The following is a 52,033-nucleotide window of genomic DNA, read 5'->3' as shown; positions in this document are numbered from 1 at the left end:
GGTTTTCGTTTCCCCGGTGTGTCGGTCTACACCGTTTGAGTGGGCGCGGCCCCGCCCGGGGGGGCGTCCCGCGGCTTTTCGTACTGTCCGTGATTGCCTGTTGCAGCTGACGCCAGTCAGCTGAGCGGCCGGTCGGAGACACGCGAGGAGCGGGCCAGACGCTCCCGTTGCCCGGTGTCCGTCCGCCGTCGTCCTTCGGACCGCCTGTCGTCCGGCAGCTCGCCGGATTCCCGCCGGTCGCCGGATTCCCGCCGGTCGCGGCCGTCGTCGCGCCGCGTGCGATCCGGGGCCCGCTCGCCCCTGATCCGGCGCTCGTCCCTGATGTCGCTCATCGTTGCACTCCTCGTCCTGTCCGTTCGTGTCCTGCTGACGGCTCCAGCCTGCGACCGGGGCCCTGAGAGGACGCTGAGAGCAGGCCCGTCTCTCAGCGTCCTCCGAGTCAACGGCCGTTCCGGTAGGCAAACGGCCCTGGCGGCCCGGAGTTAAGGTGGACGGAGAGGTCACCATGCGGATGCTGATCACCGAGGACGAGCCGGAGCTCGCCGATGCGATCGCCGACGGACTGGCCGCAGAGGGGTTCGTCGCCGACATCGCACACGACGGGGCGGACGGCCTGTGGCGTGCTCTGCACGAACCCTACGACGTCATCGTGCTCGACATCATGCTGCCCGCACTGTCCGGATACGAAGTCCTGAAACGGCTGCGAGCGGCCAGGATCTGGACACCGGTGCTGATGCTCACGGCAAAGGACGGCGAGTACGACGAGGCGGACGCCCTCGACCTCGGCGCCGACGACTACCTGAGCAAACCGTTCTCCTACGTGGTGCTCGTCGCCCACCTGCGAGCCCTGCTGCGTCGCGGCGCACCCGCCCGGCCCGCCGTGCTGCGCGCCGACGATCTCACCGTGGACCCCGCCGGTCACCGCTGCAGACGCGGCGAACGCGACATCGGCCTGACAGCAAGGGAGTTCGCGCTGCTGGAGTACCTGCTCAGGCATGCCGGCGACGTGATCAGCAAGGCGGAAATCCTCACTCATGTCTGGGACGAACACTTCGACGGCGACACCAACATCGTCGAGGTGTACATCGGCTATCTCCGACGCAAGATCGACGCCCCGTTCGGCCGCCGGACCATCGAAACCGTCCGAGGCGCCGGCTACCGGCTCCACAGCACCGCGGGCTGACCGATGCCCGCCGCAGTCCGCTCCTGGTGGTCCCGCCGGTCGCTTCGGCTGCGACTGACCGCCGCCGCAGCCCTGGTCATGGCGGCCGGGCTGGCCGGCGCCGCCGTCCTGCTCGTCGTCTGGCTGCACGGCAGCCTGATCGCCGGTCTCGACCAGACCGCACTGCAGCGCGCCCAGGTCGTGGCGGCCGACGCGGACAGCAACCGGATCGGCGCGGAAGTACCGGCCACCTCCCACGCGGAAGCCGCCGTGCAGGTCGTCGACAGCAAGGGGAACGTGATCGCCAGCTCGGCCAACCTCCGTGGTCTGCCCCGGGTGTTCACCTTCCCGGCGAGCGGCTCCGGCACCCCGCGGGCCCACACCGTCCACGACATTTCCGAGCACGAGCACGGCGCCTGGCGCGCCGTGGGAGTCCCCGCGGGCACCGCCGACAACCCCGTGACGGTGTACGTCGCGCTGCCCACCGAAAGCGTCGACCACGGGCTGTCGCAACTCACCGCGGGCCTGGCCACCGGTGTGCCGGCGGTTGTCGCCCTGCTCACCGGAGTCGTATGGCTGTTCACCGGGCGTGCGCTGCGGCCCGTGGACGCGATGCGTGCCCAGACGGCCGAGATCACCGAGTCCGACCTCGGCCGCCGCCTCGACGTACCGCCCGCCGACGACGCACTCGGCCGACTGGCCACTACCTTCAACGATTTGCTGGGCCGACTGGATGCCGCGACCCGGCGACAGCGAAGGTTCATCGCGGACGCCGCCCACGAACTGCGCAGCCCCCTCAGCACCCTGCACACCCGTCTCGAAGTCGCCGACCGTCACCCGGAATCCGCCCACTGGCAGACCCTGGCCCCCGAACTGCTCCGGGAGACCGAGCGGCTCAACCGTCTCGTCGACGACCTCCTCCGGCTCGCACGGCTGGACGCCCGGCCCCGGTTGCGGACCCGGCCCGTGGACCTGGACGAGATCGTCTTCGCCGAGGTGCGCGAGGCCCGCAGCCGCACCCGCCTCGTCATCGATCAGCGCGCCGTCGGCGCGGCACGCCTGACCGGCGACGAGGACGCCCTCGCCCGTGTCGTGCGCAACCTCCTGGACAACGCGCTGCGCCATGCCGCGACCCGCGTCGATGTCAGCCTCCGTATGCTGCACGACACCGCACGACTGGTCGTCGCCGACGACGGCCCCGGCATTCCCGGGGCGGACCGGGAACGAGTCTTCGACCGGTTCACCCGCCTGGATGACGCCCGCGCCCGGGACACCGGCGGCAGCGGGCTCGGCCTCGCCATCGTCCGCGACATCGTCACGGCCCACCACGGCACCACCCACATCGAGGACAACCGGCCGGGCACCCGGCTGATCGTCGTGCTGCCGGTCGAAGGGCGGTAGGGACCGTCCGGCGGATCAGAGCCGCAGGCCGTGGCCGAAGCGGTACAGCGGGTCGGCGGTGTCGAAGGGGACGTCCTCGCGGCTCTCCGCCACGGCGGCGGCCGACGACGGCAGGTCGAAGGGGAGTGTGCCCCGGGGAACCGTGCGGCCGAACACCGTGCTGAGCAGCGCGTCGTCGTCGGAGCCGAAGTCCACGACGATCGCGGGCACTTCGGCGTCGAGCGGGGCCAGCACCGCCGGGCGCTCCAGATGGACGAGCAGCGCGGTGGGAACGGTGGCCGAGACCTCCCGCACGTGGTCGACCTGCTGTGCGGTGAACTCCAGGCTGCCGCCGTGGAAGTAGGCCCCCAGCACACCGTCGCGCTCCTGCCAGGGGGAGGCCAGGCGCAGCACCGCGAAGTCCGCCTCGGCAGGGGTGGCGGCGACCTCGGCGTACCTGGCCAGGACCGTGGGATCGATGCCCTCGGCGTAGACCCGGGGGCGGCCGGGCAGGGGCAGCAGCCCGTCGGTGTTCTTGAGCACGACCTGGGACCGCTGCTGCGCGGCCCGGCCCGCCGCCCGCAGGGACGCCGAGATCGGCGGCGGCCTGCGGGTCCACATGGCGGTGCTCGAACAGGCCGAGGCGGAACTTCTCCAGGAGCAGCCGGCGCACCGAGGCGTCGATGCGGGACTCGGGGACCTCGCCGGAACGGACGAGGTGGACGACGAGATCGGTGGAGACGTCACCGCCGAACTGGTCGACCCCGGCGTCCAGCGCCTTGGCGATGCGCTGGGCGGGGGTCAGGTTCTCCACACCGAAGGCGTTGGGGCCGAAGGCACGGCCGCCCAGCAGTGTGGACTCGGTGACGTTCCAGTCGGTGCAGACGATGCCGTCGAATCCGTAGTGCTCCCGCAGCAGACCGGTGACGACGGGCTTGTTGAAGGCGAAGCCGGTCTCCTCCCAGTCGGTGCCGACGGGCATGCCGTAGTAGGTCATCACCTGAGTGACACCGGCCCGGAACGCGGCCTCGAAGGGCAGCAGGTGCAGGTTGCGCAGGCCCCCCGGGTACACCTGCTCGGGGTGGCGCGGGTCGTGGGAGTCCTCCCCGTCCTTCTGCGGTCCGCCGCCCGGGAAGTGCTTGACCATCGCGGCCACGCTCCGCGCCCCCAGCGTGCCCGGACCGCGCAGCCCCCGGATGAAGGCCGCGGTCAGACGGGACACGGTCTCGGGGTCCTCGCCGAACGTTCCGTACCCCCGCGACCAGCGAGGATCGGTGTACAGGTCGTTAAATCGGCGCAGGTGGTGCGTCAAGGGGTGCGCTCTGTGAACGTTCACGCAGTGACGGATCGCGCGGGCGTCCGGGTAGCGTGCGGGGATGAGTTTTCGACTGGCGGCGTACGCCGTGTGCATCGAGGGCGAGCGGGTGCTGCTCGCCCACCACTCGTCGGGAAACTGGACCCTCCCGGGCGGCCGCGTCGAGCACGCGGAGGACCCGTTCGACGCGGTGATCCGCGAGGTCGCCGAGGAGACCGGCTGCGACGCGGTGGTGGAACGCCTGCTCGGCGTCGACTCGCGGGTGATCCCCGCGGCCGACCGCCGGCCCGACCACCAGAACGTCGGTATCTTCTACCAGGTCCGCATCACCGGTGGCCGGTTGCGCCCCGAGCCCAACGGCGACACCGTCGAGTCGGCGTGGACTCCGATCCCTGACGTCGCCCGCCTGCGGCGGTCGTCGCTGGTCGACATCGGCCTCGCCCTGGCGCGGTCCCGGCCGGCGACCGGCCATGTCGCTCCGGTCCCGGTCGGCGGACTGCTCGACCACTGAGGGCGCGGTCGGACTGCGTCCCGGCGCGCCGTTTGATATGCAGGTCGATGGCCGCCCATGTGCGGCGCCAGGGCCGCGACGAGTTCCACGCTCTGAACACCGACCCCCCGAGCGCACCGTGACCCGGTGACTCAGGACCGACACCCCGGAGAACACCCCATGAGGATCCACCTGTCCAGCGTCTTCGTCGATGACCAGGACAAGGCCCTGCGCTTCTATACGGACGTGCTCGGCTTCGTGAAGAAGCACGAGGTTCCGGTGGGCAAGGACCGATGGCTGACCGTGGTCTCGCCGGAGGACCCCGACGGCACCGAACTGCTGCTGGAGCCCGACGGCCACCGCGCGGTGAAGCCGTACAGGACGGCGTTGGCCGAGGACGGCATCCCGGCCACGTCCTTCGCCGTGGACGACGTGAACGCGGAGTTCGAGCGGCTGCGCGCGCTCGGGGTGCGCTTCACCCAGGACCCGCTGGAGATGGGCCCGGTCACCACCGCCGTCCTGGACGACACCTGCGGCAACCTGATCCAGATCGTGCACAGCAACTAGACCGGACACCGGACACGGCCCGGCAGGCCGTCGCCACGGAGTCGGCATCGGGGGCCTGCGGCCGTCGCGCCGTGCCGGAGCTCTCCGCCGCACAGTTCAGCGCACTGCACAAGCGGGTCCGAGACGCGTCTGTCCCGCGCGGTGCGGAACTCGGCGGCGGGCGCCCGGGCGGGCTGCGTTCGGCGGTCTCCCGCACGACGCGGACCGCACAGGCGATCCGGAGCGCGACCGGCTGACCGGCGACCAGTACGCATCCCTCACCGAGGCGTTCACGGCCCACGCCGTTCCGCTGCCGCACCACGCACCCCGGGCGGTGCCCTCAAGAGCCACGCCCGCACAAGGAGCGATGCGGGGGTGACGACCGCCTGCCGGGAAACGACGGTCGTCGTCAATCGTGCGTCAAGGGTCGGACCTGCGGGATCAAGGGCCCGCCAAGGGGGACGTCCGGCCCCGTGGGAGCGGGCATAGCGTCGTTGCATGCCATTCCGGATCGCGATCGGTCCGGGGTGATGTACCCGTCTCCACGAGGAGTGCCATGAACGACAGCCGGCCCGCCGAGGACCCCGACCCCCTTCGACCGAGCCGGACCGGAGCGTTGTTCGTTCCGGTCCGGCCCGGGCCCGAGGGCCACTGCGCCTGCCTCTTCCGTACGCCCCTCGGGGTGCGTACCGCCGTCGCCTTCACCCACGAGCGGCAGCTGACTCTCACCCTCGGACAACGCCAGCCCTGGATCCGCCTCTCCGAGCCGGCGGTACGCGCCCTCGTCGCGCCACTGGGAATCGTCGACCTCGTCGTCGACCCACTGCTCGCCGTACCGGGGCCCGACGCCACCGTCCCCGTCGTGAACCGCAGCCGGCGCCCGGCCCCCTCGCCACAACACGACCGGCGGACGGCCCCCGTGCCCTGCGGCATCCTCCTGATCGGCTGAGGGAACACCATGGCCACAACACTCCCCGGACAGCCGGTTTCGGCACCGGCCGAGCCTCACCCGGCCCCCGTGCCTTCGGGCCACGCGGCGAGCCTGTCCGTCTGGCCCGCATCGGCCCGGCTCACCTCCCGCGGCGATGTCGCGGTGGGCGGCGTCCCGCTCGCCGAGGCGGCCGAACGGTTCGGCACACCGGTCTACCTCCTCGACGAGGGCGAAGTACGGGAACGCTGCCGTACCTATCTGCGGTCCTTCCCGGACACCGATGTCGTCTACGCGGCCAAGGCATTCCTCTGCCGCGCCCTGCTGCACTGGGTACGGGAGGAGGGGCTCGGCCTGGACGTGTGCTCCGCGGGCGAGTTGGAGTTCGCCGTGACGGCCGGCTTCCCGCCCGAACGCATCGTGCTGCATGGCAACGCCAAGAGCCCGGAAGACCTGGAAGCCGCGCTGCGCCTGGGCGTCGGACGGATCGTCATCGACAGCGCGTGGGAGGTCGCCCGGCTGTCCGCGCTCATCCCGGACGGCATCCGGCAGAAGGTACTGGTGCGCGTGGTTCCGGGGGTGAGCGCGGGCGGCCACGCCGCGATCCGCACCGGCACGGACGACCAGAAGTTCGGGCTGTCGATCACCGACGGCAGCGCACAGCACGCCGTCGCCCGGATTCTCGACCAGCCACGGCTCGAACTCGTGGGCCTGCACTGCCACATCGGCTCGCAGATCACCACGGCCAAGCCCTATCTGACCGCGCTGCGACGGATCGTGGGGCTGCTCGCCCGGATCCGCCGGCAGCACGGGATCGCCCTGCCGGAGCTGGACCTCGGCGGCGGGCACGCCGTCGCCTACCGGCCGGGGGAGACCGCCCTCGACATTCCGTCCCTCGGCGCCCGCATCCACCGCGAACTGGCCGCGAACTGCGCCGCGGCAGGCATCCCCGCGCCCCGGCTCACCGTCGAGCCCGGCCGGGCACTGGTCGGGCCCGCGGGCGTCGCGCTCTACCGCGTGCTCGCGGTGAAGACGACCGGTGACCGCACCTTCGTGGCCGTGGACGGGGGTATGAGCGACAATCCGCGGCCCGCTCTGTACGGCGTACGTTACGCACCCCGGCTCGTCGGCCGGCGCTCGACGGCCGAGCCCCGCACCGCGACCGTCGTCGGCCGGCACTGCGAGGCGGGCGATGTGCTCGCCGCCGATGTGCCCATGCCGGGCGACATCCGCCCCGGGGACCTGGTGGCCGTGCCGGTCGCGGGCGCCTACCACCTCTCCATGGCGTCCAGTTACAACGCGGTCGGCCGTCCGCCGGTGGTCGCCGTCGCGGACGGCCGCGCACGGCTACTGGTCCGGCGCGAGTCCCTCGCCGACATCAACGGCCGTGACATCGGTCTCTGAGCGGTGATCATCTCCCGGACCCGCGCCGGAAGGGCCCGGTCGCATGCTCCTCGTCGCTCGCGATGAATCGGGAGCGCCGGAGACCGCGGGCGGCGGAAGGAAGCCGCCGACCGCGGTCCGTGGTGATCAGCGACGCAGTCCGAGCCGGTGGACCCCGCCGTCGAGGGTGCCGACGTAGAGCGTACGGCCGTCGGGGCTCGCGGCGAGTTTCGTCGTATCGGTGTTCTGCAGGCCGGTGGAGATGTTGTGCCAGCTCCGGCCGCGGTCCGTGCTGCGCAGCACACCGCGGCCGCCCTGCAGGAGACCACTGGCCCCGGACCTGGTGGTGGCCGCGTAGTACGTGTCCCCGACCCGGAGCAGGTCGGACACATGGATCGCGAGCGCCCCGGTGTCCGCGGTGCGGAAGGTCCGGCCGCCGTCGGTGCTGACGCGGACGTTCTCACCGCCGATGACGAGCCGCCGGCCGTCGAGGTCGATCGCGGCCACCGGGCCGTCGGTGACCCTGGTGACGGTCACCCCACCGTCGTCCGAGCGGTAGAGACCGGAGCTGTTGCCGAGCCACAGGCGCAGCGGATCGGCGGGATCGCCCACGATGGTGTCGAAGGAACGCTCGTGGTACAGGTTCTTCCACGTCGCGCCGCCGTCGACGGTGGCGAACAGCCCCTGGCCCAGCAGACTCCGGAAGCTGACCATCACCCGGTCCGGGTCGGCGGGGTGGACCAGGAGCGCCGTCGGCACCTCGGCCGAAGTGCCCCGCTTCTCCCAGGTGGCACCGCCGTCGGCGCTCCGCTCGACGGTGAAGGCGCCGAACCCGGTGCGCCGGACCTTCCAGATCACCTTCGGCTCCTTGGCCGAAGTGGCGAGTTGCGGGACGGTGACGCCGCGCATGCCCTCGCCGCCCGACCGGCCCCACTCCGGGCCCGCGACGGGAAGTGCGGTGCGGTAGACCGCGCTGTCGGTGGCGGCGAGCAGACGGCCGTCACTGACCGCGAGATCGAGGACCGTCTGTCCCTGGACGCCGATCCGCCGGTAGCCGGTGCCGTCCGCGGCGCCCCGGTAGATCCCGTCCTGCTCGCCGGAGACGGTGACGGAACCGTCGGCCCAGCGGTCGTAGTCCAGCGGTACCGTCGCACGCGACGGCGTGGCCACCGTGGTCCACGTCCGCCCGTGGTCGCGGCTGAGCCTGCCGCTGCCGGACAGGGTGCGCAGGTACAGGTCGCCGCCCGAGACGGTCAGGCCGAGGCCGCCTTCCGCCAGGGGCAGCAGGGTGGCCCAGCTCTTCCCGCCGTCGTGGGAGCCGACGACTCCGGTGCCCGTCACGTACACCGCCACCACCGAGGAGTCGGCGGCCAGTCCGCCGACGCGCTCGCCGGGCGAGCCGTACAGCCGGCGCGCCTCACCGGGGTCGTCCGAGCCGATGCCGGAGCGGGCCCAGACGCCGTCGTTCGTCGTCAGGTAGAGGGTGTCACCGGTGATCGCGGCGGCCGTGACGGCGCCGGCGACGCCGGTCGGGTACGTTGTCCAGTGGTCTCCCGCGTCCGTGCTGACCAGCAGTGCGTCCGAAGTGACCGCGACCAGGGTGCGGGTGTGTTCATCGGCGGTGAACGCCGTGATGCGGGTGTCCGGCACATCGAGCATGCGCCACGTCCGGCCGTTGTCGTCGGTGCGCAGGACGGTGCCCCGGCGACTGAAGTCGTGGACGCTGTTCACGGAGTACCACCAGCGGTCCGGGTTCTTCGCGTCCACCACGAGCTGCCCCGTGCCGTCCGCGACCGGCAGCCGCCCCAACTGCTGCCAGGAGGCCCCGCTGTCGGTGGTCAGCCAGGGAGCCGCCTTCTGGTACTGGGTGAGGACGGCCTGCTTCGGCCGGCCCGGCGAGAGGGTGAGGAAGCCGGCCTCCCCGTTGGGGCCCACCGGCTCCCAGCGGTTGCCGCGGCTGTCGGCCGGGGTGACCTCGAAGGCACTGGAGCCGATCAGCCGCTGCCCGGTGCCGGCGGTGCCGCGCACCGAGACCCGGTACGCGCCGGCCGCCCCGCCGGTCACCTCGGCCCGGTAGTAGCCGGTCGCCGGATCCAGGGTGGAGGCGACGTCGGTGGCCCGGCCGCGAGGCGGGGTGACGGTGACGACCGGTGGTGCGGCCAGCCGGGTCGGCGGGGCGATGTGCACGGTCGAGTGACCGTCGCTCGGGTCGGGAGCGGCCTGGACGGCCAGATGCCGGACGGCGAGCAGGTACGGCACCCGGATCGCCGGTCCCCGGTCGGGGGTCGCCGTGATGCGGCCGCCGATCTCGGTGTCCGTGTCCGGCCGGGCGACGCGCAGCGAGACCGTGACGGTCGCGGTCCGCCCGGCCGGAACGGTGACCCGCCCCGGCGAGACCGTCGCCGGGCCGTCGGTGCGCAGCGAGGCCGTCACCGGCCGCCGGCCGGAGTTCCGCAGCGTCACCTTCGCGGTGCCGCCGACCTTCCGCCCGGACAGGTCGGCGAGCCCGAAGGACACCGAAGCCGGTGCGGCGCCGAGCGTGGCCGAGGCGGCCGCGGCCACATCGAGCCGGCCCGAGCCCTGCGTCGTGGGCCCGCTGCCGCTCAACGGCTCGGCGGTGCCGACCAGCGCGGACTTAATCCCGGCAGGCGTACGGCCGGGGTGCAACTGGCGCAGCAGGGCCGCGGCGCCCGCCACGTGCGGGGCCGCCATCGACGTTCCCGACATGCGGTACTCGCCGGGTCCGTACAGCGCCTTGGACATGGTGGAGCGGATCTCCACACCCGGCGCGACAAGATCGGGCTTCAGACCGAACGTCCCGGAGGGGCCGCGTGAGGAGAACGAGGCGATCCGGTCGGTGGTGTCGGTGCCGCGCAGCGTCACGGAGACATTCCCGGCGGCGAGCCGGGAGCTCAACTCCGTGTACTGGGTCGCGTCGATGCCCATGACCACCAGGTGGTCCATCCGCAGCGAGTCGCCGGAGGCGTCGATCCGCGCGGGCGAGGACGGCACCTGCGCCACTCCCGGCTCGGGGCGCACCTCGGGTGACCGGGCCTCTCCCGCGGCTCCGGCGGCGAACACCGGGCCGTCGCTGCCGGGCAGTCCGGCCAGTACGCCGATCGCGCCGCGTCTCTCCGCCTCCCGCGCCCACTCCACGGCACTCGCCGTCAGGTACTCGGCGTCGGCGGCGATGAGCATCCGGGCCCGTACGACCTTTCCGCGTACGTCGCCGACCCGTTCCCAGTCCTCGGGGGTGCCCTCGCCGACATCGACGAGCGGAGCCGTGACGGGGCGCTCGGGCGGGTTCGCGGACAGGATGCCGCGGTAACCCTGGATCAACTCCGGCTTCTCGCCCGCCAGATACGCGCTGGGCAGCCGCACATTGCTCGTCGACGCGCCGACCGCGATCACACCGTCGGCCGTTGCCGGGCTGCTGACCGTACCCGCGCCGGGTCCGTCGTTGCCGGCCGCGGCCACCACGACCACACCGGCGCGTACGGCCGCGGTGGCGGCGCGGCCCAGCGGGTCGGTGCCGTCGCCGGGGCCGCCGAGGCTCAGGTTGATGACATCGGCACGGTGCGGGTTGGCCGGATCGGAGGCCGCCTCGATCCCGGCGATGATGTCGGAGGTGTAGCCCGAGCCGTCGGCGTCCATCACCTTGTAGGCCAGCAGATCCGCGCCAGGCGCCACGCCGGTGACGCCGCCCTTCGCGGCGGCCCGGCCCGCGACGATCCCGGCGACGTGGGTGCCGTGGCCGTTGTCGTCCATCGGGTCGTCGTCGCCGTTGACGAAGTCGTGCCCGCCGACGACCTTGTGGCCCTTGCCGAGCCCGCCCCCGAGGTCGGGGTGGGTGTAGTCGACCCCGCTGTCCAGGATCGCGACCGTGGTCCCCGTCCCGTTGACGCGGCTTCCGCCGGGGTCCTCGCGCTGCCAGACGGCGGGCGCGCCGATCAGCGGCACGCTCACGTCCGTCTTCGCCAGCACCCGGGTGTCGGGGCGGACGGCGGTGACGCCCGGCAGCGCGGCCAGCCGCCCCACCTCGGACGCGGGCACCGTCATCGCCACGGCGTCGATGAGCAGCCCGAGCCCGCGGGTTGCCGAAGGGTGCAGCCCGGCGCCCCTGGCCGAGCCGAGAAATGTCTCCTGCCGTGCGTCGAGCGCGCGGCGTGCGGCGCCGACGCCGTCGGCGGCTCCGGCGGACAGCAGCGAACCACCGGGCGCGGCGGTGACCGCGGGCCTCCCGGACAGTTCGACGATCACTCGTTGCGAAGGGTCGGTCGTGGACGCGTCGGCGGCACCGGGTGTCGCCGCCAACGTGCCGGCGAGAACAGCGGCGGCGAGAGCGGCATGACGAGATCTTCGTGACTTCATTGCCATGCGTAAAGGTCCTAGTGGTGCGCGCCCTTGCCGCACAACGGATCTTCGTGGCCCATTGCTGCCTCTGGCACAACTGGGCCACCATCCGTCCATGACCCCCGAGACACCGCGACTCACCGCGGCAGGCATCGATCCGTTCGACGAGAGCGTCTACCGAGCCGTCCTGAACCGGCGGACGGCCGCACCCGCCGAACTCACCGCTGACCTCGGCTGTTCGGCCGAGCGCGTCGCCAGGGCGCTGGACCGGCTCCGCGATCACGGGCTGGTCGGACGGCTCGCCGGCACCCGCCGCCGGTATGCCGCGATCGAGCCGGGGGCCGCCGTCGAGGCACTGGTGCGGGCGCGGAGCGACGAGCTGGAGCGGGTCCGCTCGGCGGCCGACGAGCTGTCCCGGCTGTTCGCCGCCGCGCGTACCGGCGCCACGGACGAGGACGAGGTGGAGATCACCACCGGCAGCGAGGCGCTCGGCCGCTGGTTCGTCCGGCTCCAGCAGGAGGCCCACGAGGACGTGATGACCCTGGACCGGCCGCCGTACGCCCTGACCACCTCCAACCCGGTGGAGGCGACGGCGATGGGCCGGGGCGTGCGCTACCGCGCGGTCTATGCCCCCGAGGCACTGGAATGGCCGGGCGTCCTCGACGACATCCGCGAACTGGTCCGGCACGGCGAACAGGCCCGCGTCATGCCCGGTCTGCGCATCAAACTCGCCATCGCCGACCGCAGACTCGCCCTGATGCCGCTCTCCCTCGACCTCAACGACGTCCGAGCCGCGGTGATCCGCCCGTCCACCCTGCTCGACGCACTCACCGACTACTGGGAGATGTGCTGGAAGCAGGCTCTGCCCCTCGACGCCCCCGCCGAGGACCCGCTCGGCGAGGAGGACCGGCGCGTACTCACCCTCCTGGTCAGCGGCCTCAAGGACGAGGCGATAGCCCGCCAGCTCGGCTGGTCCGTGCGCACCATGCGCCGCCGCATCAGCCGCCTCCACGAGCTCCTCGGCGCCGCCAACCGCTTCCAGGCCGGTGTGATCGCCGCCCGCAGGGGCTGGCTCTGAGCCCGCACGCCCGGACGCCGAACGCGTGGATGTGTTCTCCGCACGCGGTCCGTGGCTGCACAATGCGACTCGTGACAGATGAAGATCCGTACCTGTGGCTGGAAGACATCGACGGCGAGGACGCGCTCCGATGGGTGGCCGAGCGGAACGCCGAGACGGCGGCGGCACTGGCCGCCGACGCCGCGTTCCCTGTCCTGAAGGAGCGCCTGCGGGAGGTGCTGGATGCCTCGGACCGCATCCCCTACACCGTCCGGCGCGGCGCGTTCCTCTACAACTTCTGGCAGGACGCCGGGCAGGTGCGCGGGGTGTGGCGGCGTACGACACCGGAGCAGTACCGCAAGGACTTGCCCGACTGGGAGGTCCTTCTCGACATCGACGCGCTCGCCGCGGCGGAGGACGAGAAGTGGGTGTGGGCCGGTGCGCAGGTGCGCCGTCCCGATCACGACCGGGCACTGGTGTGTCTGTCGCGCGACGGCGGGGACGCCGTCGTGGTCCGCGAGTTCGATCTCGCCACCCGGACCTTCGTCGACGACGGGTTCCAGGTGGAGGAGGCGAAGACACGGATCGGGTGGATCGACGCCGACACCGTCTTCGTCGGCACGGACTTCGGCCCCGGCTCGCTGACCGACGCGGGCTATCCGCGCACGGTACGCAGATGGCGCCGCGGCACACCCCTGGATGAGTCCGTCCTGGTCTTCGAGGCCGCGAAGGGCGATGTGGCGGCCTGGGGCCGGCACGACGCCACACCCGGGTTCGAGCGGGACTTCGTCTCCCGGTGGCTGGACTTCTTCCGCAGCGAGACATACCTCCTGACCCCGGAAGCCTCGCTCGTCAGGATCGACGTCCCCGACGACGCCAACGCCTATGCCCACCGCCGGCATCTGATCGTCTCCCTGAAGTCCGACTGGCTCGGACAGCCGGCGGGCTCGCTGCTCGCGTTCGACTTCGACGCCTTCCTGGCGGGCGACCGCACCGCCGAGGTGCTGTTCACCCCGGACGAGCGGACGGCCCTGGCCGGGCACTCCTGGACCCGCCACCATCTGATCCTGGAGACGATGCGCGACGTCAGCACCCACATCGAGGTCCTCACCCCCGCCCCCGGCGGCGGATGGACACGCAAGCCGCTCGCGGACGTCCCGGCGCTGTCCCGCGTCACGGTCGTCGACACCGACCCGGACGTCTCCGACGAGTACTTCCTGGACGTGTCCGGGTTCCTCCAGCCGTCCGCCCTCCACCACGGGCAGATCGGCGCCGACTCCGAGATCCTCAAGCAGACCCCGGACCGCTTCGACACGGCCGGGCTGGCCGTGGAGCAGCACTTCGCCACCTCCCAGGACGGCACCCGGGTGCCCTACTTCGTGATCGGCCCCGGCCATGCCCCCGCAACCGGCCCCGGCCCCGCGCTGCTCTACGGCTACGGCGGCTTCGAGGTCCCCCTCATCCCCTCCTACGACGCGGTGACCGGCCGGGCGTGGCTGGAGCGCGGCGGCACCTATGTGATCGCGAACATCCGGGGCGGCGGCGAGTACGGACCGGACTGGCACCAGGCCGCCCTCGGCGCGGACCGGCCGCGGGCCTTCGAGGACTTCGCGGCCGTCGCCGAGGACCTCGTGGCGCGCGGCATCACCACCCCGGCCATGCTGGGCGCCGCGGGGGGAAGCAACGGCGGCCTGCTCATGGGCGCGATGCTCACCCGCTACCCGCACCTGTTCGGCGCGATCGTCGCCCAGGTTCCGCTGCTGGACATGCTCCGCTTCCACAAGCTCCTGGCCGGCGCGTCCTGGACCGCTGAGTACGGCAACCCGGACAACGAGGCCGACCGCCCGCACCTGCGCGAGCTCTCCCCGTACCACCGAATCGGCGCGGACCAGGTGTACCCGCCGGTGCTGCTGACCACCTCCACCCGTGACGACCGGGTCCATCCCGGCCACGCCCGCAAAACGGCTGCCCGGCTGCGCGAACTCGGCCACCCGGTCCTGTTCCACGAGAACACCGGCGGCGGACACGCGGGCGCCAGCGACAACGAACAGTCCGCCCACAACGAGGCCCTGATGCATACCTTCCTCCAGCAGCACCTGACGCCGGAGGCGTAGCAGGCATCCTGGCCCGTTCAGGCCCGTTCAGGCCCGTTCAGGCCCGTTCAGGCCCGTTCAGGCCCGTTCAGGCCAGGATGATCGGGTTGGCGAGCGCCGCCATGTGCCCGTCGGGACGGCGCACCTCGATACGGACGAACGCCGAGTCCGCCGTACCGGTGCGCCACTCCACGGCGCCCGCTCCCGATTCGGGCAACGACGCGCTGCCGCCGCTCGGTGTGGTCCTTGGCGAACTCGCCGTAGAAGGTGTCGAGTTCGAAGTGCTTGCGGTCGTCCACATGGTGCGGCTCGTAGGCGTCGCGGGTGGTGAGGAGGACGACCTCGTCGGGGGAGCAGTAGTACAGCGACCCCTGGCACATCGGGCAGGGGTGGGCGAGCACATAGCTGGTCGCGCCGACCAGGTGCTCGGTACCCAGCTTCCGGCAGGCGTCCCGGATGGCGAGGATCTCGGCGTGGGCGGTGGGGTCGTTGGTCTGGGCCACCCTGTTGGGGCTCTCGACGAGGATCTCGCCGTCCTTGACGATGACGGTGGCGAAGGGGCGTCCGCCCTCCTCCACATTCTTGCGGGCGATGTCGATGGTGCGCTGGGCGAAGTCCATGGTGAGGCCTCCGGTGTAAGGCGGTGGGTGTTGTGAGGTGTTGTGAGTGAGGCGTTGTGTTTGGGTCGACGGTTTCCGCCATCCATGACCTCCATCTATAGTTTCCAAGTCTTGTTGTCCATAATTTTCATAGATCTCATCAATGGTCGGTGTTTGGCTGAGGGTTGCCGGTGGAGCGGCCCGCCGGCCAGGGCTCCATAGATGCCATGGCGCCCATGCAGGGATACCGATTGAGGTTCTCTATACTTCGGACATGGGTCCGGAACTGCGTCACCTCCGCTATCTGATCGCGGTGGCCGAGCACGGCAACTTCACACGCGCCGCCGAAGAACTGCGCATCTCGCAGCCGACGCTCTCGCAGCAGATCAAGCAGCTGGAGCGCGTCGTCGGTGTGCAGTTGCTCGACCGCAGCGGCCGTGGCGTGCGACCCACCGACGCGGGCGAGGCCTATGTGCACTACGCGCGGCGGGCGCTGCGGGAACTGGCCGCCGCCGACCGCGCCGTACTCGATGTCGCCGACCTTTCCCGGGGGCATCTGCGCCTCGCGGTGACACCGACCTTCACCGCGTACCTCATCGGCCCACTGGTGGAGGCGCTGCACACGCAGTATCCCGGCGTCACGCTGGATCTGCGGGAGATGACGCAGGACCGCATCGAAGCGAGCCTGCTCGCCGATGACCTCGACCTCGGGATCGCCTTCGCGGGAACCCATCTGCCCGGCATCACCGCGACCGCGCTGTTCACCGAGACCCTCAGCCTCGTCGTCACCACCGACCGCGCCCGGGAACGGGGCGACCGGCCGCTCCCGGTGCGTGATCTGGCGGACCAGCAACTCGCGCTGCTCAGCAGTGACTTTGCCACCCGCACCCACATCGACGGGTACTTCGCCACGCATCGGGTCAGCCCGCCGATCGCTGTGGAGGCCAACACCATCCAGGCCCTCACGGAGATCGTCCGGCGCACCGGGCTGCTGGCCACCGTCCTGCCCGACGCGGTCACGGACGACCACCCGCATCTCGGGCCCATTCCCATCGACCCCCCGCTGCCCGCCCGCGTCGCCACGCTGCTGCACCGGGAGAGCGCCTACGAGAGCGCCGCCGCACGCGCCTTCACCCGGCTCGCCCGCGACCTGGTCGGCACACGCGGCTACGCACCGGCCTGAGCACCCCGTCCCGCGGACGGCATACCGAAAACCGACTTCGAGTGATGAGAGAATTGAGGACATGACAGGGTCTGGGGAGTTCGAGCCCGAGTCGGAGCGGGTCACACGCCTGCTGCGTGACGAGATCATCGACGGGGTGCGTGAGCCGGGCAGCAAACTCGTCGAGCGCGAGCTCGCCGCGGAGCTCGGTGTGAGCAGGCTGCCCATCCGGGAGGCGCTGAAGGCGCTGGTCACCGAAGGGCTGGTCACGCCGAGGCCGCGGACCTGGGCTGTCGTACGGGAGTTCACGCCGGCGGACATCGAGGACCTCGACGAGGTCCGGGCGGCCCTGGAGACGCTGACCTTCCGGCTCGCCGCCCAACGGCGCACCCGCGCGGGGCTCGAAAAGCTGCGCGCGGACCTCGACGCCGAGCTGAAGGCGGCGGACAAGGGGGACGCCGTACGGGCCCACCGCGCCGCCGCCGACTTCCACGAGACGGTCACCGAGCTGGCCGACAACGAACTCCTCAACGAGCTCCAGAGCACGCTGCGCAGCCGGATGCGCTGGCTGCTGGGGCAGCACGACGACCTCGGGGGCGTCGCGCAGGAGCACGAAGCGCTGTACCGGGCGATCGCGGAGCGGGACGTCGCGAGCGTCGAGCAACTGGCCGACCAGCACCTGGTGACAGGTCGCAACGCGGCCGCCGCGCGACGCAAGTCCCGGGACTGAACGGGGCGGTGCGGCCGGGCGGCGCACCCGAGATCGGGCCGCCCCGCGAGCACTCAGACGTAGACGATTCCGTCCGGGACATCCGGGCGGATCTCCGTCCCGACGTTCCGTCCCAGGAGGTCGTCGAGCCGTTCGAGCGGACCGATGAGCGCCCGTCCGCCGGCCTGCGCGACCCGCACGGCGGCGTCGGCCTTCGGCTTCATGGACCCTTCGGCGAAGGCCAGCCGGGAGATCGCCTCCGGTGAGGCGGTGAGTATGTCGCGCTGCTCGGCCGTTCCCCAGTTCTCGCTGACGAAGTCACCGTCCGTCAGCATCACCAGCATGTCCGCCGTGAGTTCCGCCGCCAGGGCTGCCGAGGCGAGGTCCTTGTCGACGACCGCCTGCAGGCCCGTCTGCCGCCCCTTGCCGTCGGACCGTACCGGCACGCCGCCACCGCCGACGAGATACCGGCTCTCCAGCAGGGTGCGTACAAGTGGTGCCTGGACGATGCGCACGGGGGAGGGGGAGGGGACGACCCGGCGGAAGGCGGCGCCGTCGCGCGCGATGGTCCAGCGGCAGCGTGTCGAGTTCACGGTCCGCGCGGATCGGCGGCCTGCCGCCGCAGCCGTGTGGCAGAGGCGGAGATCGAACGGTCACCCGAGGCTCGCGGCCTGTTCACCCGTGTCCAGGGGAGCGCTCTCGCGGCGCGGCAGCAGCAGCGGAGTGGCGAGGAGGAGGATCCCGGCGGCCGCGATCGCGATACGGGGACCGGTGACGGCGGCGAGCAGACCCCACCCGGCGGTCATGGTGGCGATGGCGGCGCTGCTGCTGATCGACCACGCGGTCAGGGTGCGGGCGACCCGGCCGGGGTCGGTGTGGTCGAGCCGGTAGGTGGACAGCAGCGGGTTGAACAGCGCGCAGCAGGTCACCAGGCCGAATTGGACGACGATGATGAGTACGAGCCCGGGGACGCCGGGCCGGACGAACGCCAGCCCGAGGGGCCAGCAAGCACGCAGCGCTCCGGCGGCGCGGAGTACCCTGTGCCGCCCGAACCGTGCCGCGAGCGGGCGCGCGAGACGTGAGCCGATCAGGCCGCCGACGCAAGGGGCCGCGAACGCGAGACCGTACTGCCAGGGGGAGAACCCGAGGCGGCCGAGCAGAAGCACGGCGAGCAGCGGCTCGGAAGCCATGATCAGGCCGTTGACCACGATCGAGTTGAAGAGCAGCGGGCGCAGCACGGGGTGGCCGAGGATGTGACGCCAGCCCGCCAGCAGATCGCCCGCCCGCAGCCTGGGCGCGTCGTTCCGCGCGGGACGGGGTTCCGTCCCGCCGATGGCTCGGATGCCCAGTGCCGAGAGAAGGTAGCTGACCGCGTCGACCACCACGGTCGTCACCGGGCCGAACAGCCCGATCGCGGCCCCGCCGAGCGGTGGTCCGACCGTGGTCGCGGTCCAGGTCGTGGACTCGAACCGGCCGTTCGCGACGAGCAGGTGCTCCGGCGGCAGGAGCGTCTTGAGATACGCGCCACTGGCCGCGTTGAAGGCGATGTTGGCCGCGGCGACGACGACGGAGACAACGAGAAGCTGGGCGAAGCCGAGCAGTCCGAACGCGAACGCGGCGGGGACGCTCATCAAGGCCGCGAACCGGGTCAGGTCCATCGCCATCATGACCGGCCGCTTGCGGCGGAACTCGATCCACGGTCCGAGCGGCACCGCGAGCGCCGCCCCCACCGCCCGCCCCGCAGCGGCCAGCACCGCCACCTGGGTCGGCCCGGAGTGCAGCACGAGCACCGCGATCAGGGGCAACGCACCGAACCCGAGCCCGGTGCCGTACGCACTGGCCGCGTACGCCGCCCACAACCACCCGAACCGCCGCCCCAGAGCCTGCCTGCCCGCCATTCCCTACGCACCTCTCGCCGATGTCGGAACAACCGTTCGCTGAACGTCGGTATCAAAGCGAGGCGGGGACGGTGAGATCAAACAACCGACCTGCCTGAAGAACACAACCGGTGGTTGTGGGGTTGGCGCGACAGGCGTGGTTCTCGCCGTCGTGCGCACCTTCGGTGGGGCCGCCGGGACGAGGGACGGTTCCAGGTCCCCGCTGTACTGTCTTGGCCATGGATGCCACTGAGGTGCTGATCTCCGTCCACAAGTACGACGGCCGCCCGCACCGGCGCCACTCCATGGTCCGGTTGGGCGAGGACGAGCACGGGGTCTGGCTCGGGGCGCCGGCCGGCACCGTCTGCAGCACGGGCACCGAAGGCGCCACCTACACCACGCGGGAGGCCAGAGTGATGCTCATTCCCCGTGATGCCTGGTGGACGGGGCTGTTCCAGGCAGCGCCCGCACGGCTGGACGCCTACTGCGATGTCACCACCCCGCCCCGGTGGCTGCATCCCGGGGAGGTCAGCATGATCGACCTGGATCTCGACGTCTGCCGCACACGTGACGGGGGCACCGTCTTCGTCGACGACGAGGACGAGTTCGCCGACCACCAGGTCCGGTACTCCTACCCGTCCGACGTCATAGCCCGGGCCACGACAACGGCCGAGCAGCTGAGAGCCGCGCTCACCGGGGGCGTCGAGCCGTTCGGCAGCCGCCGCCGGTCATGGCTCGCCAGGATGTCCGCGTACTGACCCGAGCCGCAGCAGCGAGCACCGATCGAAGCTCATGCCGCCGCGGTCCGGACCGTCCGCGACCGGATTCCCGGCCGCCCGTTCGGAACCGGCATGATCACCCTCCGACGGTACGCAACCCCGCTCGCGCTAAGCTGCACGTGCCCCGCGGGGGAAGTCCGGTCGAAATCCGGCGCTGACCCGCAACGGTGGGCGGAGCCCGCACAGCGGGCCCCGTAAGCCCGATTACCCGCGGTGGTGAAGGCTCCTGTCAATTCGCCGTGGACTGCGAGTGGCGCTGCGCAGGGCGCTCGGCGCCCGGGCTGCTCCTGTGATCACGTAGGCGCACGGCCCGAGGCGAGAGCGATCCGCCCGTGGCCGCACCCCTCGACCGCAAACCCGCCGTGCCCCCGCGTACATCCCGGGCCGGAGCCGGGCCCGCGCCGCCCCGGCGCGTGTCGCTGCCGCTGCTCCTGGCCGCCTTGGGCACCGTACTTCTGGTCTGGCCGCACTGCCCCAGGAAGCGGTCGCCGAATTCGACTTCACCGTCGCCGAGGTCGTGGCGATGGGCCGGCTGCCGCACCGGCGGGCGATGGGCCGGAGGCGAACGTATCGGCCATCAAGAACGACCGGATCTTCGTCCTCGACTACGCGGATCCGGTGGAAAGCCCACGCAATCCCGCCGCCATCACCTCACTCGCCGCATATCCGAGAAAAGCGATCTCCTGGCGCAGGGCATCATGGCGGCCACCTGGCCGCCGCCCGATCATGGCCGGACAGTAGAGTTCGGCTGCGTCATCCCCCGAACTCCGAGGTACCGTCCGTGACTCTCGCACCACCCGAACAACCCCTCCCACCTGCGGTGACCGTCGTGGGAATCGGCGCCGACGGATGGGCGGGACTGCCCGACGCGGCGCGCACGGAGCTCATCGACGCACAGGTCCTCATCGGGGGTGAGCGACAGCTCGGCCTGCTCCCGCCGTCCTGCCGGGGACAACGGGTGCCGTGGCCCTCGCCGTTGCGGCCCGCCGTCCCCGGCCTGCTCGCCGCGCACGCCGGGAGCAGGATCGCAGTCCTGGCCAGCGGCGACCCGATGTTCTACGGCATCGGCCGGGCCCTCACCGAGGTGCTCGGCACCGACGCGCTGAGGATCCTGCCCCACCCGTCCTCGGTGTCCTACGCCTGCGCCCGGATCGGCTGGCCGGTGGAGGACACCGAGGTCGTCACCCTGGTCGGCCGCCCCGCCGCCCGGCTGGCCGCCGCCCTGCACCACGGCCGGCGGGTCCTGGTACTCAGCGCGGACGCCCGGACCCCCGCCGCCGTGGCCGGACTGCTGCGCGAACACGGCTTCGGCCCGAGCCGGCTGCGCGTGCTCGAACAGCTCGGCGGAGCGGACGAAGCATGCCTGGAGGGCACCGCGGACCACTGGCCGCACCCACCCGGCGACCCGCTGAACGTCATCGCGGTCGAATGCCGGCGCACCCCCGAAGCCCTGCGCCTCGGCGCCGTACCCGGCCTGCCCGACACGGCGTACGAACACGACGGGCAGCTCACCAAGCGGCACATCCGGGCCGCGACCCTCGGTGTGCTCGCACCCGCCCCCGGCGAACTGCTGTGGGACATCGGCGGCGGCTCGGGATCCATCGCGATCGAATGGATGCGGACGCACCCCTCCTGCCGCGCGATCACCGTGGAACGCGATCCGCGACGGGCACAACGCATCGCGCGCAACGCCGACCGGCTCGGAGTGCCGGCCCTGCGCGTGGTGACCGGCCCGGCCCCCGGCAACCTGGACCAACTACCCACGCCCGACGCCGTGTTCATCGGCGGTGGGCTGACCGTGCCCGGCCTGCTCGACATCTGCTGGGACGCACTGCCACCCGGCGGACGCCTGGTCGCCAACACGGTCACACTGGAGTCCGAGGCACTGCTCGCCGAGGCACACCGCGAACACGGCGGCGAACTGGTCCGGCTCGCGGTCGCGCACGCCGTGCCGGTCGGAGGCTTCACCGGCTGGCGGCAGGCCATGCCCGTCACCCAGTGGTCCGTACGCAAACCCCTGACCGGTCCCGAAGCGGAACACTCGGCACACGAGCCCGCGCAACACCCAGGAGACAACAGATGACCGTGTATTTCATCGGCGCCGGCCCCGGGGCGGCCGACCTGATCACCGTGCGCGGCGCCCGCACCCTGGCCTCCTGCGGGGTGTGCCTGTACGCGGGCAGCCTGGTGCCCCGGGAACTGCTCGCCGAATGCCCCCCGGACGCCCGCCTGGTGGACACCGCGCAGCTCGACATCGACCAGATCACCGCCGAACTGCTGGCCGCGCACGAGGCCGGTCACGACGTGGCCCGGCTGCACTCGGGCGACCCCTCGGTGTTCAGCGCGGTCAACGAGCAGATGCACCGGCTCGACGAGGCCGGGGTGCCCTACGAAGTGGTGCCCGGCGTACCCGCGTTCGCGGCCGCCGCGGCGGCGCTCAAGCGGGAACTGACCGTACCGACCGTCGGCCAGACCGTCATCCTCACCCGGATCGCCCACCGCGCGACCGCGATGCCCGAGGGCGAGGACCTGGCCACCCTGGGCCGCAGCGGCGCCCTGATCGTGCTGCACCTCGCCGCCAGGTACGTGGACCGCGTCGTCGAGGAACTGCTGCCGCACTACGGGGCCGACTGCCCGGCCGCCGTCGTGGCGCTGGCATCACGCCCGGACGAGATCGTCCTGCGCGGAACCCTCGACGACATCGCCGGGCAGGTGAAGGCGGCGGGCGTGATCCGTACCGCCGTCATCATGGTCGGCCGCACCCTGGGCGCCGAGCAGTTCCGCGACAGCCACCTCTACTCGCCCGGACGCGAACGCCACGTCTGCTGACCGGGCCGCCGCATCGGCCGGGCGGCCGGTCAGCGCACCGTACTGCGCCCGACGACCGTGCCCGCCCGGTCGATGCAGATCACATCGACGGCGACCGGCGCACCCCGCAGCACCGACAGCGCCTCGTCCCGCGCCGCCACGGCCACCAGATCCCCGAGCGGAACACCCCGAGCGAGGCACAACCGGAGTGCCGCCAGCCCCGTGTTCGCGACCGACACCTCGGCCGCCAGAGCCTCGTCCGCACCACCGCGCCTGGCCAGCCCGGCCAGGAACGGCTTGTCGACCTGGGACCGGGCCGAATGCAGATCGAGGTGCCCGGCGGCGAGCTTCGACAGTTTCGCGAAGCCGCCGCAGACCGTGAGCCGGTCCACCGGATGACGGCGGATGTACTTCAGCACCGCGCCCGCGAAGTCCCCCATGTCGAGCAGCGCGATCTCCGGCAGCCCGTACTCGGACACCACCGTCTTCTCCGAGGTGGAACCCGTGCACCCGGCCACATGGGTGTGCCCGGCGGCACGGGCCACGTCCACCCCGCGGCGGATCGAGTCGATCCACGCCGAGCAGGAGTACGGCACCACCACACCGGTCGTGCCGAGGATCGAAAGACCGCCCAGGATGCCGAGACGCGGGTTCCACGTCGAGCGGGCGATCTCCTCGCCGTGGTCCACCGACACGGTGACCTCCACGTCCCCCGTGCCCCGGTGCTCCGCGGCGACCCGGGCGATGTGGTCGCGGATCAGCTGCCGCGGCACCGGATTGATCGCCGGTTCCCCGACATCGAGCGGCAGCCCGGGAAGGGTGACCGTGCCCACGCCCGGCCCGGCCCGGAACACCACACCCGAGCCCGGCGGCAGCAGTCGCGCGGTGACCCGGACGAGAGCGCCGTGCGTCACATCGGGATCGTCGCCCGCGTCCTTGACCACCCCGGCCGTCGCCCGCCCCCCGGCCAGTTTCTCCACCGCGAGCGCGAAAGCGGGCGTCTGCCCCTTGGGTAGGGTGATCGTCACCGGGTCGGGGAAGTCGCCCGCCAGCAGGGCGGTGTACGCGGCGGTGGCCCCCGCGGTGGCACAGGCGCCGGTGGTCCAGCCGGACCGCAGACCGGTGTGTTTCAGCTGGGCGCTGCGCCCGCCCTCAATCTCACCCATGGATGGATCCGATGCATGTACTCGTACTCGGCGGCACGACGGAGGCCCGTCGCCTCGCCGAGTTGCTGGTGGAGGTGTTCCCGGCCGGGGCCAGGCTGACGAGTTCGCTCGCCGGACGCGTGGCCGGTCCGAGGCTTCCGCCCGGCGAGGTCCGCATCGGCGGCTTCGGCGGAGCCCACGGGCTCGCCGCATGGCTGCGCACCCACCGGGTCGACGCGCTCATCGACGCCACCCATCCTTTCGCCGGGACGATCAGTTTCAACGCGGCCGCTGCCGCCGCTGCCGCCCATGTTCCCCTGCTGGCGTTGCGCCGGCCCGGCTGGGTGCCCGATGACGGCGACGACTGGCACCCGGCCGGTTCGCTGGCCGAGGCCGCGGCGGCGCTGCCCGCACTGGGCCGACGGGTCTTCCTCACGACCGGACGCATGGGGCTGGCGGCCTTCGCCGGGCTGGACGAGCTGTGGTTCCTGATGCGTTCGGTGGACGCCCCCGAGGCTCCGTACCCCGCCCGCATGGAGGTGCTGCTCGACCGGGGCCCGTTCACCCTGGACGGGGAGCGCGAGCTGATCCGACGTCACCGCATCGACGTGGTCGTCACGAAGGACAGCGGCGGCGCCGCCACCGCCCCCAAGCTCGCCGCGGCCCGCGAGGCACGGATCCCGGTCGTGGTGGTGCGGCGACCGCCCGTGCCCCGGGGCATCCCGGTCGTCGACGGTCCGGAGGGGGCCGTCGCCTGGCTGCGCGAACACTTCTTCCGCCAGGGGCGGGCGACGGCCGACCCGGCTCAGCCCTCCGGATAGCGGCGGGGCGTCCAGACGATCTGCTGCCCCTCACCGCGCTTGACCCAGCGGGTCTGCGAAGACCCGACGAGCAGGATCGTGCGCATGTCGACCTCGGCGGGGTCGAGGTCCGCGAGCCGCACCGTCCGCACGTTCTCGGCGGGCCCGCCGACATCGCGGCCCAGGACCACGGGAGTGTCCGGCGAGCGGTGTTCGAGCAGCAGGTCACGGGCCTTGCCGACCTGCCAGGTCCGGCTGCGCGACCCGGGGTTGTACAGCGCGAGCACCAGATCCGCCGTCGCGGCCGCGCGCAGCCGCTCCGCGATCACCTCCCAAGGCTTGAGCCGGTCGGAGAGCGATATCGTCGCGTAGTCGTGGCCCAGTGGCGCACCCGCCCGGGCGGCGGCCGCGTTGGCCGCGGTCACTCCCGGCAGCACCCGCACCGGCACCTGTGCGTACTCCTCCTGCGAGGCCACTTCGAGGACGGCCGTCGCCATCGCGAAGACCCCGGGGTCGCCGCCCGACACCACGGCCACCCGCCGTCCGCGCCGGGCCAGATCGAGGGCGAACTCGGCCCGCTCCGACTCGACCTTGTTGTCCGAGCCGTGGCGCACCTGTCCCGGCCGGACCGGCACCCGGTCCAGATACGTGGTGTAGCCGACCAGGTCGTCGGCGGCGGCCAGCGCCCCGCGCGTCTCGGGGGTCAGCCACAGCGGCCCGGCCGGACCGGTGCCGACCACGGCCACCTCGCCGCCCTGCGGGGCGTGGTCGGGACGCGGCGCCCCGATCCTGCTGGGCAGGACCGCGACCGCGAAGTACGGCACCGATTCGGGAACGACCTCGGCCAGGTCGCCCACCCGCTCCCCGGCCATCGTGGCGCGCTCGACGTAACGGGCCTCGGGCAGCCGCCCGGACGCCTCGAAGGCGCCGCGCACGGCCGGGAACGTACGCCCCAGCTTCATCACCACGGCGGCGTCGGTGGCCGCGAGCCGGGCGGTCAGCTCCTCCTCCGGCAGCGTGCCGGGCAGGATCGTCAGTACCTCCTCGCCCTCGACGAGCGGGGTGCCCAGGCGGGCGGCGGCCGCGCTGACCGAGGTCACGCCCGGGATCACCTCGGTCGGGTACCGGTCGGCGAGCCGCTTGTGCATGTGCATGTACGAGCCGTAGAAGAGCGGGTCGCCCTCGGCCAGCACGGCGACCGTCCGCCCCGCGTCGAGATGCGCCGCCAGGCGGGCCGCCGCCTCGGCGTAGAACTCCTCCATGGCCCCCCGGTAACCGCCCGGGTGATCCGTGGTCTCCGTCGTGACGGGGTAGACCAGCGGCTCCTCGACATGGTCGGCACGGATGTGCTTCGCCGCGATGGACCGGGCGATGGACCGCCCGTGCCGGGCGCTGTGATAGGCGATGACATCGGCCTCGGCGATGATCTCCACCGCGCGTACGGTCATCAGAGCCGGATCGCCGGGGCCGAGCCCGACCCCGTACAGCCGGCCCGTCTTCTGCTCGCTCACGTCTACTCTTCCTCGCTGGCGATCGCGTTGAGGGCGGCGGCTGCCATGGCGCTGCCGCCGCGACGGCCCCGGACGATCAGATGCTCCAGGCCGGACGGGTGCGCGGCAAGGGCGTCCTTGGACTCGGCGGCACCGATGAAGCCGACCGGCACACCGATGACGGCGGCGGGGCGGGGCGCGCCCTCCTCGATCATCTCCAGCAGCCGGAACAGGGCGGTCGGCGCGTTCCCGACGGCCACCACCGCGCCGTCCAGCCGGTCGCGCCACAGCTCCAGGGCGGCGGCGCTGCGCGTGGTGCCCAGCTCCTTCGCCAGGCCGGGCACCGCCGGATCGGACAGCGTGCACACCACTTCGTTGTCCGCGGGCAGCCGCTTGCGGGTCACACCACTGGCGACCATCGCCACATCGCACAGGATGGGCGCGCCGCCCCGCAGCGCGGCACGGGCACGGGCGACCGCGTCCGGGGTGAAAGCGAGATCGCGGACGAGGTCGACCATCCCGCAGGCGTGGATCATGCGGACCGCGACCTGGCTCACATCGGCGGGCAGGCCTGCGAGATCCGCCTCCGCGCGGATCGTGGCGAAGGACTGGCGATAGATCGCCGGTCCGTCCTTCTCGTACTGGTGCACAGTGCTTTCGCTCTCTTCCTCGGGCGTGCAACGGTCGGATACAGCAAGAACTGCGAGTAAGGGGGAGTCGGTCGTACGGGATCAGCCGCGCGTACCGCGGGCCGAAGCCACCGCTTCGGCGAGCCCGCCGGGGCCGTCGGGGACGCTCACCGGCGCGCCCCTCTCCTCGCCCCGTACGACGGAGATCCGGTGTCCGCCGGGGACGGCGACGACATCGACCCACTCGCCGCGGGGATGGCCGCACCGGCGTTCGCACCCGGACCAGTACACCGGCAGCAGACCCGCGGGCCCCACCACGGCCGCCGCCCGGTCCCGCACATCGGCGAGCGATTTCGCGCAGCCGGGGCGGCCGATACAGGCACCCACCCCGGTCCAGGGGGAGTCGGGTCCGACGATGAGGCCGGTGGCCCCCAGCTCGTCCAGCAGCCCCGCCGCCCGTCGCCGCTCCACCCCCGGTACGACGACCCCGCGCCACGGAGTCAGCCGCAGTTCACCACGTCCCCGGTGCCGGGCCGTGTCGGTCAGCGACCGCCACTGCGCCCCGTCGATCCGACCCAGGGGGATTCCGACGGACAGCGCCGCCCCGTCGTGCGGACCGGTGACCACGCCGGGGGCGGGGCCGTCCGAGCCGCGCGGGCAGTCGCGGTCCTCGGTGGCGGCGGTGCCGGGATCCTCCTCCCGCAACCGCCGTACGACCTCGTCGAGAAGGGAGCCGGAGCCGCCGGGCAGGTCCGACACCCGCCAGGCGCCGGTGCCCGACGCCCGCTCCAGGAAGATCTCCGCCGCCAGGAGGGCGGCCCGCGGCGCCTGCGCACCGGGTATCCGCACCACGGTCCGGGCCGTGCCGATCCGCAGCAGCGCCGCTCCGCCGTCCTGCGCCAGCAGCGTCACATCGCCGCCCAGCGCGTCCACATCGCCACGGCCGTCGTCGAGCACGAACAGGAACCTGCCCGAGAGCCCGGCCGTCCGCGCGCCCGCGCACAGCAGCGAGTCCAGCGTCCGGAGCCACGGTCCGACGTCCGCCGCCCCGCTGTCGTCGAGCCCCGAGAGCGGCGACGCCACGATGTTGCGTATCCGCTCGTGGCGGGCGGAGGGCAGCAGTCCCGCCTCGCCCAGCCGGCCGGCCAGTTCGCCACCGCAGTCGGGGCTCAGCCCGCGCAACTGCACATTGCCTCGCGAAGTGAGATGCAACTCACCATCGCCCAGTCCCTCCGCCACCGCACCCAGGGCATCCGCCTGCGCCGCGGTCAGCAGACCACCGGGCACCCGGACACGGGCCAGCGCGCCGTCGTCCGCCCGGTGCAGCCGCAGTGTGCCGGGGCAGGCGTCACCGCGGTCCCGGGCAGACGCGTCTTCGGGCAGCGAAGGCGAAGTGGCAGGTGGGGGCATGGCGGCGAGCATACCGACCATCCGAGCAGAACCGTATGTCCTCCATCGGTTGACCGGCCCTTACTATGCCTAGTGACGGGCCATCCGGCACGTCGTCGCCACAGACGGCGACAGGGGAGGAAGTCCGGTGAGATTCCGGCACGGTCCCGCCACTGTGAGCCCGGCCCCGGCCGGGCGAGTCAGGAACTCCCTTCCCCGGCCCTCGACTCCGTCGAGCAGGGGAGACTCCATTCCGACACCGCCCGGGGCGTGGACACCCCGAGGAAGGCCCGACGCCGCATGATCCTGCTCCTGTCGACGTCCGACACCGACCTGCTCAGCGCCCGCGCCTCGGACGGCCCGGTCTCCTGCCGCTACGCCAACCCCTCCCGGCTCCCGCTCCAGGACCTCCCGCAGCTCCTCGACGGCGTCGACCTGGTCGTCGTACGGCTCCTCGGTGGCGTACGCGCCTGGCAGGACGGCCTCGACCAAGTCCTCGCCACCGGGCGCCCCGTCGTCGTCCTCACCGGCGAACAGGCCCCCGACGCCCAGCTGATGGCCGCCTCCACGGTCCCCATCGGCATCGCCGCCGAGGCCCACGCCTACCTGGCCCACGGCGGCCCCGCCAACCTGGACCAGCTTGCCCGCTTCCTCTCCGACACCGTCCTGCTCACCGGCCACGGATTCGCACCGCCCGCCCCGGCACCCTCCTGGGGCCCGCTGGAGCGCACCGCCCGCCGCACCGACGGCCCGGTCGTCGCCGTGCTCTACTACCGCGCCCACCACATGAGCGGCAACACCGCGTTCGTGGACGCCCTGTGCCGTGCCGTCGAGGACGCCGGCGCCCGCGCGCTGCCGCTGTACGTCGCCTCGCTGCGCACCCCCGAGCCCGAACTGATCGAGGCGCTGCGCGCCGCCGACGCGATCGTGACCACCGTCCTCGCCGCGGGCGGCACCCGGCCGGCCGAGGCATCGGCGGGCGGTGACGACGAGTCCTGGGACGCGGGCGTCCTCAGCGGCCTCGACGTCCCCATCCTCCAGGCGCTCTGCCTCACCGGATCGCGCACCGACTGGGAGGGCAACGACGAGGGCGTCTCCCCGCTCGACGCCGCCAGCCAGATCGCGGTCCCCGAGTTCGACGGCCGCCTGATCACCGTGCCGTTCTCCTTCAAGGAGATCGACGAGGACGGCCTGCCCGCGTACGTCGCGGACACCGAGCGCGCCGCCCGCGTCGCCGGGATCGCCGTGCGCCACGCCCGGCTGCGCCACATCCCGGCCGCCGAGAAGCGGATCGCGCTGGTGCTGTCCGCGTACCCGACCAAGCACTCCCGGATCGGCAACGCCGTCGGCCTCGACACCCCGGCCAGCGCCGTCGCCCTGCTGCGCCGACTCCGCGACCAGGGATACGACTTCGGTACGGAGGAGGTCCCCGGCTTGGTGTCGGGCGACGGCGACGAGCTGATCCGCGCACTGATCGAGGCCGGCGGCCACGACCAGGAGTGGCTCACTGAGGAGCAGTTGGCCCGTAACCCGGTCCGGATCCCGGCCGCCGACTACCGGCGCTGGTACGCGACCCTTCCGGCCGAGCTCCGCGAAGCCGTCGAGCAGCACTGGGGCCCCGCCCCGGGCGAGATGTTCGTGGACCGGTCGGGCAACCCGGACGGCGACATCGTCCTCGCCGCCCTGCGCCGAGGCAATCTGCTCATCCTCATCCAGCCGCCGCGCGGCTTCGGCGAGAACCCGATCGCGATCTACCACGACCCCGATCTGCCGCCCTCGCACCACTACCTGGCCGCCTACCGCTGGATCGCCGCCCCCGCCGACGACAACGGCTTCGGCGCCGACGCGATGATCCACCTCGGCAAGCACGGCAACCTGGAGTGGCTGCCGGGCAAGAACGCCGGCCTCTCCGCCGCCTGCGGCCCCGACGCCGCCCTCGGCGACCTCCCGCTGATCTACCCGTTCCTGGTCAACGACCCGGGCGAGGGAACGCAGGCCAAGCGGCGCGTCCACGCCACGCTGGTGGACCACCTCGTACCGCCGATGGCACGCGCCGACAGCTACGGGGACATCGCCCGCCTCGAACAACTCCTGGACGAGCACGCGCAGATCGCGGCGATGGACCCGGCGAAGCTCCCGGCGATCCGCGCACAGATCTGGACCCTGATCCAGGCCGCCAAGCTCGACCACGACCTGGGGCTGGAGGACCGCCCCGAGGACGAGGGCTTCGACGAGTTCATCATGCATCTCGACGGCTGGCTCTGCGAGATCAAGGACGCCCAGATCCGTGACGGTCTGCATGTGCTGGGCGGTGCCCCGGCCGGCGCCGACCGGGTCAACCTCGTCCTCGCGATCCTGCGGGCCCGTCAGATCTGGGGCGGCACCGCCTCCCTGCCCGGCCTGCGCGAGGCACTGGGGCTCGACGAGTCCGCCGCGACCCGCGTCACCGCCGACGAGGCCGAGGAGCGGGCCCGGACACTGGTCCAGGCGATGGAGGACGCCGACTGGTCCCCGGACGCCGTCGCCGAAGTGGCCGCCGGGCACCCGCGGGCGGTCGCCGACATCCTCGACTTCGCCGCCCGCGAGGTCGTACCGCGACTGGCCGCCACGACCGACGAACTCGACCACGCACTCCACGCGCTGGACGGCGGATTCGTCCCCGCCGGACCCTCGGGCTCCCCGCTCCGCGGCCTGGTGAACGTCCTGCCGACCGGCCGCAACTTCTACTCCGTCGACCCCAAGGCCGTACCCTCGCGCCTGGCCTGGGAGACCGGCCAGGCCCTGGCCGACTCGCTCCTGGAGCGGTACCGCTCCGACAACGGCGACTGGCCCACCTCGGTCGGTCTGTCCCTGTGGGGCACCAGCGCGATGCGCACCGCCGGCGACGATGTCGCCGAAGCCTTCGCCCTGCTCGGCGTCCGCCCCGTCTGGGACGACGCCTCGCGCCGCGTCACCGGCCTGGAGGCGATCCCGCCGGCCGAGCTCGGCCGCCCCCGCATCGACGTCACCCTGCGCATCAGCGGCTTCTTCCGCGACGCCTTCCCGCACACCATCGGCCTCCTCGACGACGCGGTGCGCCTCGTCGCCTCCCTGGACGAGCCGGCCGAGCAGAACCACGTACGCGCCCACACCCAGGCAGACCTGGCCGCCCACGGCGACGAACGCCGCGCCACCACCCGTATCTTCGGCTCCCGCCCCGGTACGTACGGCGCCGGTCTGCTCCAGCTCATCGACTCCCGCGACTGGCGCACCGACGCGGACCTCGCCGAGGTCTACACGGTGTGGGGCGGCTATGCCTACGGACGCGAACTCGACGGCCGTCCGGCCCGGGAGGAGATGGAGACGGCGTACAAGCGGATCGCGGTCGCGGCCAAGAACACCGACACCCGTGAACACGACATCGCCGACTCGGACGACTACTTCCAGTACCACGGCGGCATGGTGGCCACCGTCCGCGCGCTGCGCGGTACGGCCCCGGAGGCTTACATCGGCGACTCCACCCGCCCCGAGACGGTCCGCACCCGCACCCTGCTGGAGGAGACCTCGCGGGTCTTCCGCGCCCGGGTGGTGAACCCCAAGTGGATCGAGGCGATGCGGCGGCACGGCTACAAGGGAGCCTTCGAGCTGGCCGCCACCGTCGACTACCTCTTCGGCTACGACGCGACGACGGGGGTGGTCGCCGACTGGATGTACGACAAGCTCACCGAGACGTACGTCCTGGACCCGACCAACCGCGAGTTCCTCCAGCAGGCCAATCCCTGGGCCCTGCACGGCATCGCGGAACGTCTCCTGGAGGCCGAGTCGCGCGGCATGTGGGCCAAGCCCGACCCGGCGATCCTCGACGCCCTGCGCCAGGCGTACCTGGAGACGGAGGGCAATCTGGAGGGCGAGGACTGACCCCGGGGCCGGCACCGGGTCACCGGACGGCGACAGACGGGCGAGCCCCGGCCCGGGCGTGGGCCGGGCCGGGGCCGCTTGCCATTGCCCCAGGTAGCCGCACTGTTCCGCGATGGGGCGTCACCCGTACTGCCGCCGGGCATAGTGTCGCCCGTGGCGTGGAAGCGATCTACGCATGACCGAAAGTGGCAGTCCTTATATCTCGTCGGCCCGGATCACCGTGCTGGGAGTACAGCCCGGTGATCCGCCCTTCCGCCTGGTGGAGATCGACGGGGAGGTGGTCAGCGCGGCAACATCGATGATGGATGTGCTCGCCGCCGCCTCGGCCGCGGGAATCAGGGTCCATGACCTCGACGACCCGAGTGTTGTGCGCTGGGTGGGCGGCGGCAAGTTCCATTGGCGGCCGCACTGAGGGTCGCTCCGCAGCGGCCGTGCGGGGTGGTCGGCGCAAGTCCGTCGTCCACCCCGCCGGCCACTTCGCAGACCGCTCGGCGGGGTGCCGCCGATGGTCCGCGACCACCGCTCAGCCCCGGTACGGCTCCCGGCCGTCCGAACCGGTCCGGCGCACTCCCGCCCGTGCTGCGGCCCTGATCCTCAGCAGCTCGATGACCGACTCCTTCGGCGATGTGCCGACGGCCGGCCCGCACCGCCCCCGGGCATACGCGAGAACCCGACACGCGAAGACCCCAGCACGCGAATTCCCGACACGCCAAGACCCAACACACGAACCCGACACGCGAGAACGCAACACGTCAGAACCAACGCGTGTGAACCCAACACGCGAACCCGCGCGCCCTTCACGAGTCGGGGCCGACGGCCCGGCCGGACCCCGAACTCTCCTGCTGTGCGCTGACGTTCCACGCACGTTTCGCTGACGTTTCGCTGACGTCGCGGGCCGGCCGCCGCCGTTTCAGGCCAGCGACGCGGCGCGGGCGGGGTCGATCACGTGCTGGAGAGGTTGGTCATGTATAAAGCGTCGGAGTTCGTCGAGCACAAGCTCTCCGAGACGATGACGTTCGGCCCCCAGGGCACCGCCGAGGTGGGGTGTCAGGACGACGTTGGGAAGGGTGAAGAGTGGCGAGTCATGGGCGGGAGGCTCCGGGTGCGTGACATCGAGTACGGCGGTGAGGTCGGGTCTGGCGTGCAGGACCTGCGCCGCGGCGGCCTCGTCGATGAGCGCGCCGCGCGCGGTGTTGATCAGTGTCGCGCCCGGCACCAGGGAGTTCAGCAGCCGTGCCCCGATCGTGCCGCGGGTCTCGGGCAGGAGGGGCGCGTGGAGACTGACGACATGGCAGGTGGCGAACAGTTCCTCGATGCCGACCAGCCGGACGCCGGCCTGCCGGGCGGTCTCGGGGGAGGCGATGGGATCCGTGGCGAGGACCTCGATGTCGAAACGGCCGAGGTGGGCCGCGACGAGACGGCCGATGTGCCCGAGCCCCAACAGGCCCACACGTGACCGGTAGGCGCCCGGCACCTGGGGGTTGTGGGGGAAGCGGCGGCTGCTCGCCACCTCCCGGGCGATGCGATGCACCTGCTTGAGCCCGAGGAGGACCTGAGCGAGGGTGAACTCCGCGACCGGGACGGCATTGGCCGCGGCGGCGGAGACGATCGGGACGCCGCGCGCCCAGAACTCGGGTGTGGTCAGATGCCGCACCGAGCCCGCGGCGACGAGGACCGCCCGCAACCGAGGGGCGTGCGAGAGGAAGGCGGCATCGAGCACGGGCGCGCCCCAGCCCGTGAGCAGGACATCGACCTGTCGCAGCACGTCGGGATCCTCGTCGAGCTGCCGACGTGTGAGGGGTGGGCCCGGCAGGTGTACGAGACGTTCGACTTCGGCCAGGACCTCCTGGGGATAGACGTCCGCCCTGCGTTCTTCCTCCATGACCAACAGGGCTGTCGGTCTGCGGGCCGGCTCGTTCATGGCGTTACGCTCCTCAGCTCTTTGCTGACAGACAGTCAGTGAATCGGCTCGTGAGCCCTGGTCGGGCGCGTGGGGAAATGTCTGACCCGATGTTGAAGATTGACGTGGCTTGTTCGTTGCCGTGGTCGATGTGCTTGCAGGCACGATACATCGGATGATTGGGGGGTCCTCGGATGAAGATCGGCCACCCGGAATCGACTGCCCCGTCGACTGTCGTGTGCATGTGCGGTCGGTGCTTGTTCGGTCGATCGGTGTGCGGCATGGCTGAACTAGCGGCTCACCAGGCGCTTTCGCGGGGTGTCCGGTCTGCGTGCCGAGGTGGGGAGTGGCGGGGGAGGGGCGTGGCGGCGGATCCGGCAAGGCTCCCGCGAGCCATCGTGGAGCTTTTGTATTCATCGGACTATTGACCAAGGATTCGGACCCCGTTAGCGTCCCAGCAAGCGCTTTCCAGGCCAGCTGTGATCGAGCGCTTTCCAGCCCAGTTGTGACCAAGCGCTTCCAGGCCAGCTGTGATGCGGCGAAACAGGAGTTGTCATGCAGAGAACGCGGTGGATCGGTGCGGGTGTTCTCGCGTCCGCACTTGTCCTCACCAGCTGTACATCGGGGCCTGCGGGAGTGGACGCCAAGCAGAACTCGAAGGCACCGCTCGAACTGTGGACCCGTACGACACCGGGCGGTCCGGGAGAGCAGGGAGCCCTCAAGCTCGCTGCCGCCTTCGAGAAGTCCACGGGCTTCAAGGTCAAGGTCACGGCGATCTTCGACGACTTCGAGACCAAGCTCCAGCAGCGGGCGGCGCAGAAGAAGCTGCCCGACATCGTCATGAACGATGTGACGCAGCTCGGCGCCATGCACAGTCAGGGCCTGCTCCGGGAGATCGACCTGGACAAGCTCAAGAACAGCAAGCAGATCGTCGGCCAGGGGCTGGACTCCGGAAAGAGTGTGGACGGCAAGCAGTTCGGCCTGCCGTACTCGGCGCAGGCGTCCGCGCTGCTCATCCGGAAGGACTGGCGCGAGAAGCTGAAGCTCGAAGTCCCGCAGAGCTGGGACGACTTCGCCGCGATGGCCGAGGCCTTCACCACCAAGGACCCCGACGGCGACGGCAAGAAGAACACGTACGGCCTCGCCGCTCCGCTGTCCACCAAGCGCGGATACGCCTCCTGGTACTTCTCCAACTTCCTCTGGGCCGCGGGCGGTGACTTCATCACCGCGTCCGGGGAGGGCAAGTACAAGCCCTCGATGACCACGAAGGAATCGGTTCAGGCCGTGCAGTGGTTCCGCGACCTCGGCTGCACGAGCAAGGTCATCCAGCCGGGCGCCGTGACCATGGAGACCCCGCCCACCAACGAGACGTTCGAGGCCGGCCGGACCGGCATGTTCGTCGTCGGCCCGTATCTGCTGCCCCGCTTCGACGAGACCCTCGGCAAGGACAAGTACGAGGTCGTCCCCATGCCCAAGGGCCCGAAGGACGCCACCGTGCTCGCCGAGGGCGGATCCATCTACCTGATGGCCGGCTCCGAGAACATGGCCGGCCAGGACGCCTTCGCCGACTTCGCCATCTCCGCCGAGGGCCAGAAGACCGGGATGGCGGGCGACACCGGCTTCACCGTGCAGCTGCCCGTCAACAAGACGGTGGACATCTCCCAGGTCCGCCCGGACCCCCGCTGGAAGACCTACGCCGACATCTACCGGAGCACCGGCCGGTACGCGCCGTCCGTCCCGAACTGGACCCCCGTCCGGCAGACGACCGCGGAAGCCGTCAACGCCCTGCTGGCCGACTGCGACCTGGACACCGGAACCAAGCTCAAGGAGCTCGACAAGCAGCTCGCCGACATCCTCAAGGAACAGGGAATCGCCGCGTCATGAGTCTTGACCAGGCGGATCCGGCCGCCCTCCAGGCGGCCGGGCCCGCCACCCGGAAAACGGGCCGTGCGACCGGCGGCGCCGCCGGCCGCCGCGGGCACGACCGCCGGGCGGGCCGGTGGTGGACGCCCTGGCTGTTCCTGGCACCGGCACTGCTCCTCTTCCTGTACTTCAAGTTCATCCCCATGGTCAGTGCGCTGACCATGTCCTTCCAGGACGTCCAGCCCTACCTCGGCAACAGATGGGTCGGCACCGAGAACTACGCCACGGTGCTCCAGTCCGACGGCTTCCGCGAGGCCGCCTGGCACACCGTGGTCCTCGCCGCCGGGCAGACGGCCGGGTCGATGGCCCTCGGCCTCGCCCTCGCGCTGCTGATGGAGGGACAGGGCCGCCGGCTCGGGTTCGTACGCTCCGCGGCGTTCCTGCCGGTGGTGGTGCCCATCGCGGTCGTCGCCGAGCTGTGGCGGATCATGTACCACCCCACCTCCGACGGCATGCTCAACTCCATCCTCGGCCTGGTGGGATTCGGCCCCTCGGGATTCATCAACGACCCCGACTCGTCGATGGCCTCCATCATGGTCACCGGCATCTGGCGGGGCGCCCCCTACGACATGATGATCTTCCTCGCCGGCCTCACCAGCGTGGACCGCGGCCTCTACGAGGCCGCGAAGGTCGACGGCGCCTCCCGGCTGCAACGGGTCTGGCATGTGACGGTGCCCGGACTGCGGTCGGTGTTCTCGATCCTGTTCATCCTCGCCGCGATCCGCGGACTGCGCGTCTTCACCGAGGTCTTCCTGCTCACCAACGGTGGGCCCGACGGCTCCACCGAGGTCGTGATGACCCTGATCTACAAGCTCGGTCTTGAGCAGAACCGACTCGGCGTCGGCGCGGCGGGAGCCGTCCTGCTGTTCATCGCGACGCTGATCCTGACAGTCGTCGTCCATCTGCTGCGACGGAGAGAGAGCAAATGAACGCGCCGACCGAGACCGCGCTGGGTCTGACGGAGAGCCGCAGTCCCGGCGGGCGGATCCTGAAGGCCATCACCTACCTGCTGGTCCTGATCGTCTTCGCCGGGCCCCTGCTGGCCCTGCTGGTCAGCGCCTTCAGCCACGTCAAGGACCCGACCCAGCTCAGCGTCATCCCCTCGGGCGCCACCCTGGACAACTTCCGGATCGCCTTCGACCAGGGCGTGCTCGCGTACCTGCTGAACTCGTTCTTCGTGGTCGGCTTCGGACTGCTGCTCCAGGTCGCCGTCTCCGTCCTGGCCGGATACGCACTGGCCAGGAAACGCTTCCCGGGGATGACACTGGTGCTCGTCGCCATCCTCGCGACGCTGATGCTGCCCGAGGAGATCCTGGCCCTCCCGCTGTCCGTGATCCTCTCCGACCTGCCGGTCGTCCACTTCAACCTCATCGGCACCCTGGCCGGCATGATCGTCCCGCTGGGCGCCTGGGGCTTCTCCATCCTCGTGATGACCGAGTTCATGAAGGACGTGCCCAGGGAGCTCGAAGAGGCTGCCCGTATCGACGGCGCCGGTGACCTGCGGATCTTCGCCCAGATCATCCTGCCGATGTGCAAGCCCGCCCTCGGGGTCATCGGGGTCTTCGGCTTCACCATGATCTGGGACCAGTACCTGCTGCCCCTCCTGGTCTCCACCGACTCCTCCTCGTACACCCTCCCGCTGGCGCTGCGGACCCTGCGGATCGACCCCGCCGTCACCCCCGGAGTGGTGATGGCCGCCTCCCTGCTGGCGCTGCTTCCCTCCGTGATCGTCTTCCTGTTCTTCCAGCGTTCCTTCGTGCACGGACTGTCCTCCGGCGCCCTGAAGGGCTGACCCGGTACACCGTCCGCACACGAACCTCCCTCACGACCAGCCCAGCCCTCCTGAAGCGCACCGGCAAGCCCGGCCGCCGACGACAAGGAACGATGCCCCATGACCCCGAACGCTGAGACCCCGTCGGCGTCCCCCTCCGCACCCGCCGCGACCCCGGCCCCGGAGACCACCTGGTTCACCGACGACCGGTTCGGCATGTTCGTCCACTGGGGCCTGTACTCGCTCGCCGCCCGGCACGAATGGGTCAAGAACCGGGAGAAGCTGACCGACGAGCAGTACCAGGTCTACTTCGACCACTTCGACCCCGACCGCTACGACCCGGTCCAGTGGGCCAGGGCCGCCAGAGCGGCGGGCATGCGGTACGTCGTCCTCACCACCAAGCACCACGACGGCTTCTGCCTCTGGGACAGCGCCCTCACCGAGTACAAGGTCACCAACACCCCGCACGGCCGGGACCTCGTCGGACCGTTCGTCGAGGCGTGCCGGGCCGAAGGGCTCAAGGTCGGGCTCTACTACTCGCTGATCGACTGGCACCACCCCTCCTTCCCCGTGGACGGCACCCATCCGCAGCGCGACGACGAGGAGTTCAAGGCGGCGGCAGCCGACCGCGACATCCGCGACTACCGGCGCTATCTGCACGGCCAGGTCCGCGAGCTGCTGACCTCCTTCGGCCGCGTCGACTACCTGTTCTTCGACTTCTCCTACGCGGGCCGCATCTGGTGGGGCGGCAAGGGCCCGGACGACTGGGACTCCCCGAAGCTGCTGGAGATGGTCCGCGAACTCCAGCCGCACATCCTCGTCAACGACAGGACCGGCCTGCCCGGCGACTTCATCACCCCCGAGCAGTACCAGCCCTCCGGTCCCATGACCAAGGACGGCCGGCCCGTGCTGTGGGAGGCGTGCCAGACGCTCAACGGAAGCTGGGGCTACGACCGGGACAACCTGGACCACAAGAGCGCCGACCTGCTGATCCGCATGCTCGTCGACGGTGTGTCCAAGGGCGGCAATCTGCTGCTCAACGTCGGGCCGACCGGCCGCGGCGACCTCGAACCGCGTGCCGTCGCCGTCCTCGGCGAGATCGGCCGGTGGATGGACCTGCACGAGCGGTCGGTACGCGGCTGCGGCCCGGCCCCGTACACCGCCCCGCCAGAGTGCCGGTACACCCGGCGCGGCGACCGGCTCTACGTCCACCTGCTCGCCTGGCCGCTGCGCCATCTGCACCTGCCGGGACTCGCCGGCCGGGTGCGCTACGCCCAGCTGCTGAACGACGCCTCCGAGATCATCCGGGTCCATATCGACCCGGACCGGCCCGCGATGAACACCGAGATGGGCGGGCAGCCCGCCGGAACGCTCACCCTGGAGATCCCCGTCCAGCGCCCCGACACCCCGGTGCCCGTCATCGAGCTGTTCCTGGACACCCCGGCCGACCGGGCCGACGGCTGACACCGGCCCGCCCCACCGATCCACCACCACACTCACGGAGGCACCATGCAACGCCGCACGTTCCTCATGGCTTCCGCGGCAGGGGCGGCGCTCACCGTCGCCGCCACCGGCGGTCTCGTGACCGCGAGCGCCACGACGGCCCCGGCCGCCGTCCGTTCGCTCGAAGAGCTCCAGGCCGCGATCGACCGGGCCGGGCCGGGCGCCCGCATCGTCGTTGCCGACGGCACGTACACCGTGCCGTCGGACCGGCCCATCACCATCCGGAACAAGCGGGGCACCGGGCGCGCGCCCATCACCGTCGTCGCCGCATCCCGCGGCGGCGTCGTCCTCGAAGGTGAACAGGGCTTCGTCCTCGACGCGTCCAGCCACATCACGCTCAGCGGCTTCTCCTTCCGCCAGCGCAGCACCCTGGACATCCCCCCGAACTGCTCGCACATCAGGCTGACCCGCAACGACTTCCAGCTCGCCGACATCGAGGGCCTGCACTGGGTGATGGTGCGCGCCGACGACAGCAAGGTCGACCACAACCACTTCCACGGCAAATCCACACTGGGCATCTACCTCGGGATCGAGGGCGCGGGCACCGAGGAGATGGCCCAGCGCGTCCATGTGTTCCGGAACTACTTCTCCGACCACACCTTCGCCGGATCCAACGGCGGCGAGCCGATCCGGCTCGGCGTCAGCCCCCGCGCACTGTCCAGCGCCCACGCGGTGGTGGAGTACAACCTGTTCGAGCGCGCCAACGGCGACCCGGAGGCCATCTCCGTGAAGAGCTCGGACAACATCATCCGGCACAACACCATCCGCGACAGCTTCGGCGGAATCGTCCTGCGGCACGGCAACCGTAACCGGGTGGAGGGCAATTACCTCGTCGCCGGCACGGAGGGCGTACGGATCTACGGCAACGACCATGTGATCGTCAACAACCACCTCGCCGGCCTGTCCGGGCGGGCCATGGTGATCGGCAGTGGCTCGGAGCGCGACCACCTGCCCGGCGAGTCGCCCGAGGACCGCCGCGGCAACGACGCGCCCGACCGGGTCCTCATCGCGTACAACACCCTGGTACACAACAAGGGCACGCTCTCCGGCGAGAGCCAGCGCCCCCACGAGCCGCGCGATGTGACCGTCGCGGACAACCTGCTCGTCGGGGACACGGGCGATCTGGTCGCGATGGCGAACACCGTGCGCTTCACCTGGTCCGGCAACATCCTGTGGGGTGCCGGGACCGACGGCAACATCCCCGCCGACGGCCGCACCCGCATCGACCCGAAGCTGGTGACCGGCGCGGACGGCATCGCCCGGCCGGCCGCCGACAGCCCGGTGATCGACGCGGGCACGCTCCGTCGGCCACCGGTCGCCCATGACATCGACGGAGAGCGGCGCGGACGGCATCCGGACGTGGGCGCCGACGAGTTCTCGCACCGGCCGCCCCGGCGCGGGCCGCTGACCACCGCCGACGTCGGCCCCGGCGCCCGCTGACCGCTTCCGCCCGAGCGGGACAGCCGGTCCGGTCCGCCCCCGGCTGTCCCCACCGCCGTTCACCCGGCACCGGCACGTCCAGCTGCGGGGGCTGAACGGATCGGGCCCGTCATGTCCTTGTCGTCACAGGAGGCACCATGCAACGACGCACGTTCCTCAGGGGCACCGCGGTGGCAGCACTCGCCGCCGTGCCCCTCGGCACCTCGATGTCGATCGACGCTTCGGCGGCCGACAAACCGGTCGGCTCCCTGGCCGAACTCCAGAGCGCGATCAACGCCGCCGTGCCCGGCGACCGGATCATCGTGGCCGACGGCACGTACACCGTTCCGTCCGGGGGCGCGATCAACGTGTCCGGCAAGAACGGCACCAGCGCCGCGCAGATCACCATCGTCTCCAAGACCCGCGGCGGCGCGGTGCTGCGCGGTGAACGCAGCTTCGTCCTCGCCAATTCGAGCAACATCACCATCAGCGGTTTCGCCTTCCGGCAGAGCACCACGATGGAGCTCCCGGCGAACTGCTCGTCGATCCGGATGACCCGCAACGACTTCCAGTTCGCGGACACCGGCGACCCGTACTGGCTCCTGGTGCGGTCCGACGACTCGAAGGTCGACCGGAACCACTTCCACGACAAGACCACCGCCGGAATCTTCCTCGTCGTCGACGGCCCCGGCTCCACCGGCATGGCCCAGAACCTCCAGATCCTCCGGAACCACTTCTCCGACCACAGCTTCGCCGGGGCCAACGGCGGTGAGTCGATCCGGCTCGGCGTCAGCGGACGGGCGCTGTCCAGTGCCCATGCCGTGGTGGAGTACAACCTGTTCGAGCACGCGGACGGAGACCCCGAGGCGATCTCGGTGAAGTCCTCCGACAACATCATCCGCTACAACACCATCCGCGACAGCCGTGGAGGAATCGTGCTGCGCCACGGCAACCGCTCCAGGGTGGAGGGCAATTACCTGATCGGCGGCAGCGAGGGCGTACGCCTCTACGGCAACGACCACCTGATCGTCAACAACTACCTCAGCGGCCTCTCGGCCCGGGCCCTGGTGGTCGGCAGCGGCACCACCCGCGACCACAACTCGGGCGAGACGGAGGACGAGCGGCGCGGGAACGACGCCTGCGACCGCGCGGTGATCGTCCACAACACCCTGCTCGGCAACTCCGGCTCGCTCTCCGGCGAGACCCGGACCTACGAGCCCCGGGACGTGGTCATCGCCGACAACCTGATCGTCGGCGACAACGGCAGCCTCGTATCGATGGGCGCGACCACCGGCTTCACCTGGAAGAGCAACATGCTGTGGGGCGCGGCTGCCGACGGCAACATCCCCTCCAGTGGATACACCCGCGTCGACCCGAAGCTGGTGACCGGCGCGGACGGCGTCGCCCGGCTGTCGGCGGGAAGCCCGGCGATCGGCGCGGCCACGCTCGGCAGCCCGGCCGTGGCCGACGACATCGACGGTGACGCACGGGGCGGCGCACGGGACATCGGCGCCGATGAGCACTCGACCGCGCCCGCGCTCCGTCACCCCCTCACAGCCGCGGACGTCGGCCCGAACGCGTCGTGAGACGACACCGTCGGTGAAGTGACGCGCCACCGGTGGAACGGTCCGGGGAACCCGTCGGCAGCAGGCGCGCCCGACGGGCTCCCCAGGACCTCGCTCCGTAGGAACGGGTCGCCGCGAGGCGGCCGGAGGAAAGGAACGCCGTGACAGGCAGGGAAAGCCGGGACCGCGCCCCGGGCACCACCGTGATCACGCCGGGACTGTGCTCGGTCACCTTCCGGCGGCTGCCGGCGGCCGAGGTCGCACGCAGGGCCGCGGAGGCGGGTCTGGAATCGGTCGAGTGGGGAGCGGACGTGCACGCCCCTCCGGCGGACCCCGACACGCTCCGCGCGGCCCGCGAGGCCAGCGAAAGATACGGGCTGACCTGCTGCTCGTACGGCTCATACTTCCGCGCCACGCACGACGAACTGGCCGAGTTCCCCTGGATCGCCCGCGCCGCGGTCCTGCTGGGGGCACCCCGGGTACGTGTCTGGGCGGGCGGAGTCGGTTCGGTGGCGGCCACACCGCAGGAACGCGGCGCGACCGAGGCCGGACTGCGCGAGGCGGCCCGTATCGCCGCGGACCACGGGCTGGAACTCGCGCTGGAGTTCCACTCGAAGACCCTCACCGACACCGTCACCTCGACGCTCCGGCTGCTGGACGAGGTCGGCGCGGACAATCTCCGTACCTACTGGCAGCCGCCGCTCGGCGCTTCCGACGAGGAGGCGCTGGCGGGGCTCTGCCGGCTCGTCGACCGGGTCAGCGCGGTGCATGTGTTCTCGTGGTGGCCGGGCAACCATCGACTGCCGCTGGCCGACCGTGGCGAACTGTGGGCAGGAGTCTTCGAGTTGCTGAACGCGCGGCGCGTCCCGATGGAGGCGCTGCTGGAATTCGTGCCCGGCGACGACCCCGCCGTGCTGGCGCGCGAGGCCGCGACCCTGCGGCGCGTGGCGGCCCGCCCCCAGGGTCCGCCGCCCCGGGCCCCGCTTCGCTAGGCCCCGGCGTACGCGGCACACTCGACCGGCAACACCGAGCCGGCACCACCAGCCCACCGTCAGGACGGCAGACATGCACATCGAAGACACGCACATCGCAGACACGCCCTTCAAGGAGGCGGACACACTCCTGTTCATCGGTGACTCCATCACCGACGCGGGCCGGGACCGTACGGACTTTGCATCGCTCGGCAGCGGGTACGTGAACGAGATCGCACGGACCCTGCACGACCGGGCGAACGGCCGGACCGGGCCCGCCGTCATCAACAGGGGCATCAACGGCAACCGTGTGTACGACCTCGAAGCCCGCTGGACCACCGACGTCATCGACCACCGGCCCACCGTGGTCACGGTGAAGATCGGCATCAACGACACCTGGCGGCGCTACGACAGCGGACTCGCCAGCCCGGTCGACGAGTTCGAGGCATGTCTCGACCGGCTGCTCGCGGACACCGCGCGGGAACTCTCGGCCCGACTGGTCGTCATCACCCCGTTCCTGCTCCCGGTCACCGCCGAACAGGAAGGCTGGTTCGAGGACCTGACGCCCCGTACGGAAGCCGTACTGCGTGCCGCGACGGCCAACGGGGCCCGGCTGGTCCGCGCGGACCTCGCGATGCTGAGTGCCCGGGAGCAGTACGAGGCCGCGGAACTGGCCCGGGACGGCGTCCACCCGAGCCCCGTCGGCCACCGGATCATCGCCGATGCCTGGCTCGCCGCGGTCGGCTCCGCCGCCCTCACCCCGGAGCCGCGAGGGTAGCGGCGGCGGGCCGCGGAGCGCTCCCCCTACTCGGGCAGCAGGGGGAGCCCCACCTCGACATCGATCGGTTCCGTCCGCCCGTTGACCCGCGCAGAACCGCCGATGCGCAGGGAACGCGCCGGATCGAGGGTCAGCTCGCCGATGACGTCGCCGTGCTCGTGGAGGTAGAGACCGATGTCGTAGAGGTCGGCCATGCTGTCGTCGAACCTCACGGTGGCCACATCACCGGACCAGGCGACGGGAACCTCCGTGAGATAGAGGCGCGGCGGATGGACAGCCCACGCGAACCGGCTGGTTTCGGGCAGTGCGTCGAGGGCCCCGGCGGTTCCCCACACCTCGATCGTCACCCTGCCGTCCGGTGCCACCTGGACCGATGACTCCGATCGGTCGACGCCGAAGTCCGTGTCGCCCAGAACGAATCTATCCACGATGGAACCCCCAAACGGATGTCGGTGCGGTGATCGGTGTCCATCATGGCAGCAGCCCCTGCCCAGCGCGGCGCGCCCCGGCCGCACGACCCGGCGGCCCACGTCGCCGCGTGAGGCGGGTCACTTTCCGTACACAGTGGGGCATGGTTCTCAGGACCCGGGGCAGGCGGCCAGATCGCCGGGGTGTGACCGGCGTAGCAAGCCACCCGGAACCGAAAGGCCAAACACGACGTGTCGGCAGCACAGCAGACCATCCACGTGGGCGGAGAGTGGCGCCCGGCCGTTTCCGGCGCCACGCGCGACATCATCGATCCCGCTGACGCGAGCGTCTTCGCCGTTGTGTCGGAGGGCGACGTCGCCGACACCGATGACGCCGTCGCCGCGGCGCGTGCCGCTTTCGACGACGGTTCCTGGCCACGCACGCCCGTCGCCGAACGGGCCGAGCTGCTGCGCCGCGTCGCGGCACTGCTGGAGCGGGACCGGGAGAAGATCGGCGCCCTGGAGAGCCAGGACGCGGGCAAGACCCTCGAAGAGGGGCGCGTCGATGTCGACTGCGTGCGCGACGCCTTCCGCTACTTCGCCGACCTCGTCATGAACGAGAGCGGCGGACGCGTCGTGGACGCCGGGACCGACGAGATCCACAGCGTCGTCGTGCACGAGCCGGTCGGGGTGTGCGCACTGATCACCCCCTGGAACTACCCGCTGCTCCAGGCGAGTTGGAAGATCGCCCCGGCCCTCGCCGCCGGCAACACCTTCGTGATCAAGCCCAGCGAGATCACCCCGCTCACCACCGTCGCCCTGATCGGGCTCCTGATGGAGGCCGGGCTGCCCCAGGGCGTCGCCAACCTCGTCACCGGTGCCGGTGCCACCGCCGGCGCCCGCCTCGCCGAGCACCCGGACGTCGACCTGGTGTCGTTCACCGGCGGCCTGTCCAGCGGTACGAAGGTGGCCCGGGCCGCCGCCGACACCGTGAAGAAGGTCGCACTCGAACTCGGCGGCAAGAACCCCAACGTCGTCTTCGCCGACGCCTGCGCCACCGACGAGGACTTCGACACCGCCGTCGACCAGGCGCTCAACGCCGCCTTCATCCACAGCGGCCAGGTCTGCTCCGCCGGATCCCGCCTCATCGTCGAGGAGTCGCTGCGCGACCGGTTCGTCGCCGAACTCGCCCGCCGCGCCGAGCGGATCCGCCTCGGCCGGGGCACCGACCCGGGCGCCGAATGCGGTCCGCTCGTCTCCGCGCAACAGCTCGCGAGGACCGAGGACTTCGTCGCGTCCGCCATCGAGGAGGGCGCCGTGCTCCGGGCCGGCGGCGAACGGCCCGACGGCCCCGGCTACTTCTACCGCCCCACCGTGCTCGACCGCTGCGACCGCAGTATGCGGGTCGTGCGCGAAGAGGTCTTCGGCCCGGTCCTGACCGTCGAGACGTTCCGCACGGAGGAGGAGGCCGTCACCCTCGCCAACGACACCGAGTACGGGCTCGCCGGCGCGGTGTGGACCGCCGACGCGGGCCGCGCCCGGCGCGTCGCCGGACGGCTGCGCCACGGCACCGTCTGGATCAATGACTTCCACCCCTACCTCCCGCAGGCCGAATGGGGCGGCTTCGGCAAGTCGGGCATCGGCCGCGAGCTGGGCCCGACCGGACTCGCCGAGTACCGCGAGGCCAAGCACATCTACCAGAACCTCGCTCCGCGCCCCGTGCGCTGGTTCGCGGGCTGAAGACGCGCGACGCGACGCACACGACCTCGGCGCGGCACGCCGGGCGGGGCGCCCCGCCCGCGGCCGGCCCTACGCACGCGACCGATGCACGCCGGTACCCAACGGAGCAGAGGGAAAGAGCACATGACCGACAGCCATGTCTACGACTACGTCGTCATCGGCGGCGGCACCGCCGGATCGGTGATCGCCTCCCGGCTCACCGAGAACCCCGACACCACCGTCGCCGTCATCGAGGGCGGCCCCAGCGACGTCGGACGGGACGACGTCCTCACACTGCGCCGCTGGATGGGCCTTCTCGGCGGTGAGCTGGACTACGACTACCCGACCACCGAGCAGCCGCGCGGCAACTCGCACATCCGCCACAGCCGTGCCCGGGTGCTCGGCGGCTGTTCGTCCCACAACACCCTCATCGCCTTCAAGCCCCTGCCCTCCGACTGGGACGAGTGGGCCGACGCGGGCGCCGAGGGCTGGGACGCGGCGTCGATGGATCCGTACTTCGCCCGCCTGCGCAACAACATCGTCCCCGTCGACGAGGCCGACCGGAACGCCATCGCCCGGGACTTCGTCGAAGCCGCGCGAACCGCCCTCGACGTGCCCCGCGTCGAGGGCTTCAACAAGCAGCCGTTCCAGGAAGGCGTCGGCTTCTTCGACCTCGCCTACCACCCGGAGAACAACAAGCGCTCCTCGGCCTCCGTGGCATATCTGCACCCGTTCCTGGACCGGCCCAACCTCCATATCGCCCTGGAGACCTGGGCGTTCCGGCTGGAACTCGAAGGCACCCGGGCCACCGGAGTGCACGTGCGCACCGAGGACGGCCAGGAGCACGTCGTACGGGCCCGGCGCGAGGTGCTCGTCTGCGCGGGCGCCGTGGACACCCCCAGACTGCTGCTGCACTCGGGCATCGGGCCCCGCGCCGACCTGGAGAAACTCGGCATCCCCGTCGTGCACGACCTGCCGGGCGTCGGCGAGAACCTCCTCGACCATCCCGAATCGGTCATCGTCTGGGAGACCGACGGGCCGATCCCGGAGAACTCCGCGATGGACAGCGACGCGGGCCTGTTCGTACGCAGGGACCAGGACGCCGACGGGCCGGACCTGATGTTCCACTTCTACCAGATCCCGTTCACCGACAACCCCGAACGGCTGGGTTACGAGCGGCCCCCGCACGGCGTGTCGATGACGCCCAACATCCCCAAGCCCCGCAGCCGCGGCCGGCTCTACCTGACCAGCGCCGACCCCGAGGCCAAGCCCGCCCTGGACTTCCGGTACTTCACCGACGAGGACGACTACGACGGCCGCACCCTCGTCGACGGGATCCGCATCGCACGACGCATCGCGGAGCAGGAGCCGCTCGCCGCCTGGCTCAAGCGCGAGGTCTGCCCGGGGCCCGGGATCACCTCCGACGAGGAGCTCGGCGAATACGCGCGCAAGGTCGCGCACACCGTCTACCACCCGGCGGGGACCTGCCGGATGGGTGCCGAGTCCGACGAACTCGCCGTGGTGTCACCCGATCTGAGGATCCGAGGCCTGGACGGCATCCGGATCGCCGACGCGTCCGTCTTCCCGACGATGACGACCGTCAACCCGATGATCGGCGTGCTGATGATCGGGGAGAAATGCGCGGACCTGCTGGGAGGCAATGCCTGATGAACACCGAGCCGCCGGTCTTCTCCGTACGCGAGCTGTGGAAGGTGTTCGGCCCGAAGGCCGACCGGGTACCGAAGGACCCGGCCCTCGCCGCGCTCGGACCCGCCGAACTGCGTGAGCACACCGGCTGCACCGCCGCCGTGCGCGATGTGTCCTTCGATGTCCGCAAGGGCGAGGTCTTCGTCGTCATGGGCCTGTCCGGCTCCGGCAAATCGACGCTCGTACGCTGCCTGACCAGGCTGATCGAGCCCACCTCCGGCTCGATCGCCATGGACGGCGAGGACGTGCTGTCGATGGACGCGGCACGGCTGCGCGTACTGCGCCGCCACCGCGCCGCCATGGTCTTCCAGCACTTCGGGCTGCTGCCGCACCGTTCGGTCATCGACAACGTCGCGTACGGGCTGGAGATCCAGGGCGTCCCGCGCGCCGAACGGCGTGAGCGGGCGGCCGAGTTCGTCACCAAGGTCGGCCTCGAAGGCATGGAGCACCGCCGCCCCGAACAGCTTTCCGGCGGTCAGCAACAGCGGGTGGGACTGGCCCGCGCCCTGGCCGTCGACCCCGAAGTGCTGTTGTTCGACGAGCCGTTCAGCGCGCTCGACCCACTGATCAGACGCGACATGCAGGAAGAGGTCGTGAGGCTGCACGGCGAGGAGGGCCGCACCATGGTCTTCATCACGCACGACCTGGGCGAGGCACTGAAGCTCGGCGACCGGATCGCGCTGATGCGGGACGGCCGGATCGTGCAGCTCGGCACACCCGAGGAGATCGTGGGCGCCCCCGCGGACGACTACGTACGCGACTTCGTCCGCGACGTGCCGCGCGAACAGGTCATGACCGTACGCACGGCGATGCGCCCGGCCGAGGCCGCGGAGGCGGACCACGGACCTGCACTGAGCCCCGACGCGACGGTCCACGAGGCCATCGAGGCCGTGGTCCGCAGCGGCGGAACCGCCCGCGTCGTCGAGAACGGCCGCTGCGTGGGCGTGGTCGGCCACGCCGACCTGCTCGGCGTGGTGGCAGGGCTCGCCCCGCAGAAGGAGGCGGCCTGATGCCCGCACACACCACCTGGGGCCCGCCGGGCCCCCGCACCGCGCACCCCACCGAGCCCGCCCGTGGCTCGCACACCACGGGGAGGCGACCGCGATGAGCGTCTCCACCGCCACCACCGACCCCACAGGCACCAACTCCACCGCAGCCTCCGAAGCCGGCACACCCCCGGTACGCACACGGCCGCGCGAAGCTCCCACCCGGCGCCGCACCGCCCTCATCGCAGGCGGCGCACTCCTCGCGCTGCTCCTCGGCACCCTGCTCCTGGGCGGCGGAACCTGGCCCGCGCGCCTCGCCGTCGACCTGTCCGGCCCGCTCGGTCACGCCAGCGACTGGATCATCGACAACCGCGACAGCCATCCGCTCTTCCTGTACTTCTTCGGCCACATCAGCAACGCCGTCGTACTGTCCGTGCGCGCCGTCTACCTCGTGCTCCTCGCCGCCGGCTGGGCCGGGGTCACGGCCGCCGCCGGACTCGTCGCCTGGCGCGTCGCGGGCATCCGCCCGGCGCTCACCGCCGTCGCCGCGTTCGCGGTGTGCGGGCTGCTCGGCATGTGGGTACCGACCATGCAGACCCTCGCGCTGATGGCCGTCGCCGTCACCGCGTCCGTACTGCTCGGCGCACTGCTCGGGCTCGCCGCCGGACTCTCCGACCGGGTGCACCGGGCACTGCGCCCCGTGCTCGACACCATGCAGGTGCTGCCCGCGTTCGCATATCTGCTCCCGGTCGTGCTGGTCTTCGGTATCGGTGTCCCGGCGGCCGTCCTCGCCACCGTCGTCTACGCGGCCCCGCCCATGGCCCGGCTGACCGCGCTCGGGCTGCGCGGCGCGGACTCCGGAGTCATGGAGGCCGCGGCCTCGCTCGGCGCGACCGGCCGGCAGCGGCTGCTGACCGCCCGGCTCCCGCTGGCCCGCAAGGAACTGCTGCTCGGTGTCAACCAGTCGATCATGATGGCGCTCTCGATGGCCGTGATCGCTTCAGTGATCGGCGCCGGCGGCCTCGGCGACCGCGTGTACCAGGCGCTGGCCTCCGTCGACGTCGGCGCGGCGCTCGCCGCGGGTGTGCCGGTCGTGCTCCTGGCCGTCGTCCTCGACCGGGTCACCGCCGCGGCGGGGGAGCGGATCGGCGCCGGGCCCTCCCGGGAGACGGGCCCCGGCTGGGCCGTCGCCGCGGTCGGCACGGTGGCCGCCGCCCTCGTCGGCCGCTACACCGGCCGGATCTCGTGGCCCGACGCCTGGACCGTCGACATCGCCGCCTCCGTCAACCGCGTCGTCGACTGGATGACCGCGCACCTGTATTCCGGGGTGCCTGTCGTGGGCGGCACCGCCGACTGGGCGGCCCGCTTCACCACCTGGGTCCTCGACCCGGTGCGCGACGGGCTGCAGTGGCTGCCCTGGTGGACCGTACTGCTCCTGGTGGCGGTCCTCGCCCTGCTCATCGGCACCTGGCGCACCGCGCTGACCGCCGTGCTCGCCATGGCCGCGATCGGGGTGCTCGGAAAGTGGGGCCCGGCGCTGGACACCCTCTCGCAGGTGCTGGCCGCGGTCGCCGTCACGCTCCTCGCCGGGGTCGCCACCGGCATCGCCGCAGCGCGCAGCCCACGCCTGGAACGTCTGCTGCGGCCGGTGCTCGACGTCTTCCAGACGATGCCGCAGTTCGTGTACCTCATCCCGGTGGTCGCGCTGTTCGGCGTCGGCCGGGCGCCCGCCGTCGCCGCCGCCGTGGTGTACGCGCTGCCCGCCGTCGTCCGAATCACCACGCAGGGCATGCGGGCCGTGGACCCGGTCGTCATGGAGTCCTCCCGCTCGCTCGGCGCGACCGGCCGGCAGCAGCTGCTCCAGGTCCAACTGCCGCTCGCCCGGCCCGCGTTGCTGCTGGCGGTCAATCAGGGCGTGGTGCTCGTCCTCGCCGTCGTCATCATCGGCGGCCTGGTCGGCGGCGGTGCGCTCGGTTACGACGTGGTGTTCGGGCTGGCCCAGGGCGACCTGGCGACCGGGCTGGTCGCGGGCGCGGCCATCGTGTGCCTCGGGCTGATGCTGGACCGGGTGACCCAGCCCGCCGGAAAGGAGACCCGGGATGCGTAGCCGTACCATCGCCGCCGCCTCGGCGTTCGGGCTGCTGGCCCTGACGGGCTGCGGCGCGGCCGACATGACCAGGCAGTCGTCCCCGTACGCCGACGCACACGGCGCGAAGACCGTCACGCTGTCCGTCCAGTCGTGGGTGGGCGCGCAGGCCAACGCCGCCGTGGCCCAGTACCTGCTCAAGCACGAGCTGGGGTACCGGGTCGACACCGTCCAGATCGACGAGGTCCCCGCCTGGGACGCCCTCAGCCAGGGCCGGGTGGACGCGATCCTGGAGGACTGGGGCCACCCCGAGCAGGAGCGGCGGTACGTCGCCGACAAGAAGACGATCGCGCCGGGCGGGGAACTCGGTGTGACCGGTCACATCGGCTGGTTCGTACCGAAATACTTCGCCGACACGAACCCGGACGTGACGGACTGGAAGAACCTCGACAAATACGCCGACCGGCTCCGCACGGCCGAGAGCGGCGGAAAGGGCCAGCTCCTGGACGGCTCGCCGTCGTACGTCACCAACGACAAGGCACTCGTCAAGAACCTGGACCTGGACTACCAGGTGGTCTTCTCCGGCTCCGAGGCGGCCCAGATCACCCAGATCAAGCAGTTCGCCAAGGAGAAGAAGCCGTTCCTGACCTACTGGTACAAGCCGCAGTGGCTGTTCGAGCAGGTCCCCATGACGGAGGTGAAACTGCCCGCGTACGAGGAGGGCTGCGACGCCGACCCGAAGAAGGTCGCGTGCGCCTATCCGCACACACCGCTGCGTAAGTTCCTCAACGCCCGGTTCGCCGACTCGGGGGGCTCCGCCGCGGAGTTCCTGAAGAACTTCCACTGGACGACCGAGGCCCAGAACGAGGTGGCGCTGATGATCGCGGACCAGAAGCTGTCGCCCGAACAGGCCGCGGAGCGTTGGGTGAAGAAGAACGAGTCCACCTGGCGGGCGTGGCTGCCGAAGTGAGCCACGGTCGGATGCCGTGCCGGGCTTCGGTACGGCATCCGCGCCGCGAGGGATCAGGAGCTGGTGTGCAGCGGGACCGTCAGCTGCTTCAGCCAGGTCCCCGTGGTGAAGTCACGGGCCTTGATGACGACGGAGTGGGGACCGACCTCGACCTGGAGCCCCTGGTTGAAGGCGTCGCCGAGGGAGACCTCGCCGCCCTTGCCGTCGTCCATCCAGCCGACCTGGACGGCCGAGGTGTTGACGACGGTGAAGCCTTCGAGATTGCCGGTGCCGGGGACGACCCGACGCACCACCCAGTCGGACAGGTTGAGGTCCCAGTGCGTGTGCCCCGAGAAGA

Annotated in this window: 42 protein-coding genes, 2 pseudogenes and 2 riboswitches (1 of these 46 cut by a window edge); of the genes and pseudogenes, 30 read left to right on the top strand and 14 right to left on the bottom strand. The window is 71.5% G+C overall.

Annotated features, from left to right (window positions below; all coding sequences use genetic code 11):
• Positions 1–116: 116 nt before the first annotated feature.
• Positions 117–332, bottom strand: coding sequence for a hypothetical protein (locus ACFVH0_RS14670; RefSeq protein WP_385820017.1), 216 nt, complete (start codon positions 330–332; stop codon positions 117–119).
• A 173-nt stretch (positions 333–505) separates the two neighbouring features.
• Here ACFVH0_RS14670 and ACFVH0_RS14665 point away from each other — a divergent pair, with 173 nt between their 5' ends.
• On the top strand, positions 506–1,183 hold the full coding sequence (locus tag ACFVH0_RS14665) for a winged helix-turn-helix domain-containing protein (RefSeq protein WP_385820033.1): 678 nt from the start codon (positions 506–508) through the stop codon (positions 1,181–1,183).
• A 3-nt stretch (positions 1,184–1,186) separates the two neighbouring features.
• On the top strand, positions 1,187–2,563 hold the full coding sequence (locus ACFVH0_RS14660) for an ATP-binding protein (protein ID WP_385820015.1): 1,377 nt from the start codon (positions 1,187–1,189) through the stop codon (positions 2,561–2,563).
• Positions 2,564–2,578: 15 nt separating this feature from the next.
• Here ACFVH0_RS14660 and ACFVH0_RS14655 read toward each other — a convergent pair whose 3' ends face one another.
• Both ACFVH0_RS14655 and ACFVH0_RS14650 read right to left on the bottom strand, forming a co-directional pair.
• Complete coding sequence (locus ACFVH0_RS14655) at positions 2,579–3,163, bottom strand: glycoside hydrolase family 3 C-terminal domain-containing protein (RefSeq protein WP_385820013.1); 585 nt, start codon at positions 3,161–3,163, stop codon at positions 2,579–2,581.
• A 49-nt stretch (positions 3,164–3,212) separates the two neighbouring features.
• Positions 3,213–3,953, bottom strand: a pseudogene (locus tag ACFVH0_RS14650) (glycoside hydrolase family 3 N-terminal domain-containing protein); the annotation flags it as partial.
• Here ACFVH0_RS14650 and ACFVH0_RS14645 point away from each other — a divergent pair.
• The 4 genes from ACFVH0_RS14645 (at position 3,919) to lysA (ending at position 7,225) form a co-directional block, all read left to right on the top strand.
• Positions 3,919–4,368: an NUDIX hydrolase gene (locus ACFVH0_RS14645; RefSeq protein ID WP_385820011.1), complete on the top strand. Its 450-nt coding sequence runs from the start codon at positions 3,919–3,921 to the stop codon at positions 4,366–4,368. The pseudogene ACFVH0_RS14650 and the gene ACFVH0_RS14645 overlap by 35 nt on opposite strands.
• A gap of 159 nt (positions 4,369–4,527) precedes the next feature.
• On the top strand, positions 4,528–4,914 hold the full coding sequence (locus ACFVH0_RS14640) for a VOC family protein (protein WP_385820009.1): 387 nt from the start codon (positions 4,528–4,530) through the stop codon (positions 4,912–4,914).
• Positions 4,915–5,449: 535 nt separating this feature from the next.
• On the top strand, positions 5,450–5,842 hold the full coding sequence (locus ACFVH0_RS14635; RefSeq protein ID WP_385820007.1) for an SAV_915 family protein: 393 nt from the start codon (positions 5,450–5,452) through the stop codon (positions 5,840–5,842).
• A 9-nt stretch (positions 5,843–5,851) separates the two neighbouring features.
• On the top strand, positions 5,852–7,225 hold the full coding sequence (lysA, locus tag ACFVH0_RS14630; RefSeq protein ID WP_385820005.1) for a diaminopimelate decarboxylase: 1,374 nt from the start codon (positions 5,852–5,854) through the stop codon (positions 7,223–7,225).
• A gap of 126 nt (positions 7,226–7,351) precedes the next feature.
• On the opposite strand, the gene ACFVH0_RS14625 is transcribed toward lysA, so the two are convergent.
• On the bottom strand, positions 7,352–11,581 hold the full coding sequence (locus ACFVH0_RS14625; RefSeq protein WP_385820003.1) for a S8 family serine peptidase: 4,230 nt from the start codon (positions 11,579–11,581) through the stop codon (positions 7,352–7,354).
• Positions 11,582–11,672: 91 nt separating this feature from the next.
• On the opposite strand from ACFVH0_RS14625, the gene ACFVH0_RS14620 reads away from it, so the two are divergent.
• Both ACFVH0_RS14620 and ACFVH0_RS14615 read left to right on the top strand, forming a co-directional pair.
• On the top strand, positions 11,673–12,635 hold the full coding sequence (locus tag ACFVH0_RS14620) for a helix-turn-helix domain-containing protein (RefSeq protein WP_385820001.1): 963 nt from the start codon (positions 11,673–11,675) through the stop codon (positions 12,633–12,635).
• Between the two features lie 62 nt (positions 12,636–12,697).
• Positions 12,698–14,728: a prolyl oligopeptidase family protein gene (locus ACFVH0_RS14615; protein ID WP_385819999.1), complete on the top strand. Its 2,031-nt coding sequence runs from the start codon at positions 12,698–12,700 to the stop codon at positions 14,726–14,728.
• 47 nt (positions 14,729–14,775) lie between these two features.
• Here ACFVH0_RS14615 and ACFVH0_RS14610 read toward each other — a convergent pair whose 3' ends face one another.
• Positions 14,776–15,327, bottom strand: a complete 552-nt coding sequence (locus ACFVH0_RS14610; RefSeq protein WP_385819997.1) for a nucleoside deaminase — start codon at positions 15,325–15,327, stop codon at positions 14,776–14,778.
• Positions 15,328–15,580: 253 nt separating this feature from the next.
• Here ACFVH0_RS14610 and cynR point away from each other — a divergent pair, with 253 nt between their 5' ends.
• Both cynR and ACFVH0_RS14600 read left to right on the top strand, forming a co-directional pair.
• Positions 15,581–16,489 (top strand): transcriptional regulator CynR, encoded by a 909-nt coding sequence (cynR, locus tag ACFVH0_RS14605; protein ID WP_385819995.1) that lies wholly within the window; start codon positions 15,581–15,583, stop codon positions 16,487–16,489.
• A 61-nt stretch (positions 16,490–16,550) separates the two neighbouring features.
• Positions 16,551–17,198 (top strand): GntR family transcriptional regulator, encoded by a 648-nt coding sequence (locus ACFVH0_RS14600; RefSeq protein WP_385819993.1) that lies wholly within the window; start codon positions 16,551–16,553, stop codon positions 17,196–17,198.
• A 53-nt stretch (positions 17,199–17,251) separates the two neighbouring features.
• Here the strand turns inward: ACFVH0_RS14600 and ACFVH0_RS14595 are convergent, their stop codons facing one another.
• Positions 17,252–17,770: a hypothetical protein gene (locus ACFVH0_RS14595; RefSeq protein ID WP_385819991.1), complete on the bottom strand. Its 519-nt coding sequence runs from the start codon at positions 17,768–17,770 to the stop codon at positions 17,252–17,254.
• 60 nt (positions 17,771–17,830) lie between these two features.
• The gene (locus ACFVH0_RS14590) at positions 17,831–19,075 is read right to left on the bottom strand and encodes an MFS transporter (protein WP_385819989.1); all 1,245 of its coding nucleotides are present in this window, start codon (positions 19,073–19,075) and stop codon (positions 17,831–17,833) included.
• Between the two features lie 218 nt (positions 19,076–19,293).
• Here ACFVH0_RS14590 and ACFVH0_RS14585 point away from each other — a divergent pair, with 218 nt between their 5' ends.
• The 4 genes and pseudogenes from ACFVH0_RS14585 (at position 19,294) to cobM (ending at position 22,662) form a co-directional block, all read left to right on the top strand.
• A complete protein-coding gene (locus ACFVH0_RS14585) occupies positions 19,294–19,812 on the top strand; it encodes a DUF402 domain-containing protein (RefSeq protein ID WP_385819987.1) in 519 nt (172 codons plus the stop codon).
• A 103-nt stretch (positions 19,813–19,915) separates the two neighbouring features.
• A riboswitch (cobalamin riboswitch) is annotated at positions 19,916–20,064 on the top strand.
• A gap of 324 nt (positions 20,065–20,388) precedes the next feature.
• Positions 20,389–20,574, top strand: a pseudogene (locus tag ACFVH0_RS14580) (hypothetical protein); the annotation flags it as partial.
• Positions 20,575–20,614: 40 nt separating this feature from the next.
• Positions 20,615–21,916 carry a precorrin-6y C5,15-methyltransferase (decarboxylating) subunit CbiE gene (gene cbiE, locus ACFVH0_RS14575; RefSeq protein WP_385819985.1) on the top strand — a complete coding sequence of 434 codons (1,302 nt, stop codon included), beginning with the start codon at positions 20,615–20,617 and terminating at the stop codon, positions 21,914–21,916.
• The gene (gene cobM / locus ACFVH0_RS14570; protein WP_385819983.1) at positions 21,913–22,662 is read left to right on the top strand and encodes a precorrin-4 C(11)-methyltransferase; all 750 of its coding nucleotides are present in this window, start codon (positions 21,913–21,915) and stop codon (positions 22,660–22,662) included. The genes cbiE and cobM overlap by 4 nt, the downstream gene beginning before the upstream one ends.
• Positions 22,663–22,691: 29 nt before the next feature.
• On the opposite strand, the gene ACFVH0_RS14565 is transcribed toward cobM, so the two are convergent.
• The gene (locus ACFVH0_RS14565) at positions 22,692–23,807 is read right to left on the bottom strand and encodes a cobalt-precorrin-5B (C(1))-methyltransferase (protein WP_385819981.1); all 1,116 of its coding nucleotides are present in this window, start codon (positions 23,805–23,807) and stop codon (positions 22,692–22,694) included.
• An 11-nt stretch (positions 23,808–23,818) separates the two neighbouring features.
• Here ACFVH0_RS14565 and ACFVH0_RS14560 point away from each other — a divergent pair, with 11 nt between their 5' ends.
• Complete coding sequence (locus ACFVH0_RS14560) at positions 23,819–24,607, top strand: cobalt-precorrin-6A reductase (RefSeq protein ID WP_385819979.1); 789 nt, start codon at positions 23,819–23,821, stop codon at positions 24,605–24,607.
• Here the strand turns inward: ACFVH0_RS14560 and ACFVH0_RS14555 are convergent.
• The 3 genes from ACFVH0_RS14555 to cobG form a co-directional block, all read right to left on the bottom strand.
• Positions 24,592–26,097, bottom strand: coding sequence for a precorrin-2 C(20)-methyltransferase (locus ACFVH0_RS14555; RefSeq protein ID WP_385819977.1), 1,506 nt, complete (start codon positions 26,095–26,097; stop codon positions 24,592–24,594). The two genes, ACFVH0_RS14560 and ACFVH0_RS14555, sit on opposite strands and share 16 nt — an antisense overlap.
• A gap of 2 nt (positions 26,098–26,099) precedes the next feature.
• Positions 26,100–26,726 carry a precorrin-8X methylmutase gene (locus tag ACFVH0_RS14550; RefSeq protein WP_266919945.1) on the bottom strand — a complete coding sequence of 209 codons (627 nt, stop codon included), beginning with the start codon at positions 26,724–26,726 and terminating at the stop codon, positions 26,100–26,102.
• 81 nt (positions 26,727–26,807) lie between these two features.
• The gene (gene cobG, locus ACFVH0_RS14545) at positions 26,808–28,127 is read right to left on the bottom strand and encodes a precorrin-3B synthase (protein WP_385820031.1); all 1,320 of its coding nucleotides are present in this window, start codon (positions 28,125–28,127) and stop codon (positions 26,808–26,810) included.
• Between the two features lie 47 nt (positions 28,128–28,174).
• Positions 28,175–28,324: riboswitch (cobalamin riboswitch) on the top strand.
• 70 nt (positions 28,325–28,394) lie between these two features.
• Here cobG and cobN point away from each other — a divergent pair.
• Together cobN and ACFVH0_RS14535 are read left to right on the top strand one after the other, a co-directional pair.
• The gene (gene cobN / locus ACFVH0_RS14540; RefSeq protein ID WP_385819975.1) at positions 28,395–31,991 is read left to right on the top strand and encodes a cobaltochelatase subunit CobN; all 3,597 of its coding nucleotides are present in this window, start codon (positions 28,395–28,397) and stop codon (positions 31,989–31,991) included.
• Between the two features lie 175 nt (positions 31,992–32,166).
• Entirely contained in the window at positions 32,167–32,403 is a 237-nt protein-coding gene (locus tag ACFVH0_RS14535; protein ID WP_385819973.1) for a hypothetical protein, read from the top strand.
• Between the two features lie 498 nt (positions 32,404–32,901).
• On the opposite strand, the gene ACFVH0_RS14530 is transcribed toward ACFVH0_RS14535, so the two are convergent.
• Entirely contained in the window at positions 32,902–33,912 is a 1,011-nt protein-coding gene (locus ACFVH0_RS14530) for a hydroxyacid dehydrogenase (protein ID WP_385819971.1), read from the bottom strand.
• A gap of 534 nt (positions 33,913–34,446) precedes the next feature.
• On the opposite strand from ACFVH0_RS14530, the gene ACFVH0_RS14525 reads away from it, so the two are divergent.
• The 8 genes from ACFVH0_RS14525 (at position 34,447) to ACFVH0_RS14490 (ending at position 43,821) form a co-directional block, all read left to right on the top strand.
• Complete coding sequence (locus ACFVH0_RS14525) at positions 34,447–35,775, top strand: extracellular solute-binding protein (RefSeq protein WP_385819969.1); 1,329 nt, start codon at positions 34,447–34,449, stop codon at positions 35,773–35,775.
• On the top strand, positions 35,772–36,743 hold the full coding sequence (locus ACFVH0_RS14520) for a carbohydrate ABC transporter permease (protein ID WP_385819967.1): 972 nt from the start codon (positions 35,772–35,774) through the stop codon (positions 36,741–36,743). Before ACFVH0_RS14525 ends, ACFVH0_RS14520 begins: the two co-directional genes overlap by 4 nt.
• Positions 36,740–37,606, top strand: a complete 867-nt coding sequence (locus tag ACFVH0_RS14515) for a carbohydrate ABC transporter permease (protein WP_385819965.1) — start codon at positions 36,740–36,742, stop codon at positions 37,604–37,606. Before ACFVH0_RS14520 ends, ACFVH0_RS14515 begins: the two co-directional genes overlap by 4 nt.
• A gap of 99 nt (positions 37,607–37,705) precedes the next feature.
• Positions 37,706–39,049, top strand: coding sequence for an alpha-L-fucosidase (locus ACFVH0_RS14510; RefSeq protein WP_385819963.1), 1,344 nt, complete (start codon positions 37,706–37,708; stop codon positions 39,047–39,049).
• A gap of 45 nt (positions 39,050–39,094) precedes the next feature.
• Complete coding sequence (locus ACFVH0_RS14505; protein WP_385819961.1) at positions 39,095–40,528, top strand: polysaccharide lyase 6 family protein; 1,434 nt, start codon at positions 39,095–39,097, stop codon at positions 40,526–40,528.
• Between the two features lie 137 nt (positions 40,529–40,665).
• On the top strand, positions 40,666–42,093 hold the full coding sequence (locus tag ACFVH0_RS14500; protein WP_385819959.1) for a polysaccharide lyase 6 family protein: 1,428 nt from the start codon (positions 40,666–40,668) through the stop codon (positions 42,091–42,093).
• 140 nt (positions 42,094–42,233) lie between these two features.
• Complete coding sequence (locus ACFVH0_RS14495; protein WP_385819957.1) at positions 42,234–43,064, top strand: sugar phosphate isomerase/epimerase family protein; 831 nt, start codon at positions 42,234–42,236, stop codon at positions 43,062–43,064.
• Positions 43,065–43,137: 73 nt separating this feature from the next.
• Entirely contained in the window at positions 43,138–43,821 is a 684-nt protein-coding gene (locus ACFVH0_RS14490) for an SGNH/GDSL hydrolase family protein (RefSeq protein WP_385819955.1), read from the top strand.
• Positions 43,822–43,847: 26 nt separating this feature from the next.
• On the opposite strand, the gene ACFVH0_RS14485 is transcribed toward ACFVH0_RS14490, so the two are convergent.
• Positions 43,848–44,249 carry a hypothetical protein gene (locus tag ACFVH0_RS14485; RefSeq protein WP_385819953.1) on the bottom strand — a complete coding sequence of 134 codons (402 nt, stop codon included), beginning with the start codon at positions 44,247–44,249 and terminating at the stop codon, positions 43,848–43,850.
• A 231-nt stretch (positions 44,250–44,480) separates the two neighbouring features.
• Here ACFVH0_RS14485 and ACFVH0_RS14480 point away from each other — a divergent pair, with 231 nt between their 5' ends.
• From ACFVH0_RS14480 to ACFVH0_RS14460, 5 genes are all read left to right on the top strand, one after another.
• Complete coding sequence (locus ACFVH0_RS14480) at positions 44,481–45,968, top strand: aldehyde dehydrogenase family protein (RefSeq protein WP_385819951.1); 1,488 nt, start codon at positions 44,481–44,483, stop codon at positions 45,966–45,968.
• Positions 45,969–46,091: 123 nt separating this feature from the next.
• Positions 46,092–47,615: a GMC family oxidoreductase gene (locus ACFVH0_RS14475; protein WP_385819949.1), complete on the top strand. Its 1,524-nt coding sequence runs from the start codon at positions 46,092–46,094 to the stop codon at positions 47,613–47,615.
• Entirely contained in the window at positions 47,615–48,664 is a 1,050-nt protein-coding gene (locus ACFVH0_RS14470) for a glycine betaine/L-proline ABC transporter ATP-binding protein (protein ID WP_385819947.1), read from the top strand. Before ACFVH0_RS14475 ends, ACFVH0_RS14470 begins: the two co-directional genes overlap by 1 nt.
• A gap of 94 nt (positions 48,665–48,758) precedes the next feature.
• Complete coding sequence (locus ACFVH0_RS14465; RefSeq protein ID WP_385819945.1) at positions 48,759–50,747, top strand: ABC transporter permease subunit; 1,989 nt, start codon at positions 48,759–48,761, stop codon at positions 50,745–50,747.
• Positions 50,740–51,696: an ABC transporter substrate-binding protein gene (locus ACFVH0_RS14460; RefSeq protein WP_385819943.1), complete on the top strand. Its 957-nt coding sequence runs from the start codon at positions 50,740–50,742 to the stop codon at positions 51,694–51,696. The genes ACFVH0_RS14465 and ACFVH0_RS14460 overlap by 8 nt, the downstream gene beginning before the upstream one ends.
• Before the next feature lie 53 nt (positions 51,697–51,749).
• Here ACFVH0_RS14460 and ACFVH0_RS14455 read toward each other — a convergent pair whose 3' ends face one another.
• Positions 51,750–52,033, bottom strand: the end of a protein-coding gene (locus ACFVH0_RS14455; RefSeq protein WP_385819941.1) for a metallophosphoesterase family protein. 751 nt of this gene lie beyond the right edge of the window; 284 of the gene's 1,035 nt are visible here — the last part of the coding sequence; its start codon lies off the right edge, out of view; the stop codon is at positions 51,750–51,752.

Source organism: Streptomyces sp. NPDC127117 (assembly GCF_042677325.1).
In the GTDB taxonomy this organism is placed as follows: Bacteria; Actinomycetota; Actinomycetes; order Streptomycetales; family Streptomycetaceae; genus Streptomyces.
The sequence above is the reverse complement of the archived record's forward strand: the minus strand, read 5'-3'. Positions and strand labels throughout refer to the sequence as shown.

Excerpts from the sequence above, each read along its gene's own strand:
- ACFVH0_RS14670 (WP_385820017.1), bottom strand. The coding sequence starts at position 332 with ATGAGCGACATCAGGGACGAGCGCCGGATCAGGGGCGAGCGGGCCCCG.
- ACFVH0_RS14470 (WP_385819947.1), top strand. The coding sequence starts at position 47,615 with ATGAACACCGAGCCGCCGGTCTTCTCCGTACGCGAGCTGTGGAAGGTG.
- ACFVH0_RS14525 (WP_385819969.1), top strand. The coding sequence starts at position 34,447 with ATGCAGAGAACGCGGTGGATCGGTGCGGGTGTTCTCGCGTCCGCACTT.
- cobG (WP_385820031.1), bottom strand. The coding sequence starts at position 28,127 with ATGCTCGCCGCCATGCCCCCACCTGCCACTTCGCCTTCGCTGCCCGAA.
- ACFVH0_RS14640 (WP_385820009.1), top strand. The coding sequence starts at position 4,528 with ATGAGGATCCACCTGTCCAGCGTCTTCGTCGATGACCAGGACAAGGCC.
- ACFVH0_RS14610 (WP_385819997.1), bottom strand. The coding sequence starts at position 15,327 with ATGGACTTCGCCCAGCGCACCATCGACATCGCCCGCAAGAATGTGGAG.
- ACFVH0_RS14625 (WP_385820003.1), bottom strand. The coding sequence starts at position 11,581 with ATGGCAATGAAGTCACGAAGATCTCGTCATGCCGCTCTCGCCGCCGCT.
- ACFVH0_RS14490 (WP_385819955.1), top strand. The coding sequence starts at position 43,138 with ATGCACATCGAAGACACGCACATCGCAGACACGCCCTTCAAGGAGGCG.
- ACFVH0_RS14460 (WP_385819943.1), top strand. The coding sequence starts at position 50,740 with ATGCGTAGCCGTACCATCGCCGCCGCCTCGGCGTTCGGGCTGCTGGCC.
- ACFVH0_RS14515 (WP_385819965.1), top strand. The coding sequence starts at position 36,740 with ATGAACGCGCCGACCGAGACCGCGCTGGGTCTGACGGAGAGCCGCAGT.
- ACFVH0_RS14590 (WP_385819989.1), bottom strand. The coding sequence starts at position 19,075 with ATGGCGGGCAGGCAGGCTCTGGGGCGGCGGTTCGGGTGGTTGTGGGCG.
- ACFVH0_RS14615 (WP_385819999.1), top strand. The coding sequence starts at position 12,698 with ATGCGACTCGTGACAGATGAAGATCCGTACCTGTGGCTGGAAGACATC.
- ACFVH0_RS14600 (WP_385819993.1), top strand. The coding sequence starts at position 16,551 with ATGACAGGGTCTGGGGAGTTCGAGCCCGAGTCGGAGCGGGTCACACGC.
- ACFVH0_RS14530 (WP_385819971.1), bottom strand. The coding sequence starts at position 33,912 with ATGAACGAGCCGGCCCGCAGACCGACAGCCCTGTTGGTCATGGAGGAA.
- ACFVH0_RS14645 (WP_385820011.1), top strand. The coding sequence starts at position 3,919 with ATGAGTTTTCGACTGGCGGCGTACGCCGTGTGCATCGAGGGCGAGCGG.
- cobM (WP_385819983.1), top strand. The coding sequence starts at position 21,913 with ATGACCGTGTATTTCATCGGCGCCGGCCCCGGGGCGGCCGACCTGATC.
- ACFVH0_RS14465 (WP_385819945.1), top strand. The coding sequence starts at position 48,759 with ATGAGCGTCTCCACCGCCACCACCGACCCCACAGGCACCAACTCCACC.
- ACFVH0_RS14585 (WP_385819987.1), top strand. The coding sequence starts at position 19,294 with ATGGATGCCACTGAGGTGCTGATCTCCGTCCACAAGTACGACGGCCGC.
- ACFVH0_RS14620 (WP_385820001.1), top strand. The coding sequence starts at position 11,673 with ATGACCCCCGAGACACCGCGACTCACCGCGGCAGGCATCGATCCGTTC.
- lysA (WP_385820005.1), top strand. The coding sequence starts at position 5,852 with ATGGCCACAACACTCCCCGGACAGCCGGTTTCGGCACCGGCCGAGCCT.
- ACFVH0_RS14505 (WP_385819961.1), top strand. The coding sequence starts at position 39,095 with ATGCAACGCCGCACGTTCCTCATGGCTTCCGCGGCAGGGGCGGCGCTC.
- cobN (WP_385819975.1), top strand. The coding sequence starts at position 28,395 with ATGATCCTGCTCCTGTCGACGTCCGACACCGACCTGCTCAGCGCCCGC.
- ACFVH0_RS14535 (WP_385819973.1), top strand. The coding sequence starts at position 32,167 with ATGACCGAAAGTGGCAGTCCTTATATCTCGTCGGCCCGGATCACCGTG.
- ACFVH0_RS14655 (WP_385820013.1), bottom strand. The coding sequence starts at position 3,163 with ATGTGGACCCGCAGGCCGCCGCCGATCTCGGCGTCCCTGCGGGCGGCG.
- ACFVH0_RS14560 (WP_385819979.1), top strand. The coding sequence starts at position 23,819 with ATGCATGTACTCGTACTCGGCGGCACGACGGAGGCCCGTCGCCTCGCC.
- ACFVH0_RS14565 (WP_385819981.1), bottom strand. The coding sequence starts at position 23,807 with ATGGGTGAGATTGAGGGCGGGCGCAGCGCCCAGCTGAAACACACCGGT.
- ACFVH0_RS14665 (WP_385820033.1), top strand. The coding sequence starts at position 506 with ATGCGGATGCTGATCACCGAGGACGAGCCGGAGCTCGCCGATGCGATC.
- ACFVH0_RS14520 (WP_385819967.1), top strand. The coding sequence starts at position 35,772 with ATGAGTCTTGACCAGGCGGATCCGGCCGCCCTCCAGGCGGCCGGGCCC.
- ACFVH0_RS14635 (WP_385820007.1), top strand. The coding sequence starts at position 5,450 with ATGAACGACAGCCGGCCCGCCGAGGACCCCGACCCCCTTCGACCGAGC.
- ACFVH0_RS14500 (WP_385819959.1), top strand. The coding sequence starts at position 40,666 with ATGCAACGACGCACGTTCCTCAGGGGCACCGCGGTGGCAGCACTCGCC.
- cynR (WP_385819995.1), top strand. The coding sequence starts at position 15,581 with ATGGGTCCGGAACTGCGTCACCTCCGCTATCTGATCGCGGTGGCCGAG.
- ACFVH0_RS14660 (WP_385820015.1), top strand. The coding sequence starts at position 1,187 with ATGCCCGCCGCAGTCCGCTCCTGGTGGTCCCGCCGGTCGCTTCGGCTG.
- ACFVH0_RS14475 (WP_385819949.1), top strand. The coding sequence starts at position 46,092 with ATGACCGACAGCCATGTCTACGACTACGTCGTCATCGGCGGCGGCACC.
- ACFVH0_RS14510 (WP_385819963.1), top strand. The coding sequence starts at position 37,706 with ATGACCCCGAACGCTGAGACCCCGTCGGCGTCCCCCTCCGCACCCGCC.